Genomic DNA, 53,262 nt, shown 5'->3' with positions numbered 1-53,262 from the left:
TGATAGCTTCTAACGCTTCACGATCTGCCGCTTTCGGCTTGCCGCATTTGGGTGATGAAGCAAAGCAATTCGCCGCTTTAGGCTTGAACCATAAATGATTGTTTTCAAGCTGGTTGAAGTTGTGAAAGTTAATGCCAGCACACGAAATACTTTCAACGCGATTGCTAAAAATAGGTTTGCCACCAAAGTGGTCGGCTAATTTAGTCGCTTGCTCAATCAAGTTTGCTTTAGCTGCATCAAAGGCTTTGAATGCTTGCACTGCTGTTTCATTGGTAATTTTGTAGTAACTCATATCGATTCTCTCTGCTCTGTTTTTACTGCACTTAGGGTTGCGTTACGCGGCGATTTCGCCGTTGTAGACTTGCCAAGAGATAATTTCTTTCTTGGTCTTGGGGTTAACCTTGCCCGTGGGTTTGCGGTAACGAACGTGCAGGTCGCGGCATTGGTCCTGTTTTTTGCTAGCTCAATGTATTGCGCGCAGAGCGCTGGAGTTGATAGCGAGTGAGATAGCTTTTGTGGCTTCATTTTTTCAAACTTGGCCAAAGCCATTTCATTCAGCTTGGCTTGGTATTCCGTTGGGCTGAGTTCGCGGCGGTTTGGGTGTGCGCCTTCGTATAGGCTGCACTTTTTAGCCGCTTCTTTTTTAGCTATGGTCATGGACACGCCGTATACAAAGAACATGGTTAACTCCAAACTGGTGATTGCTCACTAGGCTGATAGATGGAATAGGGTTGGTTTGCGTTGAACTTGTAAGGATTACTTACACGTTCACATTGGGGCTTAACTTGGTGTGCTGGCGAGCCGTGCATATTCAGCGTTGAGCAGGTCTTGCGCGCTGCGCTGGCCGTGTTTTTGCTTTATCTCTTGCCAGCGTTCAATCAGTCGAACCCAAGTGTGTTTAGATTCGGGATAGTCGATGATCAGCTGGTTTAACTCGGCTATCGAGCGGTCGCAGTAAAATACCATGGCGTTGCCTTTGGCTTGGCGTTCTTGGTCAAGCTCGCTTGATAGCATGGCGACTAGGGCGTCGCTGGTGGCATGGGCTTGTGCATCAAACATGGCGATATCTCTTAAAATCGGCTGTCTTAATCATTGGCTGCTTTGCGTGGTTAAAACTGCGGTTGAGCCAACTGATAGTTCTATCGCTTACCGTGATATTGATTGCTGGTGGCTCGGCGATGCGGGTGAGTTTTACGCGTCCGCTGCGGCTGACTTGGATATTGGCCACTTCGTTTAATGCGGTGGTTTTTAACGGACCTTCATCCAACTTGGTGACGTGGAAGCGCTCGCGGAAGGCATAGCTGCAAACATGGCTTTGCAAATAAGCCTCAAGGTCGTTTTTACGCTGGATAACCGTTGGGCAATGCATTAGGTCTGGCAATTGGGCGAGGCGACAAGCAATGCTGAGGTGTAACAGAAGTTGCGATTCTACGGGTAGCAGTGGGGCGCAGTGATGCGCTGCGATTGGGTGGGGCATAGGTCACCTCGCATAGGTTGTATTAGGTTAAGGGTTGTTTGGTTGGTTAAAGCGGGTTGGTTAGAACAAGTCGAAGGGGATTAGCTTGGCTAATAGCATTAGCACTAGGTCGATAAAATCAGGTTGTTGAGCTTTCATGGCTAGGCATTCCCTTTTTTTACTTCATTAGCAAAAAGCGTTAGTTCTTGACTTAAACCTTCAAGAATTTCTACAGCAGCCACTTCGCTAATAGATGGATCTGTAATAGCAAACTGAATTCTCAGCATTGCTTCAGCTCCAGCGTAAAATGATCTGCGCATTTCCTGTTTTTGATATGGCGAAGCATCTTTAGGGACAACCAATTTAGAAAAGGAATTCCATTGTTCTTGCACCGTGTTCATGCAAATTTACTCCAGCAGCATTTTTTAAATTTCTTGCCGCTTCCGCATACACATTCGCGGTTGCGCATACTGTTTTTTCGTTGACTTTTAGTCATCGGTTGCAGTTCATTGAACTGTTGTTCACTTAGCGGGATAAGAGGCGCTCCTTGTCGCTCCTCCATTGCTAACAATTCAGCTTGCTTAAGCCTGTAAAGTTCTCCTCTTGTGTCCATATTTCCTCACTATTAAATTGTTGCGTATTGCTTATTTGAACTATCCGGTTATTCCGGATAGTTGGGTTTAAACGGTGCCGGTTACGTCATCCGGCGGCCTGAACCCGTCCTGTGCCGCAATCTTGCCGCTAATAACTGGTGCTCGACTTTCAGGCGTTCGTGCTGCTTTACCAGTGGGCCCTTGCTTATTAACCCTAACCAGATCCAAAGCTGGCTCGAGAACTACGCTCGACTCGGGGCGCAGTCATAACCTGCGCTTGTAAGTGGCCGCTTCTAACGGCTGGTTAGTCACATTAGCTTATCCTCTGTTTGAGCCCCTGCGGATAACGCAGCAGACTTGCTAGGTAGTCGAATGTCTTTTAATGATAAAAACCACTATCAAAATCAAAAAACAGATATAAAAAACCATTGCAATGCTGTTCATCACTTCTGAAAGTGTGAGTCCAAATACCACAACAGCATTAAAATCCTCTGCAACCGTAGTGGCGATAAGCAGCATGATATGCACTAAGTAATATCTGAATCCTGTAACCCAAGGCTCAATGAATTTCATGGTTTACTCTTTATTGATTTCAAGATTGGCTTTATCGTTGGCTCTCGCAAGAACCAACTGTAAAACCTTGTTCTTACCTAACCGCCAGAACGGGGCGGGGCTATACACATATTTGGGTCATGCGCGCAGTAAAACCATTCAGTACCTGTTCTTATGGGCTCTTCCCACTCAAACAGTCCGGTCGCCAATAGCGGTGTATAGGTCTGTTTACGCGGATTACTATCCTCCGCCGCGTGTTCCTCGGAGTAACCTAGCTTGGTTCCCTCATAAATGAGGGTGCCAAGGTTAGTTGTTCATGGGCCTGTCTGTTAAAGAGCGTGATTAGAATCTTTTCATTTCCGTTCTAATCGATGCGTTAAATGTACATAATGTATATTTTGGCGTCAATACAAAATGTACATTTATTTTTTTGTTTAGTGTATTATTGGTATACCAGCAAGGTGGAACTGATGTAGATGTACAAAGTGTTATGTCTAAAAACACCATTTCTTGATTGGTTTAAGAAGATATTTGGTTGGATTCTGGAGGGGGTAATCATGGATAATAATCAATGCACCATTATTAAGTTGTCGGGTTCGCTAGCTAAAAAATTCGGGCGTGAGCACAAGCGCTACTTAGATACTGGTACGACGACAGAGGCATTTAGCGCGATTAAAAACACTCTGCAAGGTTTTGAACAATTCATTAAAGAACAAGCAAAGCTTGGCCTGCGTTATGCGATTTTTCGTAATGGAAAAAACACAGGCGAAGATGAATTTGGTTTGGCTGGGTCGCGGGAAATCCGGATTGTGCCTGTAATTGGTGGCAGTAAACGCGGTGGAGTACTTCAAACGATAATTGGGGCTGTGTTAATAGTCGCATCGTTTATACCAGGCTTACAGATGTTAATGGCACCTGGTATTGCGCTGGTAGCTGGCGGTGTGGTGCAAATGCTTTCACCTCAAGCCAAAGGGCTAAAGGGTCGGGAGGCATCGGAGAACGCGCCTAGCTATGCTTTTGGTGGCGCTGTAAACACGACGGCTGCGGGGAATATTGTTGGTATTGGTTACGGTAAGCGCCGCATTGGTGGCGCAATTATTAGTGCTGGTATTTATGCTGAAGATATAGCAACCACTAAGCGCCCGATACAATCAGGCGGTGGCAATGGAGGCAATGGTACACAAGAGCCATAACATTATCTTTTTTTGATAAACCCGCTTAGGCGGGTTTAAAAATAAATTTTATTTAGGTTTTATCCTTCAATTAGCTCCATAAATTCATCTTCATCTAAAATTTGAATATCAAAGCCTTCATCAATCAGATCTTGTGCTTTTAGTTGCTTACTAGATATGCCGCTTGGGCCAACTAGACTTTCATCCTGTTCACCAACGACAAGATAATCAGTCTTTTTAGATACGCCTGATTTAATTTCAAGCCCGAGTTCTGCGGCGGCTTCAAAGGCTTCGGCTCTGGTCATTGATAGTTCGCCCGTAAAGACGATGGTTTGGCCGTATAGTTCACCATATTCATTGGGTGGGTAAGCTTTATGATCAGCGCCTTTGGTTTTACCAAATGCTGATTTAGGTTTGATTTCGTTAATATGCCCAAGGGTGACTGCGGCACACATAAACACTCGGCCAGCGGCAATGGCATCAGCTTTAGCGCGATGTGCTTCATCAAGCGGAATATTACAGTGCTTGGCTACCGTAGCTAATTTGTAGTTAGGTAAACTAAATGCTGCCTTTGCCAGATTTAATGCACAGTGATACTGGTTATTGAGCACGATGCCAACATTAGCGAACTCAGCATCTAAAAAGCCTTTATCAAACTTGGCATTGTAGGCCACGATAGGTAGATCACCGATAAATGCTTTTAAGTCTTGCGCGAGCTCTGCAAAGGGCGGCTGGTCTACCAGCATCTTGTTGGTGATGCCTGTGATATTGGTTATTTTGCGCGGTACTTTTACCGCAGGATTGATCAATGACTCAAATACAGGGTGATCGTTAGATAGGAGATCAAATTTGATTGCGGCAATCTCTATTATCTTGTCCGTTTCAGCCTCAAGCCCCGTGGTCTCGGCATCTAATGCGATAAATTTGGTAGGGATGTAGGGGTGTTTTGCTAAAAACTCTGCGGTTTCTTTATCCATTTTACTATTCCTTTAGTCTTTATAAGTACCGCCAGCTAATATTTGCAGACCTGCACCATCATAGTTAACATGAATTCTGTATATTTTATGCTTATCTAATTCAAGAAAGGCTTCATAGTGATTTGTGCCACCATCAAAAGAGCACAGTGCCGCACCTGAGTTAGTCACTTTAAGCATGACTCTATTATCATCTGTTCTAAAAGTTGACTTTTCACCTGACTCGAATTTGGCAGCAAGTTGTTCATCAATATAAAGGTCTGCATAGCAGCCGCTACCAGTCCATCCACTATCTCTGATAACGGTAAATGAGTATTTCCCTTGCGTTTTTAGCGCCACTCTATCTTCAGGAACATTTTTGGCTTTATCGTAGCTAACTGATGAAGTGGCGCAGCCGCCGAGCATAAACAGTACTAGTGAAATAGTGATCATTCTCATGGTAATAATCCATTATCATTAAAATTATAACTAGCTAGAAAATCTTAATTTTAGCATCCACAACAACACCAATAATTTTACAATTCCCATTTATTGGTAGCGTAGGGTATGCGTTGTTTAGTGGCTTAAGGAACTTTTGCCCAGCATCCACTACCAACTTTTTAAATGTGGCCTCATTAACATCAGTTAGCTTTGCGACCACAAATGACCCATTCAGCCTATCTCGATCTGGATCAACAAGTATCAATGTCCCTTCAGGAAAGCTAACGCCAGATGGAGATGTCATTGAGTCACCAATCACCCGCAGCCAAAAACAATGTTCACTTGTTCTTTCGGTTGTTTCATACCATTCGTCTGAAGCTGATGCTGGTGATTCCTCAACGGCCTCTGACCAAACCCCCGCTTTTACATAGCTAATAACAGGGAATTTTTTTAGGTATTTGGTAGATAAATTAGCATTGCTAACATTAACTAGCGCTTCGTCTGGATATTCAAGCATTCCATCTGAATGCAATACCAGTGAGTCTAAATTAAGACGCTTTAATATTGATGCGATCTTACTTAACGAAGGTTCTCTTCTTCCATTAAGCCAATGCCCCATTCCGCCAGGAGTTACTTCTTCTAACTCAGCAAGCCTTTCTTGGGTAATCCCAAGCTCTTTCATTCTGGATTTAACCAGCTCATTCCACTTCATTTTCATCCTTAAAATGTACGATATGTACAAAAACAATCAATAAACATAATGTACATTTATGTTGATAACGAAATATACATAATGTACATTATGGAAAATTCCATTATTGAGGTAGCTATGCAGCATATCCGTCAAGTTCGAGTAAAAGCAGGTATCTCGGTAAAAGATATTGCGAAGTTAATTGAGACTGATGTTTCAAGCTTTTATCACTATGAAAAAGGGAGGAGAACACCCGATTTCACTCAGTGCTGGAAGATTGTAAACGCTCTAAATCAACTCGGAGCCAAATGCACCTTCTCTGATGTATTCCCTAACCCTATTGAGAATAGTGACGGAAAGGTTGCTTAACTGCTCTTGTTAATAGCAAGGATATCTAACTGTATGACTAAAAACACATTAAAGCGCGAAGCTCTTTCATGCTCCGATCCACTCTATGCCGCCCATGCGCTGGGGCACGATTACGGTGTAGATAAGCTAGCGAAGGATTTATTCCAACAGCCCGGGGTGATGTACAACAAATTAAACCCTGAGAACGACAGCAATCACTTGTATTTGCGCGATGCGATTCATCTGACTGAGCTAGCTGATGATGACCGCATTTTATCGGCATGGTGCCATAGCCGTGGTGGGGTGTTTGTAAAGCTGCCAGAGTCGGTTAACTGCGATGAAGAGTTAAGCGATCAGTTACTGCTGATTAGTGAGCAAATGGGCATTGCACTCGCTGAAATACGCGACTCCCGATCTGATGGGGTGATTACACCAGAAGAGTTTGAGTGCATTAGCCGAGAGCTTAACAAAACAGTACGCGAAGTTATTTCGCTTAAAGCGGTAGTGAGTAGCCAAGTGCGGGAACTGCCTTGTCCTTGTCTTCAAGAAAGCCATCGTGATGGTGTAATTCACAAAACAAAGCTTAGCGATCCATTTCCATTAAATGAATTTATAAAGAGCGCACAGCATGAGTGATGTTATTGATGATGCCGCAATCGAGCATGAAGCGCATATCAAAGCTGCTTTATCTGTTCGCCAACCTACGCTGCCTTTTACTGGCCTGTGCCATTACTGCAAGGCAACTGTTTCAAATAATCAACATTTTTGTGATGCCGACTGCCGCCACGATTACGAGCGGTTAAAGGCTAATGGGAGAGTGTGATGGCAGGTAGAAATATAGTCTTTACTCCACGGTTTAACGCAAATCACTTAACTGATAAGTCCTGCGAAAAATATTGCACCGACATACCTTACACGCCTGAAGAAGATGAAGCGTTTGCGCGGATTCAGCGCAATCAAGATATTGCTTTGCTGGCGAATGTGATCAGGCAGTCACCGACGACTAGTGCTGAGGGTATTGCGGCGCGGGTGTTGGATGCTGGGTATCAGTTTTCAGGTAGTGCGGTGCGTTTTAAATAAGAAAGCCCACTAGAGCTGTGGAGGCCGTGGGCTTAATACCAAGTGAGGCAATAACAATGGTACTGGAATCAATTGATAGCGTCAATCATGGCGCTGGTGGCAGTAATGTGGTGCCGTTACGGCCCGTTGCTGACAATAAACAGCATGCGCGGGGTGGGGTGGTGAAAGCAGATTTGGAAGATGGTTATTTAAGACTCTCCAATACGCTGGTGGACGCCCTGTGCCGCACTAAATTAAGCGATCGTGAGAGTCGGGTGGTATTTGCTGTGATCCGTAGAACCTATGGTTATGGCAAGGCCACTGATTGGGTTTGCTTAGAGCAATTAGCCGACATGACGGGGATTACAACGAGCAATATTTGTCATGCAATTAAGTCGCTTACTGCGCGCGATATCATCATAAAAGACGGTCGTAAAGTTGGCGTTAACCCGATTGTTTCAGCGTGGCAAGACAAGAAATCCCATTCAATTAACGGTAAAAAATCCACTGTTAAAACTGACAATATTATTGTCGATTCTGACAATGCCATTGTCGAAACCGACAGCGTAGATTGTCAGAACCGAGAGATACAAAAGAAAGACATTAATACAAAAGAAATACAAAAGATCTCTTCGTCGCACATTGCTGACGCAATGGCCGACATGCAGGTTAAGCCCGATGCTGCGATTCAAACTCCTAACGGCAAGCTTTGGGGCACTCAAGACGATTTAACCTGTGCTGAGTACATCTTCAACAAAGTGCTGATTGTTAACCCCACTGCTAAAAAACCTAACTGGCCTGATTGGGCAAACCAAGTGCGCTTGATGCGTGTGCAAGACAACCGCACTCACCACGAAATCTGCAAGCTGTTTAAGTTTGCCAATACCGACTCGTTTTGGGCGAGCAATGTGTTATGCCCAAAAACCCTGCGTAAACAATGGGACAAACTAAACGCCAAACTGCTAGCGAGATCATCAAATGAAACCACTGCAAACGATTCTGCCGCAAACAATCAACGCTATGAGAACCCAACAGCACGAGTCTTCCGCGAACTACGGGAAATGGCAGAGCAACTCGAGCAGTCAACAGATCACCACCGTGGTGGCCACACAATTGATGCCGACTATGAACATGTACAGCCGTGATTTTAGCAATCGGTTTGGTGCTGAGCTTGGCAGTGTAGTGGCGGAGTTTGTTAGCAAAATTGGCGAGGCAGGTTTGAGTGTTAGTGAGGTGATGATCGGTATTGAGGCATTTAAACAACGCGCAGCGACCGCGCCTTGGAGCGTTAACCCCGCTGAGTTTGTAGCGATGTGTACGCCTACACCTGAACAACTTGGTTTACCTAACGCTGAACAGGCTTACCGCGAGTGTTGCGCCCATGGTCGCTGGCCGAGTGAGCACAAGTGGAGCCATGGCGCTGTGTTTGCCGCAGGCCGTGAAACAGGTTGGTATGAGCTGCAAAACCGTACTGAGCAGCAAACATGGCCCTTGTTTAAACGTAATTACGAGGTGATGTGCCGCCGTGCAGTGAAGGGCGAAAGTTTTGATGCCTGTATCCCTAAGGCGCTTGCCGCCCCAGTAAACAAACCTGTTGAAAGCCAAAAGGCTTGCTCGATTATCGCTGATTTGCGCCAAAAGTTTGGGCTAAGGACTGCCAATGGCTCTGGCAATTAAACACTTACCAGATGATGCACCGGATTTTTATAGCGCGATTGTGGCGCCTACGTCTGTTGATACTGCTGCTAGTCAAGTCGTGCAAGAGGCGGTTAACGATGCGGAGTTATTTGTACCAAAAGCGGTGACTGCCGCTGAGTTACGCGCTCAAGGTTTTTTGCGTGAACGCGAACAGCCGCAAATGTGGCATTGCCGCGGTGGAGAGTCGGACATTGAGAAGATTGAAAAGCATATGTCGGTTATCCCCGCGGAGTTTAAACATTCCGTATCAATCGAGTATGAGCGCTTATTTGCCATTGGTGGGCGCCTTGGACGTAAACAAGCCAATCAGTTTTTAGTAAGGCAGTCAAAGCGGTTTAGAGGGGTAGCGGTGTGATTCGTATTGGTATTGATCCTGATCTCACTAAAAGCGGCGTAGCCACTGTGGTGGACGGCAAGATCCAGCTGCTTAAAAGCATGAGTTTTAGTGAATTGATTGAGTTTGTGGTTTGCAGTGCTGCGAGTTCGCCTTGCACTGTGTTGCTCGAAGATGTGGATAACAAAAAGCCAGTATTTGCCAGCAAGTTAAAGCGGACCGCCAAAGGCCAAAACCCATTGCTTGCCTACGTTGGTCATGCCCCAAGCCAAGGCGGTAGTGAATTTAAGATCAATATGAGCAAGGCCGAGGACTTGGGCAAAGTTAAAGCCACAGCCAGATTGATTAAAGAAGTACTCGAGGACAAAGGGATTACCGTGACCTTAGTTAAACCGCTGCGTGGCCCTGTTAAACAGGCTAAGGATAGCAGTGTGTATTTTAACAAGATCACTGGCTGGACTGGCCGAAGCAATGCGGATACTCGTGATGCCGCACTGATTGCCTTGTTTGGTAAGGGGGAATGATGACAACTCAAAAATTATCGTTTGATGAGCGCATTGAGAAAGCGGTCGCATTTTACGTTACTCAAAAGTTATCAATTATTGATTCTGCCACCCGTGCTGACGTTAGTCATGGCGCGCTTAACCGCGCACTTAAAAAGCGTGGAGTATTCCGTGATAGAGCAGTTTTGGGTGCTCAAAATCTTGAAAAAGCCATTGCGTTATACACCAGCGGTTATTCCATTGTAAAAGCAAGCAAAGAGGCTGGTGTAAGTAACTCGACGCTCAGTAATGCGTTATATGTGAGAAAGCTGTTTAGGGAAGATGTAGTGCGTAAGCCAGACAGTACTGTGTCGCGCATTGATCCGCTGGAATCTGCTGAAAGCAGAGTATCGAGTATGACGCTGAGCATTATTCACAAAAGAGCGGCACAACATCAAAGGGCTGGCAGATGATATCGATAGAACGCTTATTTGAGTTGTTGTCACCACGCGGTGTTGCCATTGGCGCAGCAGTCGGTGGCAAAGGGGTTTTTAGTAAGGAGGATGCCATGGGTGTTGTTGCGCAGGTACAGGGTAAGTACCCCGTTGGGGTGAAGGTGCTAGAGGCAAGCATTTGCGGCGATGTGGATGCCGAGGATGTGCTCGTTAAGGCGCTATGTAAGCAATATGAAGTGGATTTTAGACCCGTTGCGGCCTCGGCACTGGCAAAGCTAGCAGTGAATGAAGTGTGCGGTACCCGCACTTGCCCTAAGTGCAAAGGAACAAAACTTAACTATCACCGCAATGATGATTGTAAGCACTGCGGCGGTACAGGAAAGATGTTGAATACGGTTGAACAGTTGACTAAATCGTTTTGTGATTTGAGTGGCGCCAAGATCACACCAGAGCAATTTAGCCAGCATTTTTACGACAAGTATATGAGTGGTGTAGATGCTCTGCATCAGCACGAACATGATGCCGCTCGCTTTGCTAAAAAAGTACTGCGCCTCGTTGGCGAAGAAATGGGGCTGGCAGGTTGATGATTGAAACTGTAAGCGATTTAGTTAAACGGCTTAAAACTGAGGCAGAACAACTCGAGTCTATCGGCTCGGTTGATCTGGCCTGCGGTGTTGAGGCGGCGGTGAGGGTCATCTGCAATGAACTCGATGGACACCTGCCCATTGGCAATGCTGATTTACAGCGGATTGAGCCGTTAGAGCGGATAAATAAACGCTTAATGGCAGTGCTGGCAAAGCAGTCATCGATTAATGAGCGGTTTGATTTGCACTGTAAACAGCAGGTGTTATCAACGCCTGAGTATCAAGCGCTGGTGAGTGCTAAAAACAGGATCCATCAGCAAATTAACGCATTGCCTAAGTGTGATGAATGCAATGGCAAAGGCAAGGTCAAGCCGATGTATGTGTTTTATCAGTGCCATCAATGTGGTGGAACTGGCGTTGATTTAGCCGCGAATAGCGAGATGATTAAGCTGCAGCAAGCATTGATATTGGCTGAGTTTGAGTTGATTGAAAAACTGATTGCTGCGCTTTTTAATGTTGGGTTATCAGCTGCTGATAAAGAGGCTATATCGGTTGAGTATTTTTACGCGGATTGCCGCACTAACCTGAGGTGCGACTGATGGCTATTGCCTGTATTGCCTTAAGTGATGCCGCCATTAAACGGGCTGTTGCCGATCACTCGATTACCGAAATTAGGGACCCACGTTATCCGCTACGGTTGCGCCTGGGGAGTTCGCGCAGTCGTGGCAGTTGGTATTTAGTCACCAATAAAGAGGGTAAGGCAAATTGGTCAAAGGTGGCGAACTGGCCGTTGGTGAGTGCTAAGGCCATGCTGGATGATTTACCGTCGCTCAGCATGCAGCATAGGCAAGATCAGAGTGTGAAGGTGAATACCTGGCTAAGTTGCGGTGGCTTATTGAATTGGTATTTAAGCCGGTCACAAACAGATACCAGTTTATCGTTGAAGCGCAAACGCAACATCAAGTGCGCCATCGCTAAGCACTTATTGCCGGTGCTTGGTGAGGTGATGCTGAGCGAGCTCAATCATCATAAAGTCGATGAACTATTAATTTGGCCACTGCAAGCGCGTTATTCTATTGGCAGTGTTCGCCAGTATTACGCCGTGCTGCGCAAGGCATTTAAGCAAGCGACGGTGCTAAAGCTGATTAGTGATGATCCGTTGGCATCGTTAAGCTTTACGGATTTTATCGCTACACCCATTGCGACCAAACCACCGCAATTACAAGCAACTGATTTACCTAAACTACTGAGTGACCTTGATACTGCCAGTGATAGCGCGGCGTTGCTGGTATTTATTATGTTGGCCTACGGTACCCGCATTGGCGAAACCCGCTTGCTTAGGTGGAGCTATTACGATGAACCCAATGCCAAGTTGGTGATCCCCGCCAATATCACCAAAACCCACGCTCAACTGACTATCCCAATCTCTGGCCTGATGGCCGATGTATTGCGCTGGCATAAGTCAATGCAAGCTGCTGCAGGTTATCGAGGTGGGTACCTATTTCCGCACCCATGCCGTAACACTGGGTTAGATGAACGTGGCGCTAATAGTTTGGTTAAACAAGTGAGTAGTGGTGAATGGACCGCCCACGATTTACGCAAGTTGGCTCGCTCATGTTGGGCTGATTTGGGTATCGATTACATGGTGGCCGAGCAGATGTTAAACCACTCCATGACCAAGCTAGACCAAGCCTATATTCACACCTATTTAGCTGACCAAAAGCGTGAGGCTATCGAGCTTTGGCATAAGCATTTGCTATCGATACATCACCTATTTGCAGAGCGCATTTATTCATGAATAGTCAAGACAGTTTCAAGATAGAAAATAATAGTAAAACAGCTTAAAGCCTTGTGGGATATGGCTTGCAGGGCAATTTATGCATCTTCAAAAGAGGAAGATATTTAATGAGTAAAGCGAAGGTTTTAACGAATAATAAATCAACAAGAACTGAGTTAGCAAAGCAGTTTTTGCAGCGAGTTGAGGCGCTAGGTATTAAGGCCTCAATCAAAGGTCACTTTATAGTTTTTCAACCAGTATTACCCGTTGAAATGCTGTTTGAAGTACCACTAATATCGAATGAGATTTTTAAGCTGGTATCAACTTCGGAGATTAGTACTAATGGCTAAAGTCGCATCTTTTAAACCTTTCTATCACGGTGAAAACCACTTTGTTGTTCTGGATAGAATCAAGCATTTTAGTATGCATAGCAGTAATGGCTTTAATGGTACCAAGATTCACTTTGATGACGGTACCGAGCTGTTAGTTGGCGAATGGCCTAAGGCAGTGCGCGATGCAATCGAGCAGGCGGGGAAAGAGTAATGGCCTGCTCAATAATAAGAAGTAATGGTAAAACAGTAGGGTTTATCTGTGGAGACTTTTCAGAAGATGAAGTCAACATGGACGACTGCAGCGAATGTGGAGATAACTTCCCTGCAGCAGAATTTCTATGTGATTACCCAGTAGGAAACGATAAAACTTGTGATCGCAAACTCTGCCGAAAATGCGCGAAAACCGTTGGCAAAGATATGCACTATTGCCCACAGCATCATAGTGAATGGAACGAGTATCAAAATAGTGGGCTTGGGCGAATTGAAGTGCTTAAAGCAATCGAGTCAGGCAAAAAGTTAACCGTGATCAAGTGAGGTATCTATGCAATGGCTAGGTGCAGACATTATAAAAAAAGCAGTCAGTCAATACCCTTCTAATTTTATCCCTGCTGCGGCAAAGGAGTTTGTTTACGATGAGTGCGAAGGTAATGATGTCACAGGTACAGTAAAGGGGTTTTATCTTGACGGTGTTTTCCACATTCAAGAGGTAGTGACACATGTGTAAATGCGTGAAGTGCGGATCCAGTTCGATAGAATTTCAGTTTGTAGAAGATGGCACCAATTTAGGTACATGCAAAGAACAAGGAAAGATGAGTGAGTTTATTCGCTATGTATCAAGGGCATTTGACTACCAAATCGTTTGTAAAAAAGAGCATCTATTAAAAACATGCCGGTGCTGTAAATATGCTTGGCGTGAACATACGTTAGATAACGCCACTGCTAATCAATCCCAGCCTGGTGATGATTGATGATAACCACCTACATCGCTGGTCCAATAAGCGGCAATGTCGAAGCCAATAAGCAGGCGTTCTTTAAAGCGGCCGAGCAGCTAGCGGAAACTGGCAGAGTAGTGCTTCACTCTGCTGGCCTGCCGTTCGGCCTAACCGAACCGCAGTATATGGATATCTGTTACGCCATGATCCGTGCTTGCAATGAGATTGTGATGTTGCCCGGTTGGCGCAGGTCTGCAGGCGCCACCGCCGAGTATTACTACGCCAAGAAGATAGGGATTAAGATCGTGTTTGTTCCAACGGGAATAGACATTGAACGCGGTATGAGTTTAGTATCGTGAGCAATTAAATCAGTTAAGTGATAAGTAATAAAGTTATTTAATTTTTATGGAGATAATAATGGACTCATTTGGAATGGATGATAATGTTAGATTGATAAAGAAGAATGGCGCAGTCATTGAAAATATTAAAGCGTCAGTGCAAGAAGATATCATATATATTGATAACCCAAATTTTGCTATTGAGGTTAATGATATTATTGAAAGAGTGTTACCTATTGGTGCCACTGAACAATACAAAGTAGTAAATCCTATTTATCATGCAAAAAGCGGCAGTTTTAATGCATCATACGAAGTAAAATGTCAAAAGCTCGGTATTCAAAATGATAAATTAGATATTTCGAATATAACATACAATTTCCATGGACATAACTCTAGAGTAAATAACAACTCTTTAGACTTATCAACTAACATGGTTTCAATTAATGACGAGATAGCAAAACAGATAGAAATACTAAGGGATGAAATTAAAAAAAATATAATTGACATCAATGAAAAATCTGATGCTTTAGAAATTGTAACCGCTTTAGAAAATCATTTTAAACAAGAAAAGCCAAGCAGAGCAGTAGTAAACTCATTAGTGAGATCTTTGCCTACCCTCGCAAGCATTTCATCTATAGGTTCATTTTTGATTTCATGTATCCCACAATAAAGCTGAGAATTATCTATTGACCCAGCCTTATAGATTTAATATCCTGCTATAACAATGCGGGTTATAGCATCTAAAGCCACCAGATAGGTGGCTTTTTGCTATCTAGACCTTTCAGTTTATTCAAGCCTCGGCCATCGCCGGGGTTTTTTGTTTTGGGGTTTATCATGACTAAACATATTCGAGTTGAAAATGCAGATACCAGTGACCACAAGGTTATGGTTCAGCTTTGGGATAAGGGAACTGACTCTGTGCCAGATAAGTTAGTTGATGAGTTTGAGCTACATAATGTTCAACTGCGAGAGCTAACAATTTGGGATACGCGTTATATCGTAATTAAAGAGGTTAGTCGGGGTTAATCATGCGCAATAAGGTATTAGTCACAGGACTGAGCTTATCAGCTGCTGCACTGATCACCTTGGTTTCATCTGAGGGATTCTCGCCAGTTTCCGAGATTCCGGTTAAAGGTGATCGCCCTACATTGGGGTTTGGGTCCACTTATCACGCAGATGGACGGCCAGTAAAGCTAGGCGAAACAACTACCCCGATTAACGCACTTAAAACCGCTAAAGCTCATATCGATAAGGATGAGCAACGCTTTCGAGCAAGCCTGCCGAACGTTGAGCTTAACCAAGCATCTTACGATTTGTACATCGATTGGACGTACCAATACGGCATTGGCCGTTGGTTAGCCTCTCCGATGCGTGGTCATCTTATCCAAGGTGAATACCAACAATCATGTGATGCATTGCTGCTGCCGCAGTATCGCACTGTCGCTGGCTATGACTGTTCAACGCCTGGCAACAAGCGTTGCTATGGCGTATGGGTTCGAGTGCAAGAGCGGCATAAACGCTGCCTCGATGCACTGCAGTAGATTGACTCTAAATAATATCCAACACAAAGCGATTAGAAGCGATTACAGAAGGGCTTAAATTCATTATGCCAGCGGTCAAATAATTCGGTAAAAGCGCTGAAATCAACGCCTACGAATCGGTTGAGGCGTTGTCAGCGGGGGTGGGGCGGGTCGAAACCTTGGGGCTTTTGCCTAACTGACCGTTCGCTGCCATCTTTATGCAAAACCGCGAAATGAAACCTTTTTTTCTGGCGCAGGAAGGTCTTGAAAATGTTCAGTACATTAAATAATAAAATCATTGCGTTAGTTTTCGGTTTGCTGGTTGTTTCTGTTTTGGCTTTTGGTGTGTTTTTTAAGATAAATCAGGGGCAAATAGCACTGCTAAAGAGTGATTTAGCTAGATCTGAACAGTCAAAGAAAATCTTGCAAAATGATTTAACCTCTGTTTCAAATTCGCTAGAAGTTGCTGAAAAAGATAAAGAAAATTTATTAAATAGCCTTAGCCTTTTAGCAAAAGCATTAAGTGATCGAGAGCGTGATCGAAATGCAATTAAACAAGGATTTGCAGCAAGTAATAAAGAATTGAAGCAGATTTTTAACGGGGCCAGTGATGAAAAAACGAAGTCTTGGGGCGCTGCTGATATCCCTGCAGATCTTAATAGGGTGCTCGAGCGTTCAGCCAGATGTGCGAACAGTTACCGTCACCAAGATTCATTATGTTTTCCCGCCAAAGGAACTGATCAGCAAGTGCCTAGTGCCGCCATATTTCAGCAAGAAAAACCAAGAGCTTTCTGAATACACCAATTCGTTAATCGAAGTAATTTCATTGTGTGACCGAGATTTTCTAGCACTAGAAAACTGGATTAACGAGCAAAAATCGAAACTGTCTACCGAGTGATCGGAGGCTAACAATGAATATCAAACCATTGGCGCCAATTATGGATAAAGCTACGACAACCGGAAGCTATATTGCTTCGATCTCAACAGCAATAGGCGGCTTTTTGTCACTCAACAATATTGCGTTATTGCTTGGTATTGCATCAACAATCGCTTTATTCGTAGTTCAGTTTCGCCTCTCGCGAGAAAAGAAAAAGCAAAACAGAGAATTTCACGAAGCGAGAATGGCCGCGATTAAACAAGGCAAATTAAACGTAATCAATATGGACGACCTCCATGAATAAAGTCGTGGTTATCTTCAATGGCGCCATCGTTTCCGTGCCCGCTGTCGAATCTGATATTGGTAATGGCGGCAATGGTGCAAAAGCATTAGTGCCACTGGTCCCTGCTGATTGGGTTGATGTATCCACCTTAAATGCCGCATACCCAACATTTCAAGGTAAAACCAAGCCGCCAGTTATTAAGCAAAGCAAGCAAGATGATTTAATTGAGCATCTTCAGGCGCTAACCTTAGCTATGACAGCCCAAACCGCAGCCATTACAGCGCAAACAACGGCGATAAGCCATCTGGTAAACAGTAATCTGGAAATCGTTGATCAGATGATGGCTGTAGATGACGAAGAACAAAAAACATCAGCCTATTTAGATGGCTCAGATGAATTATGAGCCAACCCAGCTGGCGCGATGATAAACGCAAAACAGCCGAACGTGGTTACGGTGGACGCTGGCAAAAAGCCCGTGAAACCTTCTTAAAGCGCAATCCGCTCTGCTGCTTCTGCCAGCAAAAAGGCATTATCACCGCCGCAACGGTAGTGGACCACAAGATCCCACACAAAGGCGACACAACCCTATTTTGGGATACCAACAACTGGCAACCGCTGTGCAAGACTTGCCACGATAGCACCAAAAAAATAATGGAGAGCAGAGGGGTAAAGCTTGGCGCAGACGAAAGCGGCAAGCCGACAGACCCAAATCACCATTGGAACAAATAGTGAGGTAAACGTGGCAGTAGGACGAAAAACCACGCCAACCGCGCTCAAGCTCGTTACAGGCAATCCCGGCAAAAGACCGCTCAATAAAAAAGAGCCAAAGCTAGAAGCGGGGATACCGCGAATGCCGGCTTATCTCAGCCCAAGAGCAAAAGCAGCATGGAAAAAGCTAACAAAACTGCTTAAAGACATGGGCGTGCTCACACTTGCCGATGGCATGGCCCTTGAACGGTTATGCGACGTTTACTCAGAAATTCTCGACCTGAGGGACGAAATAAAGCAAAACGGCCGAACTTACCAAAGTATCAAAATCATCGGTGAAAACATCGACGAAGATACCCGAGAAGTCACCCAAGTCGAGCAAATGCTAATGAAAGCCAACCCAGCAGTGCAAATGCTGGCCGATGCCGACAGGCGATTTAAAGCCTATCTCGTAGAATTTGGGCTAACCCCATCAGCCCGTAGCAAAGTACAGGTAACTGATGGCGCCCCGAAAAAAGACGAAGTCGACGAATTCTTCGGATGATATAGAAGATCGCGTCACTCGATGGGCAAAAGAGGTCGTCTCAGGGGATTTCCTTGCTGGTCCAGATATTCGCAACGCCTGTAAGCGGCACTTAAAAGACTTAGAGTCTTGTCACGCAACAGGTCTAATTTGGGATTTAGCCGCCGCCAACCGCGCCATTAGCTTTTTCCCAAAAGTATTGCGTTTAAGTGGTGGTGATTACGAAGGCAAGCCATTTAATCTGCTCGACTGGCAAGCGTTTATCGTCGGCTCGCTGTTTGGCTGGAAGGATGCCGACGGTACCCGCCGTTTTCGCATGTGCTATGTAGAAAGTGGCAAAGGCTCTGGTAAATCCCCGTTAGCTGCAGGTATCGGGCTTTACGGTTTAGTCGCCGATGGTGAGGCCAGCGCCGAAATTTATGCTGCGGCCACCAAAAAAGATCAGGCGATGATCTTATTCCGCGATGCGGTTTCCATGGTAAACCAGTCGCCGCAGCTAAGTTCAAGATTAAAAAAATCGGGTACCGGGCAAAGTGTTTGGAACCTTGCCTATCTGGCTAAAAACTCATTTTTTAGACCCATCAGCTCCGACAACGGTCAGTCAGGCCCACGTCCCCACATGGCGCTGATTGACGAAGTACACGAACACAAAAACAACAACGTCGTTGAGATGATGCGTGCGGGTACCAAAGGCCGCAAGCAAGCGCTGATCTTCATGATCACCAACTCAGGCCACGACCGCACTAGCGTTTGTTACTCATACCACGAATACGGCAAGGCCATTTGTGCGGGTACCAAAGAAGATGACTCCTTCTTCGCCTTTATCTGTTCTCTCGATGAAGGTGACGACCCAATTAATGACGAAAGTTGCTGGCAAAAAGCTAACCCTTCACTCGGGCACACCTTCACGCATAAATACCTGCGTGAGCAAGTCACTCAAGCCAAGGGCATGCCAGCCAAAGAGAGCATTGTCAGGCGCTTAAACTTCTGCCAGTGGGTTGATTCTGCCTCGCCTTGGTTATCTGCCGACACATGGATGGATTGCGAAGATGATTTTGATATCAGCGAGCTCTACGGCGAAGAATGTTACGGCGGGCTCGACTTATCCGGTACCCGCGACTTAACTTCCTTAGCGCTGTACTTCCCGCGAGTCAAAACGCTGTTAGTCGAGTTTTGGACACCAAAAGACACGCTACTGGATCGCGAGCGCACCGATAACGTGCCGTACTCGGCATGGCTCAGGCAAGGTTTTATTCACGCGCCATCAGGTCACGCAGTTGACTACAGCTTTGTGGCTGAGCGAATCGCCGAGCTATCCGCGCTGTTTGAGATAAAAAGCATCGGCTTCGACCAATACCGGATCCACTATCTCGAGCCAGAACTCGCCGAGGCAAACGTATTTATCCCGCTGGTTAAACACGGGCAAGGTTACTACAAAGCATCAGAGTCAAACCTCTGGATGCCGCGCTCAATTGAGCTGTTTGAAAAGTTGATCACAAGCAATCAGATCAGAATCAAAACCAACCCATGCCTAAGGTGGAACGCCGCAAGCGCAGTGCTTGAGGCCGACGCCAAAGACAACCGTATTTTTACCAAGAAAAAATCCACAGGCCGCATCGATGGCGTAGTCGCCGCCGCTATGGCCGTGGGAACGGCTTTAGAGTCTGATGGCGTCGATGATACCGAAGATTGGCTAGCAGCAATTAAGGACCCAATTTACTAATGAATACACCACTGGCTCTATTCATCTTCCTTGCACTAACAGGTTCGTTAATGGCTGTAGCTGGCGTTTATATCCTATTTGGACTCGGTTGGGCGCTGCTATCTGGTTCGATCTTGTCGTTTGCAGGCGCTTCATTTTTACGTAAAGGAATGACAGCGTGAAACAATCAAATTCACTTGCTTTGGTTATTGCTAAAGCAGCAAGTCAGCCATTCGCGTCACTCGACAGCTTTATGGGGAAAACCTTAAGGCTAACAGACGGTGATTTTTGGTCGCAACTAATGGCAACCTCAAAAAGTGGCAAAACGGTTAATGTGAATACCGCTATGCAGCTTGCAGCAGTATGGGCTTGTGTACGTCGTATTTCAGAAACTGTTGCCATGCTGCCGCTTGGTTTGTACGAGCGCCAAAGTGATGGTGGACGCATCCAAGTTCAAAACAGCCTTTCTACTGTATTGAGCATTAAGCCCAATGCAGATATGACTGCCATGCAGTTTTGGGAAGCAGTGCTCGCATCATTGCTACTTAAGGGCAATGCGTTTATTGAGATCCACCGCTCTGGCGGTGAGATTATCGCGCTCGATTTTCTTATGCCGCATCGCATGGATATCGACTTGGATGATAGCGGTAGCTTGATCTACTGGTACAAGCCAAGAAACGGATCCCGCCGTCAAATCAAAAAGCAAAACATGATGCACATTCCGGCATTCTCGCTGGATGGCTTAATCGGTTTATCAACAATCTCTTATGGTGCCAATGTGTTTGGTGGTGCCATGTCAGCCGAGGATGTTAGCGCAAGTACCTTTAAAAACGGTATGACAAAAACAGTCGCTTTTAAAGTAGATCGCGTAATGACTAAACCTCAGCGTGAAGAGTTTCGCGAATATGTAAAAACGATTACAGGCGCAATGAACGCAGGTAAATCACCTGTGCTTGAGCAAGGCATTACCCCTGAGTTAATCGGCATTAACCCAATTGATGCGCAGTTACTCGAGTCACGAAACTACAGCGTAGAAGAGATTTGCCGCTGGTTTTTAGTGGACCCGTCACTCATCGGCTTTGGCGGTAAAGACAGCAATTGGGGCACAGGGCTAGAGCAAAAGATGATTGGCTTTGTCACCTTAACTTTATCGTCTTGGATCCGTCGAATTGAGCAATCAATCAGCATTAATTTGCTCACACCTGCCCAGCGCCAAACTCAGTATGCACAATACAATCTTGAGGCGTTGTTGCGAGGTGATAGCGCATCACGCGCCGAGTTCTACAGCAAAATGACTCAAAACGGCATTTACACCCGTGATGATTGCCGGGTTAAAGAAAATTTACCGCGCCGTGGTGGTAATGCCGATGTGTTAACCGTTCAAACTAACCTTGCACCAATCGATCAACTCGGTACGCAATCAGAATCTGCAAAAGTTCAAGCCGTATTAACAAACTGGCTCAATCAAGATAACTAGGGGTAAACCATGCCATTTCCAAAAAGCTTCTCGCAGAGCGGAGTGCGCTGCGATATTTCTCCGCGCGCGCAAGAGCTGTGGAACCCAGCGATTAAAGCCGCGGTAGAAAACACCGAATCAACCATTACTGTTTACGGCATCATTGGCGAAGATTGGTACGGCGAAGGCGTTACGCTAAAGCGTATCGATGCAGCTTTACGCAGTATCGGTAATGAAAAAGACGTCACTGTTTATATCAATTCACCAGGCGGCGATATGTTCGAAGGTATAGCGATCTATAACCGTCTGCGCGAACACAAAGGAAAAGTCACTACTAAAGTACTTGGCCTTGCAGCCTCTGCGGCCTCAGTTATTTATATGGCAGGCGAGGATGATGCGCGATTTGTTGCTAGCTCTGCCTTTCTGATGATCCACAACTGCTGGGTATTTGCCATCGGTAACCGCCATGCCCTACGTAACATCGCCGACGACATGGAAGAGTTTGATGCGGCCATGGTGGACCTATACGTAGAAGGTTGCGGCCAAAGTGAAAAAGTCATTGCCACCATGATGGATGAAGAAACCTTTATCCGTGGAAAAAAAGCCGTAGAGCTTGGCTTTGCTGCAGACACACTCTCAGCCGATGAAATTGGTGAAGCCACTGAAAATACCAACGCTAACTCACTGCGTAAAGTGGATGCCGCCATGGCAAAAGCAGGTGTGCCACGCAGCGAACGCCGTCAATTACTTCAAGATTTAAAGTCCAGCACGTCGAGCGCTGCTGGCGGCATCACGCTAAATGCTGATGTGTCCGATACGCAAAACGCTGTCGCCCCCGATCTAACTGCGTTAATCAACGCATCAAACACCATTTTATCTAAATAACTGGAGGCGATTATGCCAAACCCAAATTTTGAAAAACAAGTAGAAGAATTAGGTGCCAATCTAACCAAGATTGGTGATCAAATTAAATCGGCGGCAGAAGAAACTAATAAGCAGATCAAGGCTTCTGGTGAAATGCATGCCGAAACCCGCGATAAGGTCGATAAGCTGCTGTTAGAACAGGGTGCCTTGCAAGCTCGCTTGCAAGAAGCTGAGCAAAAGCTGCTTAAGGGACCGCAAAGTCAGCAAGAAGAACGTGAACTGTCGATCGGTGAGCGTGTTGCGACCGATAAAGAAATGGAAGGGGTAAACAGCTCATTTCGTGGCACCCGTCGTGTACAAATGCCACGTTCAGCGATTACTTCCGCCACAGGTTCAGGCGGTGCATTAGTTCGCCCTGATCGCATGGCGGGAATTATTGGTGGTCCAGAGCGCCGATTAACTATTCGTGATTTGATTGCCCCAGGTGAAACTGAAAGCAACAGCGTTGAATATGTAAAGGAAACTGGCTTTACTAATAACGCTGCACCAGTTGCGGAAAACACTGGTAAACCCTATTCAGAGATTACCTTTGGACTAGTGCAAGCAGGCGTGCGTACCATTGCCCATCTGTTTAAAGCTAGTCGCCAGATTTTAGATGACGCAAAACAATTGCAAAGCTTCATCAATGCACGCGCTGAATATGGATTAATGATTAAAGAAGAATTACAGCTTCTTTATGGCAATAATACTGGCGCTAACCTGCACGGTATTATCCCGCAAGCTAGTGCTTACGTTAAGCCAACAGGTGCCGCTGTTGTTGATGAGCAGCATATTGATCGTATTCGATTAGCTTTACTGCAAGCAGCTTTAGCTGAATACGCTGCCGACGGTATCGTACTTAACCCAATCGATTGGGCTGTGATCGAGATGCTTAAAGACAGCAACAAAAATTACTTAATCGGTAAACCACAAGGCCAAACTGCCCCAACATTGTGGAATCGTCCTGTAGTTGAAACCCAATCAATTGTGCAAAACGAGTTCTTAGTCGGTGCATTCAAAATGGGTGCACAGATTTATGACCGTATGGATATTGAAGTCCTAATCTCTACCGAGAACGACAAAGACTTTGAAAACAACATGGTGACTATCCGTGCTGAAGAACGTTTAGCATTAGCAGTTTATCGCCCTGAAGCATTTGTGACTGGCGATTTCACCTTCGCCTAACAGCGCAAAATCACTTAACTGATAACTAAAAGCACAAAGGCCGAATATCTTCGGCCTTTGTCGTTTTTATCAAGACCAATTTATAGGAGCAATACCATGGCTAAAATTCTCGCCATTGCACTTAAATCCTTTTATTTAGGAAATGAAGTAAAAACGCGCGCATCAGAACCATTTAAAGTGGATGAACATCATTTTAATGAGCTAAAGCACAACAAATTAGTTGAGCGCGCACCGGAAGAAAAAACAGAAGAAGTAGATGCTAAGGCCGTTGCAGAAGCTGAAGCCAAGGCAAAAGAAGAAGCAGATGCTAAGGCCGCTGCAGAAGCTGAAGCCAAGGCAAAAGAAGAAGCAGATGCTAAGGCCGCTGCCGCTGCTGCAAAAAAAGCTAAAGCTTAATCAGTTATTCAGGAGTCCTCAGTGAGCACCATTTCCCTAGAGCAAGCCAAGCAATTTCTTGACATTATCCACGATGAGGATGATGCCAAACTGCAATTATTGCTCAATGCCGCCGAGGATGAAGCCTGTCAATTTATGGGAAGGGAATCCCTTACTATTCTGCTTGATGAAACGACTGCAGAGCTGCCAGCAAGTATCACTATGGGCGTAATGATTTTACTGCAAGCAAACTATCAAGCAACACCAGAAGATGCGGCAAAACTGCGCAAAGCAGCAGAAATAAAATTAACGCCATATCGAATAGGTTGGGGCATCTAATGCTAGCTCATCGTTTACGTCATCGGGTGCATATTCAACAACCGATAATAACTCAGGATCCCCAATCAGGTGGTGATCTCATCGAATGGCAAACCCTCATGTTAGGGGTAAAACCTCTCGATAAGCTCGCTGCAGAAGTATTAACAGGGGCTGGTCGCGAGTTTTATGCCGCAGATGCCAAGCAAGCTGAAACCAGCGCAAGAATTAATTTTCGTTGGTTCCCCATTGATTTAAGCCTGTTATACCAATGCCGCATTTTATGGGATGGAAGAACTTACGATATCCAATCGGCAGAAACCGATCTAACAGGGCGTCAAGAGTGGCGATTACGCTGCAAAGATGGCGTTAATCAGGGGCTTTAAGATGGCCGCAAAATTCGATTTCAGTCTCATTGGCTTAAAAGAAGTTAAAGCCAAAATGAACAGGGTTAGCCAAACCGTGCTTGATACGGGGACACGTACCGCGCTGCGTAAAGCCGCTGGCATAGTAAAAAAAGCGGCTCAAGAAAATTCGCTCAATGTGGACGACCCCAAAACAGGTAGGCGCATTCGCGACAACGTCACACTGCAGTTTGCTAGCCGGCTATTTCAAAACGAAGGTGTGATCATGTATCGAGTGGGCATCGCCACCAATCGTGGCCGTATTCCTACACCTAACGCCGACGAAGGTGCGCGCGGCAATACCCCACACTGGCATTTAGTCGAGTTCGGTACCGAACACGCCCAAGCACAGCCATTTATGCGTCCGGCACTGGCCAATAACATCAATCAAGTGATCGGCCGTTTTACAGTTGAATTTGATAAAGAACTCGATAAGGCACTTTCATGAGTATGGCGCCCATTTTTGTCGTGTGCCAAGCAAGCACGGCAGTGACTGATTTACTTGGTACCAATCCCACAAGGCTTTATCCATTTGGCCAAGCACCGCAAAACGTAGCCAAGCCCTATGCGGTTTGGCAGGTGATCGGCGGTAGCCCTGAAAACTATATCTCAGGCCGACCCGATACCGACACCTTTGCGCTGCAAGTTGATGTATATGCCGACTCTGGCAATTCGGCTAATGCTGTGGGTGATGCAATTCGCTTCGCCACTGAATTAGAGGCGCATACCACCAATTACAACGGTGATAGTCGCGACAAAGAAACAGGCAATTATCGTCACAGCTTTGACATCGATTGGATAGTCACACGCTAGCCCACTAAAACCATTTCATAAAACCAAAAGCCTCTGCACCTGCAGGGGCTTTTTTGTATCTGCCGCAAGGCTATTGTTAGGAGCAACAACATGAGTATGAAAACGCAGGGCACCCAGCTCTATGCAATCGATCCGGCAGATGATTCCATTTTAGGTGTCATCGCTGTGACCTCCATTGATGGTATCGACAGCCCAGTCGATCCCATCGAAACCACCCCATTAGAAGCCATGGCCCGTGAGTTTGTAGCAGGCTTAAAATCGCCTGGTGCGGCAACGTTTGGTATCAACATCGACCCACGAATTCCAAGCCACCTGCGCCTGCACCAAATCAAAACCGCTGGCACCACCATTAAATGGGCTATTGGTTTTAGTGATGCAGTGGGCACTGCGCCAACCGTCACAACTAAAGACTTCACCTTACCCACAACCCGTACTTGGATCACCTTCGAAGGTTTCATGACGGCCTATCCATTTACGTTTGCACAAAACGATGTGGTTAAGTCCACTATCGGAATTCAGGTATCAGGCGATCCGATTCTAGTGCCTGCCGCCGTAACGCCTTAATCATAGGCACGCCTGATTAACCTAAATGAAGCCCACTTAATTAGTGGGCTTTTGCTTAACCGTCTTAACTTAATCCTCAAGGAACAATCATGGAATTAAGTGTTGCTAGCCTTATTCAGTCGGGTTCCTATTCTCCCGCAAAGCCTGAACTCCACGAAATTTCGTGGATCAACCTAAATGGTGAAACCTGCAAAGCATCGGTATTCATCCGTAAAAAGTCATTTGCCACTGCAAATATTGAAGCAAACAATTACCACAACGGAATTGATTCGCTTACGTCTCGCATTGTTTCAAGTATCGTCGATGAACACGGTAAGCCCTTATTTGAGATTGACGACATTCTAGGCAATGACGCCCATGGTCCAATCTGCGACTCACTCGGTATGGCGTTAATCGGCGCTATTAACGAAGTCAATGGCATCGGACTAAAACCTGACCCAAAAGCCTTACCGCCGACGACGAATTCTGGCACGAACTCGTCCTCGCAGGCGTTGGCGGACGAACCATTGAAGAAGCCCAGCAAAACCTCACGCACCGAGAAGTCATCAACTGGATCGCCTACCGAGCAAAGTTCGGCCCTTTAAGCCTTCAAGCACGGCAAGAACGCATTGCCGCAGCGCAAATGCACCACCTCAATATCATTCACGGCGGCAAAGCCGATCTTGAATACTTCATGTTGTTCAGCCAGTTGGATGAAGCGCCGCAGCAAGAAGCCACCGTTGATGACGTGCTTATGATGCTAAAAGCCAGTGCCATCAAAAAGTAATTCAAATTAGTAGCAATAAGGCCAAGGACGGCCAGCCTAATGCAGTAAAACCAAAGTCCTTAAACCAAGCAGGAATCCCCATGGCAAATAAGTCACTCGGCACACTAACGCTAAACATGTTTGCCGAAACGGGCAGCTTTGTTGAAGGCATGAGTAAAGCTGAGCGTGCATCATTAAAGGCTGAAAATGCGACAGCCAGAATGGTGAAACAGATTGATCCGCTGATATCACAGCTATCTAGCCTAGAAGTTCAGCAGCGCCGTCTTGCAGAGTTAAATGACAAGGGAATATTTAATGGTCGTGAGTTCGAAATCTTATCGGAACGCTTAGAACAAACTAAAAATGCCACGTATGAAGCAAACTCGGCTTTCGCTGACCAATACAAGCAAATCAACCGAGTCGTAAGCCAGCTAGACCCTGCAATCGCTAAATATGCCGAATTAGACAACATGCAAGCGCGGTTATCTGAAGGCGTAAAAGTGGGTGTTATCAGTGGCGAAGATTTCACAAAATATAATTCTCAGCTAGCGACAATGCGTGAAGAGTATGACCGAGTTTATACCGCCTCTGGTCGGCTGCAATCTGCTCAGCAAAAAGAACAAGTTGAACTGCAAGGACTGTTACGTCAGCTAGACCCAGTAACAGCAAAACTGGCAGAGTTAGAATCGCAAAATACTAAACTATCAGCGGCCTTCGCTGCAGGTCATATAGATAAGGGACAATACGATAGCGCAATAGTAAAGCTTAACCAAATGCGCTCGGCCATTGATGGCACAACAGAAGCGCAAATGAAGGCTGAGGCGGCAACCAAGCAACAGCAGTCCGAACTGCAACGGCTGCAGCAAAGACTTGATCCTGTCATCTTTGAAATTCGCGAGCTTGATAAAGCGCAAGAGTTATTAAGGTCGAGCTCAGCCAAAGGCTTAATAAATTCATCTGAATATGGTCTTTACTCTAAACGTTTAGCACAAATGCGCAGTGAAGTTGGCAAGACCAGCGTTGAGTTTGATAAAAATGGTTTATCAGCCAAGCAATTGGCTTTTGCATTGCGTGGTGTGCCAGCCCAGTTCACCGATATCGCCGTATCGCTCCAAGGTGGTCAAAACCCATTAACTGTTTTATTGCAACAAGGCGGACAGTTAAAGGATATGTTTGGCGGTGTTGGCCCAGCGGCTAAAGCCATGGGCGGCTACATACTGGGATTAATTAACCCGTTCACCATTGCAGCCTCTGCGGCTGGCGTAATGTCGCTGGCGTATTACCAAGGCAGTGTTGAGGCAGATAGGCTGCGTAATGCATTAATACTGACGGGCAATTCTGCAGGCACTACTTCAGATGAATTAATGGATGCCGCCAAGCGCATCGATGCCATTAGCGGCACTCAGCGCCAAGCCGCTGCTGCATTAGCTGAGGTTGCGAATACAGGCAAATTCTTTGGCGACCAAATCGAGCTCGTTGGCCTTGCGGCCATAAAAATGGAAAAAGTCACTGGCAAAGCAATGAGTGAAACCATTGCGGAATTTGTCAAACTCGCCGATGACCCGGTTAAAGCCGCCGAAGAACTCAACAAAAAATATAACTTCCTCACTGCATCTGTTTATGAGCAAGCCGCCGCACTTAAAGAGGCTGGCAAATCAAACGAAGCAGCAGATTTAGTATTCAAAGCATATAGCGATGCTATTGATGACCGCACAAGCGATATCACTGAAAATCTTGGTTATATTGAGCAAGCATGGAAGGCGGTAAAAGATATATCCGCAGAAGCATGGGACGCCACTGTCGGCATTGGTCGTCCTGACACACTGAATGATAAGTTGGCTGAAAATGCCAAAAAAATATTTGAGCTTGCAGCTCAAGGAAAAGGGAGTAATGGTGTTGCTGTTTATCGCGAAAGAGCGATGAAAGCTTTGATGGAAGAAAATAAACAAATCCGAGATCAAATTGATCTTGAATCTAAAAGAGCAAAGCAAGAGGCTGAACGCGCCAAGATAAGTAAAGACTCAATTGCCGCCCAGCGAGAAAACGCCAAATTAACGGAAGAAACCCTTACCAATGAGCAAAAGCGCACCAAGGCGATAAAGGAATACAAAGACAATATTGAAAAAATACGCAAGGACAATCCCAATAGCGCCTTGCTGGATCCAGATACTATTAAACGTGATCTGGCATCGATAGAGAAAAAGTTCAAAGACACTGCTAAAAAGACCAAAGCCTTTGCTGACGATGCCGCCACTACGTATCTCATGCGTTTGCGCGAAACCCAAGCAGGCTTGCAAGGTCAGCTAGAGTCAAATATCAAGCTTACTCAGTCGCAAAAAGAGTTAATCCAGTTTGAGCAGCAAATCGCTGACATCAAAAATAAAGATGTACTCACGGCCCAACAAAAAAGCCTGTTAGCTGAGCAATCTGTTATCCGTGCCCAGCTTGAAAAAAACGTCGCTCTCGATGAAGAACTTAAAAAGCGCAATGAATCTTTGCGGCTGCAAAGCTACAGTGCCAACCTTGCCGCCAACTTGGCCGCAGAACAACAACGCAATGCCGACAAACTCGCCAGCTTTGGCTTAGGCGATAAAGCACAACAACGCCTAGGTGATCGCCAAAGCATTGAGCGCGAAATAGAAAGCGCCAAGGGAAAAGCATTATCCGATAACCTAGCTGGCAGAACGACTGACGAAGAATATCAACAGCAGTTGTTGATGCTAAAAGATCATCAAGCAAAACTGCTTGATGAAAAAAATGCGTATTACATCGCCCTCGACGCCAAACAAGCCGATTGGACAAATGGTGCCCGTTCATCAATGGAGAATTACATTGATGCTGCCGCCGATATGGCAGGGCAGACAGAGCGGTTAATGGATAACGCTTTTGGTGGTATGACCGACGCGCTTACCGACTTTGTCACCTCAGGTAAGGCCGACTTTGCGGAGCTAACCAAGTCTATCTTGGCTGATCTTGCCAAAATCGCCATGCAAAAAGCCATTGCTGGATTTATTGGCAGCATGTTTGGGTTTGCAGATGGTGGGGTTGTTGGAGGTAGTAGTGCATCCGATTACACCGGAGACGCTTATCAAAAATGGATTAAAAACGGCAAATCATCAGGCGGATACACTGGCGCGGGTGGCAAGTATGAGCCTGCTGGCATCGTGCATAAAGGTGAGGTGGTTTGGTCACAACAAGATATCGCCCGTGCGGGTGGTGTGGCCACGGTTGAAGCCATGCGTAAAGGCCACAAAGGCTATGCGGACGGTGGTGTAGTTGGCGGCGCAGCCTATAACGGCGTTCCTGCTGCCGCAATGGCTGGAACAAGTCCTAACGTCATCATCAATCAGCAAATTATTGTGCCAGAAAGTAATAACAATAACGGGGCTAACAATACAAATATGAACGAGGTTATTAAGGCTTACGCGGAGTCATCTAAGCAAGGTACTAAAACACAAATCGCGCTAGAACTTAGACCGGGTGGAATGATTTGGCGAGCAATGAAGGGAGGGTATTAAGGTGTATCAATATAACAAAGAGGTATTAATTACCTTGCTAAGTGATTCCGCTATTCAGTTTTTCTTTAATGATGTCACCCATAATACAACTGCAATAGAAATTCGGGAGAGAGTGAGAGCGTTTTCTGAGGTTTTAGCGGGAATTTTAGTCACTGTTTCTGCCGATGGTGATTACCGCATGGATATTGCCAAGCAGCTAAACGCCAAAACGCAGCAAGTGACCGCTGATATGGAAGCCATGATGATTGAATCTTTGCAGCCAAATGGGTTTATTTGGCAGAAAATTCAAAAAATGAAAGGCTTATAAATAATGCCTCAAACATTCACATGGGCACCAGATAATGGCGCCACAGGCGACACCCAATATCGCACTCGCTCTGCCCAGTTTGGTGATGGCTACAGCCAATCAGTAGGCGATGGCATTAACAGCAAGGTGCAAAGCTGGCCGCTAACGTTCACCAAAAACAAAGCCACGGCGGAGGCGATAGTCGCCTTTCTTGATGAACACCAAGGCGCTAAGTCATTTATCTGGACGCCACCCCTTGGTAGTCAATCGCTATGGCAAGTTAAACAGGTCACCAACACCCCATTAGGCGGCGGCATGTATCGCATCGCCGCCACTTTCGAACAAGCATTTCATCCTTGATGCGCCCTGGCGCTGAACCAATCTATTTATGGAGTTAATATGGCTATAGCAACAGTCAATCTAGGCACATCTCCGTCGGGAGCTGGCGGCGATACAGCGCGTAACTTAGCCGAAAAATTTAATGCTAATTTCAGCGCGCCGACTCATTCCGCTTCCCGCGAAGTCGGCACGTCAAATGATAATCATGTCATTGACAAAGCAGGACTGCAGATTCTGATTAAAGATCCACGTCGACAGGAGGTTGAGGCGTTAAGCGGCGGACGAAACACTGTCATTTATGATTCCCAAGGCAATCCAAATGTGATGGTTGTGGTGCCGAGATTCACCTACGAATCGCTTGGCCTAACTGACCTACAACTTGGAACGGGAACCCCAACCGCCTTTTTGACAAACGGAGCCCCACGCGGAGAAATATTGATCGCAAAATATCTCGCCAGCGCCGGCGGTACAACGTGCTCAGTTGTTGGTGGTGTTCAGCCATTAACATCGGTTACTTATGATCAGGCAAAATCACGGTGCACTGGTAAGGGCGCAAATTGGCATTTAATGTCAATGCATGAGTGGGCGGCAATTGCGCTATGGTCTCTTGCTAACGGTACTGTGCCCCGCGGCAATACAAACTTTGGTCGCGCTCACGATAAATTATTTGAAACGGCCCGTCGTGCAGATAATGGTGTGCCAGGTGACGCCAGTGGCACAGGAAGAACTGATACAGGGAAAGGGCCTGCAACTTGGTCGCACGATCATACTGTGCACGGGATAATGGATTTAGTTGGAAATGTTTGGGAATGGCAAGATCAAACGATGCTGTCAGAAGGACAGATAAAAACAACGATCGACAATAACCCATCTGTTGCCGAGGTTGACTGGGTTTCACATCCAGCATTTTACGATTCAACATCAGCCGCAGGTGGAGCCCCGCGACTAAATAGCCAAGTGATCAACCGCCTTGGGGCAATAGGAGACAGTGCTAACGCTGGCAATTCGGCTAGCGTGGAATTTAAATTGCTAACAAAGGAGGCGGCCTACACACCAAGCGAGCTAATGCGGCGGCTGCTTATTGAAACAGCTACTGCAAATAATTTGCAGGGCCGAGTGTACGTGCGCAACTTCGGCCAGCGATTACCGATCCGTGGCGGCGACTGGAGCAGCGGCGTCAGCGCCGGCCTTGGCGCGCTCAACCTCAATTACTCGCGTTCGAGCTCGAGCATCTACGTCGGTTTCCGTCCAGCTTATTTTGCGTAAAGTAGACTGTGTTTTGTTAGCTGCGCGATAGCGCAGCGGTTAATTAAAGAGTAGCGCACATGCCAGCATTGATAATCGAAGAAAAATGCAGAGAGATGATAGTGTTTGGCTATCAAGCCATTAAACAGTTCCCAAAACATGAAACACATGTTCTTGGCGCTGAAATTCGGCTGTCAATGCTGAATATGCAGCGCCTAATCATCACTGCAATGAAGCGCTACCACAAAAAGACCACCTTAACCGACTTGGACGTAGAACTAGCGGTGCTAAAGCGGATGATAAGGCTGGCCAAGGATCTGCGTTATATCGACATCAGCCGGTATCAGCGATGGATAGTGCAGATTGTTGAAATTGGCAAAATGACGGGAGGATGGATTAAATCAATTAACAATAAACAGGCTAATGCATTATGAATACACTGGAACCGATCCGTGGCGGCAACTGGAACAACGGCGTCAACGCCGGCCTTGGCGCGCTCAACCTCAATAACTCGCGTTCGAACTCGAACAACAACATCGGTTTCCGTCCAGCTCTTGATTACGCCAGAAGCAAGCATCTTACTGGGTGCTGCCAGCGCAAAAATGAAAAGGATGCACTAGCCCCGGCCATTGCCGAAATAGATTTAGCCACGCCCGCCGGTGCGCCAGCGGGCTGTTTATTTGAGCAAATATATCAGTTTGAAAATTTACTAAATGCGGCTTATCAGTGTCGCAAAGGGAAAACGAAATCCAACAGCACATTAGTCTTTTTTAACAATCTAGAAGAAAACATCATCCAGATCCAAAACGAGTTGATATGGGGTATGTATCTATCATCTCCATACCACCATTTTTATGTCTTCGAGCCAAAGCGAAGGTTGATATCCGCACCAAGCTTTCGAGACAGGGTGGTGCACCGCGCAATTTATAATGTCATCGAGCCGATTCTTGACCGGCAATATATATACGACTCTTACGCTTGCCGTCGAGGCAAAGGAACACACCGTGGCGCTGATAGAGCTCAGCTATTTATTAGGCGCGTAGAGAAAACGCACAGCAAGGCTTACGCGCTAAAAGCTGACATTAGCCGCTATTTCTCTAGCATAGATCACCACATACTTAAGTCGCTTGTCAGCGCTAAAATACAGTGCGAGCGAACCAAGTGCCTACTGTTTTACATCATAGACAGCAGCCCTTCTGACGCGCATGGCGTTGGGATCCCTCTTGGCAATCTCACCAGCCAAGTTTTTGCAAACCTGTATCTAAACGAGCTGGACAGATTTGCTAAGCATACGCTAAAAGCCAAAAATTACGTCAGATACATGGATGATTTTGTGATCATTCATCACGACAAGCAGCAGCTGCATCAGTGGAGGGTGATGATAGAGCGATTCATTAATTGTCAGCTAAGGCTGAAAACAAACAGCAAAACACAAGTATTCCCCGTTGCAGCATCTGCCGGAAGAAGCCTTGATTTTCTTGGCTATCGCATATATGCAAATAAAAAGTTACTGCGTAAAAGCAGCGTGAAGCGCATTAAAGCAAAGTTAAAAATATTTCGCAAAAAATACAGTGCTGGAGAGATTGATATTAAAGACATAAACCAAACGATACAGTCATGGATCGGCCACGCCAGCCACGCTGATACATTCTCGCTGAGAGTCTCGCTATTAAGCCAACCATTCAAAAGAGGTGAACATGTTTAATTATATTTTTGAGGGCAAAACTTACACTGACACATCAAATGAATACATGTTGGCAATCGGCATGAGTGCTGAACAGATCGAGTCAGTAATGAGTCAAAAGGCATACGAAGAAGGAGAAGGTGCCATCGCAAAAAGAAAGGCTGCATACACAAAAGAGTCAGACCCGTTATTTTTAGAGTGGCAATACGATAAGACGCCCGCTACAGAAGCAAAATGGCGAGCCAAAGTGCTAGAAATAAAAGCAAGATTCCCTATGGTATCAGCCGATGCTTAGTGCTGATATTCAAACCATCGAACCGGGCAATGAAATTATTCTTTATGAAATCGACGGTACCGCCTTTGGCGCCGATATACTGCGCTTTCATGCACACAATATTCCGTACTCAGATGCGGACCTTAATCAATCAGAGTTACCAGCGCGCATCATCCATTGGCAGGGTGAGCAATACAGCCCATGGCCAGCACAGCTAGAAGGGGTTGAGGTTAACTCAGATGGCTCACCCAGCACACCAACGCTAACTGTGGCTAATCTCGATGGCAGTATTAGCGCCCTGTGTTTGTACTTTCAGAACATGGAACAAGCCAAGGTCACTATTCGCCGCACGCTGGCAAAATACCTTGATGCTGCCAACTTCCCCAGTGGCAATAGCGAAGCGGATCCAACCCAAGAAGCGGTAGAGATTTGGTATGTCGATAAAAAAGTCAACGAGGATAATGTTGCCGTTACCTTTGAACTATCCAATCCAGCAGATTTGTCAGGCTATAAAATCGGCCGACAAATGACCGCCTATTGTCACTGGTGCCAGCGTGGCGAATATCGCGGCGCAGATTGCGGCTACACTGGTGAGGCCATGTTTACCGATGAAGATCAACCAACCGATAACCCCGCACTCGACCAGTGCTCAGGTACCATCAAAGGCTGTACCTTGCGCTTTGGCGAAAATGCCGAATTACCCCATGGCGGCTTCCCAAGCGTGCGGCTAATACGTTAAAAGCATTTTCCCGCCGTCAGCAAAATGGTCTAACACAAAAAGCAGGTCCCTATGCACCCAACCATTTTACATGCCTTTAGTCAGCATGCGGCCAGCTGCTACCCTAATGAATGTTGCGGATTGCTGATCAAGCAAGGCGACAAAGCGCAATATGTGCCATGTGAAAACAAGGCAACTAACAAAGCAGATGAATTTGTGATTGATCCACTACAATATGCTGCCATTGAAGAACAAGGGCAGATCATAGGCATCTGCCACAGCCACCCAGATGCGAGCAGCAAGCCTAGCCAACGTGATATTGCCATGTGTGAGGCGAGCGGATTGCCTTGGCATATCCTTAGCTGGCCTGATGGCGACTTACGCACCATTGCGCCAACGGGTGAGCGCAAACCGCTACTTGAGCGTCCGTTTGTGCATGGCGTATGGGATTGCTATAGCTGCGTGCGCGACTGGTACAGTGAGGTGCAACAAATTCTGTTGCCAGACTTTGAGCGCCAAGATGGCTGGTGGGAAGGCGAACAAGAGCTATATCTCGATAACTTTGCCAAAGCGGGATTTGTGGCGCTGCCAAATATCAATCTAGCCGATCTACAAATTGGCGATGTTTTCTTAATGCAAATCCAAAGCCAGCGAGTCAATCATGCCGCTGTTTATGTCGGCGAGGGTAAAATCCTGCATCACCTCTATGGCCGTCTAAGTCGCTATGATATCTATGGCGGTTACTGGCAACGCAACACCAGATTAATTGTGCGTTACACAGGATAAAGCGGCTAAAAACTTTACAGTCTGTTAGGTCGTTGGCATAGTGTTTAAGCTATAACATTTTACTAATTGAATTAATGGATTAAACAATGAAAAAACTTAAATTAGGTTTAGCTGCTATTGTGCTTATTTCATTAGCTGGCTGTGCATCACAGACAGTAAAGTTAAACGCTCAATTTGATGCCGTGGAAGCGAAAAAATTAATGGAAAAAGGTAACAACTCCATTGAAGGTAATGCTTTTCTACGCCAGCGTGGCGGCGGCATAGTTACCTGCTCTGGCATGACTGTTCAGCTAGTCCCAGCAACTGCATACGCCACAGAACGCGCTTTAGCATACTTTGGTACTACAGAGCGCGGCTTCGCGGCAGATGAAGGGATATTTAATAAGAAAATGCCACCACGCCCAGCAGATTATGATAAATATTCAAAAACAACAGTTTGTGATTCAGAAGGTAGGTTTAAGTTTAAAGATCTTGCCGATGGTACTTATTACGTGACAACCTCAATTACTTGGATGACTGGCGACTACAGTCGGCAAGGTGGGTTATTGCTGAAAAGGGTTTACCTTCAAGATGGTGAGACTGCCGAAGTAATCATGTCTCAATAGTTGCTAAATAGGCCACCAAAAAGTGGCCTATCTTAAAACTAAAATGAAATTATAATGTTGCCATCGTTAATTTTTACAAGATAACCCGCATCATCAAAAGTCTTTTCAACCAATTTTAAAGCGCTAAATATCTCAGCATCCGTCACTGGCATTGAGCAGGTTAACTTTTTTGTATCAAGTTCAATTTTTCGCTTACCAACTACTACTGCGCCATTGATAAGTTCGTTAATTTCATCAACAAATAATGATGCCAATGCAATACCTGAGTCTGCATTGTTTTTGGCTATTTTCCCTGCTATTGATGCTGGCAATGTTGGTGTTAAAAGGTTTTCAATTCCATCTCCGTGCAGCATGTTTGCTGCCGATGAATTTTGGTCAGCAATAAAGCTCACCTCTAATCGATGCACGATTTCAGCGTTCATTGAACGACCGTTTTTGTTGGATTCCTCTTTAATTTGCTCACGCATACCACTAGGGAAGCGCAACATAAACTTATCTAAGGTATCACTAGGGAAATTTTTTTTCGTCATGATTCTAATAGCATAGCGTCAACTCGACACAAAAAGAATAGTGTCGAGTTGACATACTTGGTGCTAGCAGTTAAATTTATAGTGTCGAGTCGACACTATAAGGGATTAAAATGAAAAAAAATACAGTGACACCACTTAGGCTAATGTTGCGTTTACCACCAGAGGTACACCAGATTGCTAAAGAGATGTCTGAACAGCAGTTGCGATCGCTAAACTCAGAGATTGTCTATCAATTAAAGCGCTCTTATGGATTGATAGGAAAGGAAGAGGAGGCGGCATGAAATTAATCACCGGTAACCAATTGACCATGACCAGTGGAGAGATATCCGACCTAGTTGGATCTCGTCATGACAAAGTAAAGCAATCTATCGAACGCTTGGCAAAAAATGGGGTAATTCAACTTCCCCCAATGGGGGTTTTCGAGAATATCAATAGCTTAAGCAAAAATTCAAAATCAAAACACTATGTATTCTCTGGCGAGCAAGGCAAGCGTGATAGTATCATCGTTGTTGCCCAGCTTTCACCTGAGTTTACCGCAAGGCTGGTCGATCGCTGGCAAGAGTTGGAAGCAAAGCAGTCTAAGCCTTACCCGCAGATCCCGCATTCATTTGCAGAAGCACTGCAACTCGCCGCTAACCAAGCCAAGCTACTCGAGCAACAAGCGCCTAAAGTGGAGTTTTTCGATCGGCTGGTGGTACGTGACACATTAATGAATGCAAGCCAAGTGGCGCAAAAGCATAACTTGTCCGCTGTTCGCCTAAATAAATTTTTGGATGAACATGACGTTTATAGCCACGCCATTAAACGCGGCAGAGTGTTTCAGCAGTGGTTTATTGATAAAGGCTTTGGAAAGCTACGCCAAACAGACCAAGGTTTTTCGCAGGCCATGTTTACCCCAGCGGGTGAGGCGTGGATTTGTGAGAAGTTAGTGAGTGAAGGGGTGGCCGCATGACCGCCATAAAGAATGAAGCCCCAACTGCACCAACAGTTGAGGCCTCTTTAACAACGTCCGTCCGTAGCAAGGAATCGAACATGAATAATGTTAACACAATTCAATCATTAAATCATCTAGTCACCACCCAAGATGGCGCATTAATTACTACGTCAATTAATGTTGCAGAAGCTTTTGGAAAGTTGCACAAGGATATACTGCGCAAGCTTGAATGTATTGATTGTTCACAAGAATTCACTGAGCGCAATTTTACGCCCAGTGAATATAAAGATTCAACAGGCCGTAATTTACCTATGTATAAAATGACCAAAGATGGCTTTATGTTTTTGGTGATGGGCTTTACGGGCAAGAAGGCTGCGATGATCAAAGAAGCCTATATCAACGCCTTTAACTGGATGGCAAAGCAACTGAGTGGCGCCGCACCAAAAAAGACGACGACTGATGATCGTACAAGTTTACGCAATGCGGTTAATCTACTGATGGCAAAGAAAGGCCTGATATATCCAGATGCTTACAAAATAATTCATCAGCGCTTTAATGTTGAGCACATAGATCAGCTCGAAAAAGGCCAGTTAACAGAAGCGATTGAGTATGCGCATAAGTTAGCATTAGACGGCGAGTTTATCCCCGCCGCCCCTGCAATCGCGCCACAACCTTTGCTAAATGAGTACGATATTCACAATATCAAAGGGCTTTGCACTCATATGGATTATTTGAAAAAGTACTTTGACGAATACAAGCTGTATGAGGTGTTTACTATGCTTGGCTCTCGCGCTGGCACCCAGATGATTGATCATATGCGTGATGGTGTGTGTTTTGCCGCAACGGTTAGACGTAGCATAAACGAACTTGAGGCAAGGGGCTTAAAAGCGATCTTGCCTAGTTAGCCTAAAGGACTTATCCTGCTATAACAATCCGAAAAACCCTCTTTCGAGAAAGATTATCTAAAGCCGCCTAATCAGGCGGCTTTTTTATTGCCAAAAAATGCTGATGACAGCAGGTCTAATATGAACTCACAACAACTCACCACGATAAAACTATCAGGATCGCTTGCTAAAAAGTTTGGCCGTGAGCATAAGCGATTTTTAGATACAGGCACCACAACTGAAGCGTTTAGCGCCCTTAAAAATACCCTGCAAGGTTTTGAAGGGTTTATTAAGGAGCAAGCAAAACTTGGGTTGCGTTACGCTATTTTTCGTAATGGTAAAAACACAGGCGAAGATGAATTTGATTTAGCCGGCACTCGCGAGATCAGGATTGTGCCTGTTATTGGTGGCAGTAAGCGAGCAGGAGTAATGCAAACTATTATTGGCGCTGTTCTTATTGTCGTTGGCGTTTTTACAACAATATTCGGCGACTATAGCGGTTCTGTAATTCAGGTTGGTGTGGCAATGGTCGCCGGCGGCGTGGTGCAAATGCTGTCACCGCAAGCTAAGGGGTTAAAGGGCAGTGAGGCGGCGGAGAACGCGCCAAGCTATGCCTTTGGTGGCGCGGTCAACACCACGGCAGCGGGTAATCCTGTTGGCATTGGTTACGGCAAGCGCCGCATCGGTGGTGCAATTATTAGTGCTGGCATTTATGCAGAAGACATTGCAACAAGCCAGCGCCCAATTCAATCCGGTGGCAGTAATGGCGGCGGCAGTCAACAGGAGCAATAATTAGCATGGGCATACCTGCATTAAATCAACCATTACTGATCAGCGGTGAAAAAGCTGGACAAGCAAAACAACGCACACCTGTAGAATCGCCTGATGATCTGCGCTCAATTGCCAAAGCTAAAGTGTTGCTGGCAATTGGCGAAGGGGAGTTTGAGGGCCAATTATCCGGCCAAAATGTGTTTTTAGATGGCACGCCATTACTCGATGCAAATGGTGCTGAAAACTTCCCCGGTGTGATTTGGGATTTTCGTCCGGGTTCTGTGTATCAAACGTATATTCCTGGCTTGCCCTCTGTTGAAAACGAGGTGGCATTAGGTATTGAGTTAAAGTCTGATCAGCCTTACACGCGCGCCATTACAAACTCACTGCTCTCTGCGGTTCGTGTGCGATTTCGCTGGCCAGCGCTACAACAACAGCTTGATAACGGTGATGTAAATGGCTATCGCATTGAATACGCCATTGATCTCTCTACTGACGGCGGTAGCTATCAGACTGTGTTAAGCACTGCAGTTGACGGCAAAACCACCCAGCCCTATGAGCGCAGCCACCGCATTGATTTACCTGAGGGTAACAGCTGGCAAATCCGTATTCGCCGACTCACGCCAAACCAAAACAACAACCGTGTGGCCGACTTAATGCAAATTGCAGCGATCACCGATGTGATTGACCGCAAGCTAACGTACCCCAATACCGCATTGCTTTATGTCGAGTTTGACGCCAGCCAATTTCAAAATATCCCCGTGGTTTCGTGCGAACCCTTTATGCGCAAAGTGCGGGTGCCGACAAGCTATAATCCGCTTACCCGCGAATATACGGGCGTTTGGGATGGCAGCTTTAAAATCGCATGGACCGATAACCCAGCATGGGTGAGTTACGACATTATCCTCGACGATCGCTTTGGCACTGGACGCAGGATCAATGCGTCGCTGGTGGATAAATGGGAGCTTTACCAAATTGCGCAATATTGCGATCAACTGGTGCCAAACGGTAAGGGAGGCATGGAGCCTCGCTATATCTGCAATATTTATATTCAGCAAGCAGCTGAAGCATGGCAAGTACTGCGGGATTTGGCGTCTATCTATCGTGGCATGACCTATTGGTCAAACGGCCAAATGTACTCAGTTGCAGATATGCCGCGCGATGTCGATTTTATCTACAACAACAGCAATGTGATCGACGGCAAGTTTAGCTATTCATCCAGCAGCGAAAAAGTTAAATACACTCGAGCATTAATCAGCTGGGATAACCCTGATAATGCTTATGAATCCGATGTTACCTCTGTATCAGATCAACCATTACAGCGCCGCTATGGTGACAATGTAGTCGAATTATCCGCCTTAGGTTGCACCCGCGAATCAGAAGCGCAGCGCCGCGGGAAGTGGGCAATCTATACCAATAACAATGACCGCGCGGTTAATTTTAGCGTGGGGATGGATGGCAGCATCCCATTACCTGGTTATGTGATTGGCGTAGCCGATCAACTGATTGCAGGTAGCCGCATTGGAGGGCGGATCTCAGCGGTTAATGGCAAGCAGATCACCTTGGACCGTGCGGGCACCATCGCGGTTAATGATCGCCTCATCATCAACTTGCCCAGCGGCAAAGCGCAGGCTCGCACCATTGAGGCCGTTAATGGCCGAGTGGTAACGGTAACCACAGAATACAGCGAAACGCCATTGCCACAGCTTTTATGGTCGGTTGAATCAGACGAGCTAAAGCTGCAGCAATTTAGAGTGCTGCGTGTCGCCAAAGCCAACAGCGACAGCATTGAGTACGAGATCACAGCGGTTGAACATAACCCCAGCAAATACACATACATTGATACAGGCGCACGGTTAGAAGATCGGCCAATTAGTAAATTGCCAGTGGGGGCGCAAGAAGCACCTGCTAGCGTGACCATCAGCCAGTCAACATTCACTGAGCAAACCCTGTCAGTCACAACGATGACGATTCAGTGGGCCACGGCTAAAAATGCAGTCGCTTACGAAGTGGAATGGCGCAAAGACTCTGGCGAGTGGATAAAACTGCCAAAAACCAGCAGTACATCAGTCGATATCCGTGGCGTTTACACCGGGCAATATATTGCTAGAGTTCGTGCAATTAACTCAGTTGATGTTTCGTCGGTACCAAAGTCATCAGCGCTGACCAATATCACAGGTAAAACTGGCTTGCCTCCTGCAGTAGCATCTTTTTCCACCACGCCGTTAGTGTTTGGCATTGCGTTAAATTGGTTATTCCCTGTTGGTGCAGAGGACACGCTCCGTACAGAGATTGAATACGGGCCCAAAAATAACGACAGTGGCATGATCAAGTTAGGAGATTTTGCCTACCCAATTGCCACTCACACCATGACAGGATTAAGTGCCGGCGCTAGCTTTTGGTTTAGAGCTCGATTGGTTGATCGCACTGGCAACGTGGGGCCATGGTCAGGATTTGTTAGCGGACAGTCATCGACAGATCAAACTGAATATGATGAGTATTTCAGCGAGCGCATTACATCATCCGCACTCGGGCAAGAGTTGCTCAGTGAAATAGAGTTGATCCCGACGCTTAAAACTGAAACCGATAAAATCCCGAGCATTGATAGTCGGCTTAATGAGGTTGTAATCCCTCAGATTGAGCTGATCAATGTCGAAGTTAATAAAATCCCTGATATTGAGATCAGCATTGCTGCCGCCGAAAACAAAATTCAGCAAATGCAGTCCGAGATCGCCGATATTGCAGGCGCACCAGATTGGGATAACACCGCCAGCTATCTCACTGGGCAGTTGGTTAAATATCAAGGCAAGCTTTACTCAGCTAAACAAACCGTACCCGCAGGAACACTGCCAACCAACGCCACCTATTGGACAAAAATTGGTGAATATTCCTCTTTGGGTGAAGCTGTTTCAGCACTTACTTTGCGTGTAGATAATGTTGAGACCTCGATTGACACTATCGATGGAAAGCTAACAGCAGAATCATCTCGTATTGATGGTATTTTTGCTCAGGTTAATCCGCCATTAGCTGGCGATACTGGCTGGAATGCCGGATCAACCGTGGTTTTTGCTGGCGTGTGGTCTGAGCAATATGCAAGAGCCGCTGCCGATGAGGCCTTATCAAAAAGCATTGAAACGGTTGCCGCGACCATTGATAAAAATACTGCTGCGATCATCACAGAGCAAATGGCGAGAGCCACTGCAGATGAATCGCTATCAAACCAAATCATCAGTATTTCAGCAACGGTCAATGGCAATGCGGCATTAATTAAACAAGAGCAAACCGCACGCGCTGATGCCGATAGCGCTTTAGCATCGCAAATCACCACTGTGCAGGCCTCAGCCACCGCGGCAAACTCTGCCGCCTCAACGGCGCAAACTGCAGCAGACCAAGCCAAAGCCGATGCTGCCACCGCGGCTGGTATCGCCAATGGTAAGGGTAAAGTGATTATTCAATCTTCCGCGCCTGCAGCTGCTGATCGCTTAGCGCAAAACTTGTGGATTGATACGACTGGCAATGCCAACACGCCTAAGCGTTGGAACGGTTCAACTTGGGTAGCTGTGACTGACAAAGCTGCGACCGATGCCGCGAGTGCAGCAGCTGCTGCCCAAGCCGCGGCGGACGCCGCCCAGCAAGGGGTGATTCAAAACGCTGCAGCAATTCAGACTGAACAGACCGCACGCGCTGATGCCGATAGTGCTTTAGCATCGCAAATCACCACTGTGCAGGCCTCAGCCACCGCGGCAAACTCTGCCGCCTCAACGGCGCAAACTGCAGCAGACCAAGCCAAAGCCGATGCTGCCACCGCGGCTGGTATCGCCAATGGTAAGGGTAAAGTGATTATTCAATCTTCCGCGCCTGCCACTGCAGATCGTTTAGCGCAAAACCTATGGATTGATACGACTGGCAATGCCAACACACCTAAACGTTGGAGTGGCTCAGCATGGGTAGCTGTGACTGACAAGGCTGCGACCGATGCCGCGAGTGCAGCAGCTGCTGCCCAAGCCGCGGCGGACGCCGCCCAGCAAGGGGTGATTCAAAACGCTGCAGCAATTCAGACTGAACAAACCGCCCGTGCGGATGCCGACAGCGCCTTAGCAACACAAATCACCACGGTGCAGGCCTCTGCTACAGCGGCCAACTCTGCGGCCTCAACGGCGCAAACTGCCGCAGATCAAGCTAAAGCTGATGCGGCCGCTGCCGCTGGGATCGCCAATGGCAAAGGCAAAGTGATCATTCAATCGTCAGCACCAGCGACAGCAGACCGTTTAGCGCAAAACCTATGGATTGATACCACTGGCAATGCCAATACACCAAAACGTTGGAACGGCTCAGCATGGGTAGCAGTGACTGATAAAGCGGCCACGGATGCCGCCAGCGCCGCAGCAGCCGCACAAGCCGCCGCCGATGCGGCCAACACCAAGGCCACGCAAAACGCCGCAGCCATCCAGCAAGAACAAACCGCCCGTGCAGATGCCGACAGCGCCTTAGCAACACAAATCACCACGGTGCAGGCCTCTGCTACAGCGGCCAACTCTGCGGCCTCAACGGCGCAAACTGCCGCAGATCAAGCTAAAGCTGATGCGGCCGCTGCCGCTGGGATCGCCAATGGCAAAGGCAAAGTGATCATTCAATCGTCAGCACCAGCGACAGCAGACCGTTTAGCGCAAAACCTATGGATTGATACCACTGGCAATGCCAATACACCAAAACGTTGGAACGGCTCAGCATGGGTAGCAGTGACTGATAAAGCGGCCACGGATGCCGCCAGCGCCGCAGCAGCCGCACAAGCCGCCGCCGATGCGGCCAACACCAAGGCCACGCAAAACGCCGCAGCCATCCAGCAAGAACAAACCGCCCGTGCGGATGCCGACAGCGCCTTAGCAACACAAATCACCACGGTGCAGGCCTCTGCGGCATTTAATGCTGCCGCAATACAGAACGAAGCAACAGCAAGAGCTGATGCTGACAGCACCCAAGCATCACGCATAGACGGTATATTTGCGCAAGTAAACCCGCCTCTTGCTGGTGATATTAGCTGGAATGCCGGTTCTGCTGTGGTGTTTGCTGGCGTTTGGTCTGAGCAATATGCAAGAGCTGCAGCAGATGAGGCATTGGCAAAAAACATTGAAACTGTGGCCGCTAGCATTAATCAAAACACTGCTGCAATCATCACTGAACAAATGGCGAGATCCACTGCAGATGAATCGCTCGCAAACCAAATCATCAGTATTTCTGCCACGGTAAACAGCAATGCGGCGTTAATTAAGCAAGAGCAAACCGCCCGTGCGGATGCTGATAGTGCGTTAGCTCAAAATATTAGTACGGTGCAGGCCTCGGCAACATCGGCGAACACTGCGGCCTCAACTGCACAAACTGCCGCAGATCAAGCTAAAGCTGATGCGGCCGCTGCCGCTGGGATCGCCAATGGCAAAGGCAAAGTGATCATTCAATCGTCAGCACCAGCGACAGCAGACCGTTTAGCGCAAAACCTATGGATTGATACCACTGGCAATGCCAATACACCAAAACGTTGGAACGGCTCAGCATGGGTTGCAGTAACCGATAAAGCGGCCACGGATGCTGCCAGCGCTGCAGCAGCGGCACAAGCTGCCGCCGATGCTGCCAATACCAAGGCCACACAAAACGCTGCGGCAATTCAGACTGAGCAAACAGCTCGAGCTAATGCAGATAGTGCCTTAGCAACACAAATCACGACGGTGCAGGCTACAGCTAACAATGCATCAGCCGCAGTGCAGCAAACATCAACCGCGTTAGCTGATTTAGATGGCAAGCTGCAAGCAATGTACTCGATTAAAGTGGGGGTGACTGCTGACGGTAAATACTATGGCGCAGGTATGGCAATCGGTGTGGAGAACACACCATCTGGCATGCAATCGCAAGTGCTATTTACTGCCGATAGATTTGCCATTGTTAATCAAATCACTGGCGCATCTACCATCACAACCCCTTTTGCGGTACAGGGCGGTCAGGTATTTATTAATAGCGCTGTAATTGGGGATGGTACAATTACCAATGCCAAGATCGGCAGTTTTATCCAGTCAACAAACTATGTTGCACAAACAACAGGCTGGAAACTGGATAAAGCGGGTGTATTTGAGATCAATGGCTCTACTGCTGGCCAAGGGCGGATGCAAATATCAAATAATCGAATCGATGTTTATGACAACAGCGGCAATTTAGTTTGCAGGATGGGTAAATTAACATGAGTTATGCTCTTGCTGTTTATAACGCTGGCAAAGAGGTTCTTTACAATGCGACACCATACAATTTGTTTTGGTGTTTGCGTGTAAAAGACCTTTATCCAGGCGTTCATTCTGTCACGCTGCCGTCAAATGGCGTTGGCGGTAAGCTCTCATTCGTTTGGGGATTAGAGCGCAGTACGCCGGATCAAGAAGTGTCTTTAGGCAGCACTTTTAGAGTCAAAATAAACAGCCTAACCATCACAGGCAACACCGTAACATTTACATTAGAGCAAGATGCGTTTGGTGTTTCATCGATATTGCTTTCATTTTTTTATTCACGGTGATCTATGTACGGCGTTGAAATTCGCAACAAAGACCTTTCGTTATTTTTAGGTACCTATGAAACTACCTTTATGTATTGGGGATACAAGGACGTAACCCACACCAATGGGACTGATACCTATATCGATCTATTTGGTATTCCAGTTGGTTACGATATTCAAATTTATACCTACTGCAATACACAAGGCGAGCAATACCCATACCTTAGAGCGCTGCATGTTACTTTAGATGGAACCGCTAGTACATGGAGAGGATTAGTTAATTTTTGGATGTATTCCGGTACCGCTAGGGTGTATGTCTTTGCGTCGGCAAAAGCAATTAATTTGCCTAAATATGGGTTAGCAATTTATGACACGGCTGAAAATGTGCGCTTTCACAGTGCCAGACCTCCGGTATCAATAAAACTGCTTGGCGAAGTGATTTATTCGCAAGGCAAGCACAGAACCAACTGCAGCTTTAAGCCAGCATGCAAGCCAACCATTGCCAGAGTCGATTCTGAATACGCAGGAACTCCAGGGCAATACTACGTTGAGTACTCTCGCTTTAATGGGTTTTACAACAGTAGTGAAGGAGGCTATCAGCACGGATGGACACTGCAAACGCAAGGACCACGCGGTGGTCCTTCTCGTTATCAACCTGCAGATGTAATGAATTACGCTGTTATCGATGGATCGTACTATGAGCAGTTCCCAAACTTGGGTAACTTCCCACAGTAATTATTTTCTGATTACACTCAATTCAGAAATAGGTGTGTTTGGGGGATTATTATAAATCGTAGCCAGAGCACTATCAGCCAATGTGCTCTGAGCCTTTAGCACTCGGTAAGAGTCTTTATTCGTTCTATTCAAGCCAAAAATCTTATATGCAACCAAATCAAAAGTAACATTAGGGCAGTAAGTCATGTCACCAACTTTAATAGTGTATTGCCAATTACCTAACGGAATAGAAGTTAGGCAACCAACATTTGACGATTTAATGGTGATGTCTGCTTGCTCAGTGCCATTCGAATATCGAATGATCTGATAGCCGGCTACTTGCTCGATACGCTCTAATGACAACAAGATTTTGTCGATATCTTCAGAGCGAGACTCAACAGCGATCACCAGAGGCAAATCTGCATCACTTGGCCTAACCGTTTTCCAGTCAACCGCATTTGTGCTAGATATCAAATTTTTGATATCTGCATCCACGTCATCACCACCACCACCGCCACATCCTGCGAGTGAAACCACTAAAGCCATTAGCGCTAAACGTTTCATAAAATCCTCTCGAAAAAATTTCTAATCATTAATTAGGCAATTATCGATTAATTGCAGACTAATCAAACATTAAATTACCACTGTTTTTAATGTTAGTTTGTGTCAATTTTAGGGTAACTTTAGATGGTATATGTACACAGTTAGAATAATAACAGCTCCTAAATGTGTGTACATATGCGTGTACATCATTAATTAACTGTGAGTAATAATTCTTTTTAAAACAGAATGATTAAGGTCATGGTCACATAGTCGTGCCAGAATATGCTTGGCTGGAATGGTATAGACATAAATTAAAATCGAATGACATTTTATCGAATAATAGCATCTTAACACTGAAACTCCTCGGAAGAACATTGACGATATAATTGAAGTTGAGGAATTATCTTGAAAAGATAAGCACCTAATAGATGTTTTTTCCTGCTTTTGGGCGTTACAATTCGCCCTGAAAAGGGGAGTTAATGTCTTATGTTTCTGCAATATCTCAATGAGCCTATGGTGCTTGATGCCGAGCAAGCATCTGTTTTAACGTTAACATTGCCCTCAGATATCAGTGACTTTATCGTGCTCCAAGCGATGAGTGCGCCGTTACTGGAGCTTATTGTCTTAGATAGTAGACCAAAAATTGCAATCCGTTTTCAGCCATTATTGGAACTGACGGTAAATCCGGCATTATCCCCAAATAGTCAATTTGGCAAGACAATTCCCCGAACGGTAGGACAAGGGATACGTATGTATAGCCGCATAGGGATCGCACCTAAGTGTTGTACTGATGAATTAAGGTCTGGAGTCTCATTCAAATTAGATTCAAGTCATGGTTTGAATTTTGCGTTACAAACAGTCTCCAAATTTGAACTCATCCCACTCGAAACTGACTTAAGAGCATTATACGAACCTCAAGTGCTACAGATGGCCAAAGCCTTATTGGCACGGCAGTATGACTACACTATATCTTCTGAAGCACTTGCTGTGCATATGGCTGAAATAGAACAAGTGAGGGCTGAGTTACACGCGTTTTTACGTGGAGATTTTGGAATTTGTCATCCAAGTTTGGCGCAAGAAGCCGCAAAATTGGAACCCTTGTTGCTGAAAAAATGTCAATGGATGTTCCGAATTTATACGCATATGTTTGAACGGCCTAACTATGGTCGTGCATCAAATGATGTAGAAAATATTGACAAATCACTAAGAAAACTAGAGTGCTATGAGTTGCTCGCATCTCCTGAACTCGTAGAAATGGTTAAACGATTAACGGAAGACGAGATGTAAGCTCGTTTTCCATTTTAGCGACACGAAATAGGGTTTATCTATGCGTTATTTATGTCCACTTTGTTCCGGATTACTTGCCCGTGCCGGAGCTAGTTGGGTGTGCCCACAGCAACATAAGTTCGATATAGCCAAAGAAGGCTATGTTAACTTGCTGCCTGTACAAAAGAAAAACTCAAAAGATCCTGGCGATAACAAACAGATGATGTTTGCTAGGCGGGAGTTTTTAAACGCAGGATACTACCAAATGTTGAGCGATAGAGTGAATGCATTGGCATTGGAATATGCTGCAGGAGCAAAACATATTTTGGATATAGGCTGTGGAGAAGGTTATTACAGTCATAGATTATTTCACGTATTTGAGCAGGACCACCCGTGTGTTTTACAGGGATTGGATATTTCTAAATCGGCAATCAAATATGCTGCAAAACGGTATCCTAACTTACAATTTTGTGTGGCAAGTGCTTATGAGATGCCGATTGCTTCACAAACGGTGGATTTAGCCATACGTATTTATGCGCCTTCTAAAGTAGAAGAACTTCAGCGGATCATGGCTAAAAATGGTGTATTAATCACTGTTTCACCGGGGCCAATGCACCATTTTGCCCTTAAACAGCAAATTTACGCTGAACCAAGGTTACATCCAGAGTCTAATGCGAGTCTTGAAGGATTTGAATGTATTCATCAGCAACGACTGATGTCACAACTGGGATTAAAAAATGCCGAGCATATTTCACATTTTCTAGAGATGACGCCCTATGCATGGAAGTTTACTACAGAGCAGAAGCAATCTTTGGTAACACAAGGGCTAAGTTGTGAGTTAGATTTTCAAATTGAGGTTTATCGTATTGCAAGATAGTCAATTTAAGCTATTGAAATAAGTTATTTAAAGTGCTTAACTGTAACAGCTAGACCGCATGAACATTACGTTCTGCAAGCCGGTTGCAAAACCTAAGTTGATTTAAGCAAAATAAATATTTCAAAGTGTCGCAGTATGTTGACTTATCTTTAGAATGGTTTATAGTCTTACTAGCTTGAAGGTTGGGCTTATATTTATGTGTTCAATACGACCAGTTCGTCCTGTAAACATAAGTAATACCGGCATTTTCCAGCTCCACCGCCGTTAAGGCTTTAATTTTTATTTACAGGATTTATATTATGTCTCAAGTTACTGGTGTTGTTAAGTGGTTCAATTCTGACAAAGGTTTCGGATTCATTGAACAAGAATCAGGTCCAGATGTATTCGTACACTTCCGTGCGATTAACTCTGACGGTTTCAAAACTCTTGACGAAGGTCAAAAAGTGTCTTTCACTGTGACTCAAGGTCAAAAAGGTCCACAAGCTGAAAACGTAACCATCATTGGTTAATTTTCAGTGCAATTAGCCAAGAGCTAATCGCAATGGATTTAAAGAGCTGTGGTTTTCCATAGCTCTTTTTGTTTGTGTTATTTACCTGAATGTTAATCAATCCTGTCCTGTTTATCTGTTTATCTGTTTATCTGTTTATCTGTTTATCTGTTTATCTGTTTATCTGTTTATCTGATTCTCTGATTCTCTAATTTCCAATGCCCCAGTTTTAATCTTCACTACTCTCCCCCCTAAAAAGCGTTAGTCGATATCTCATAGTGTCTGGATATTCATTCAACCAGCGAACGCTCCGGTGAGGTATGTTTAAACCTCGTACCGCAATAAGACACAGCTAGAAGTAAAATAATCATACGTTCTATTCAGGAAATAATGTTAGCTTATATACAGGGCAAAACTCATACAGGTATTCGATATAACTATCTGATAAAGATAAATAACTAGTCAAAGGCTTCTTAGGGAATTTGATAGTCGTGGATGTTTATCGATAGTGTGACTGTGTGGATTGGACCGTACACTGCTAGTGCTTTGATATCAGGTTTTGAGTACATAGGTGAGAGGACGTCTGTCATTCTTCTCGTTGATCAGTGCTTATCTATTTATTGGTCGTCTGGGCGGCCATAAAACATTCTAGCTTGTGTTCCTTTGCTCTGAGTAATAAAAAAGCCACTCACAGCTTGTGAGTGGCTTTTAAATGCTCGCTTATTAAGATTATGGGCGAGCCATATCCGATTCCGCGCTGTTCGCTAGTTTTACCTTAGGTGCAGAGGTATCCTCGCTCGGAGTATTGTCATACTCGCGTCCTTTTGGCACTTCAACTTGCGTTCTCACCTCAACGACAGGTTTAGTCATATCCGACGATACCATAGCCCCAAAACGACTTGTTGTTTTAGGTTTGCTTACAACTGCATCAGTAACATCAGCCGCTTGTGAATTGACATTGGTGGCCTCTGTTTGAACCTTGGGTTGTGGTTTAACAATGGCTGCTGGTTTTGTCATTGGTGCAGATGCAACTGCTTTAGTTGGTACTTTAGTGATATCTTGTACAACGGTTGCTTTAACCACTGAGGCGGGTTGTAAAACGACTTGTGGTTCTGTTTTGGCCTCAGCAATATCTTCAACTGTCTCTGCTTTGGTTTCTTCGATTTTTGGCTCTAGCACTTGAGTTTCAGTGGTTTCAGGCACAACAGGAGTGATTGTTGCTTCGGCAGCCACTTTTTGAATGACAGGTGTTTCTGCCACAGGAGCGTCTGCAATAGCAATCTTTTCTATTTCTGTAGTAGATACTGGTGCTGTAACTGGAGCGACGTATTCCACTACAGCGACAACTTCTGTCACTGCTTGCTCAACTGTTTCTGCTTTTACGGCTTCAACAGTTGGGGCTGAACTTGGACCCGTAATGTGTGCGCTGTGAGTGACTTCAGTTGGGTACTCTTGATCTGCGCCTAATTCGTCGTTAGGAACGAACTGGGCTGGTGCTGAGACGCCTTGATCATCTTCATCACGACGACGACGTTGGCCAGCAGCGCGAAGATGACGTGGACTACGGCGGCTACGACGTTGACCATCTCTTTGTTCGCGTTTTGATTGCTCATCTGCACTAGTGTTCTCATCTTCAGCACTTTCAGCTTCGTTATGTTGAGATACGACAAGAGGTTCAGCCATTTCTGAAGTGTCTGCAGTGACAGTTACAGGTATTTCCACAACATCAACGGAAGCGGTCTCTATTGGTGCTGTTTCAACAGGAGTACCTTCTTCGGCTACCGCTTCTAGCGTAGCTTGAGCGGGGATAGCTTCTTTACGCGGTTGGCGACGAGCTCTTGGTGCTTTGGGTTCAATAGTCGGCGCTTCGGCAGCTACCTCGGCTTTAGCATCAATACTTGCCGCGGCGTTAATGGCTGCAATTTCCGCGAGTACTTCTGCGGCTTCCTCTGGTGCAATTGGGATCGCGTTATCTGGCGTGTTATTGCCATTATCGATACGGACTTTGCGACGCATATTTCTACGTTGACGGCGTTCGCGGGCAACTTCTTGCTTCGGTGCATCGGCCTCTAGATCTGCAATGACTTCTTTTGGAGCTTGAACACGAGGTTTAGTTTCCACTTTCGCAGGACGTTTTGCCGAGTCTTCTTTCTCGCGAACTGCACGTTCTTGAGTTGCTACCGCTACTGGTTCGGCAGTTTTCTTCGCATTGCGATTACGTGGCTCACGGTTGCCTTCTTTCGCTTTATCAGCGTCTTGACTATTTCGAGGGCGACGGGTGTCTGTACGGCGGTTACGGCGATTTGCATTAGCCGCATTAGTATCAGTATTTTTGGTTTCCGTTGTTTTTGCGGGTTCAGCTTTATCACTTGATGCAAATAATGCTGTGATGGTGCCTATCAGCTTGCTAAAGAAACTTGGTTGTGGCGCTTCTATTTTCACCGTTGGTGATGGTGCTTGTTCCACTTTTTGTGGCGCAGCGAAACCTTTTAAAGCAGGCGTTGGCGCAGCAGTACGTTCCAGTTTACGTGGCTCATACAATTTAGCTTCTGGATGTTCGATACGTTTATAGCTAGATTCGCTAATTTCGTCGTCACTACGGTGACGGATCACACGATAATCTGGCGTCATCATGTGCGCATCAGGAATTACATATACTTCGACATCGTGACGTTGTTCTGTGATGCGAATAGCTTTGCGTTTCTCGTTTAACAAGAAAGCTGCAACATCCACAGGCACAATCGCTTCGATTTGTGAGGTGTTTTCTTTGATGGCTTCTTCTTCCATCAAACGTAAAATTGACAGTGCTAAAGACTCAGTACTGCGAATCGTGCCTTGGCCATGACAGCGAGGGCAGATATGCGCCGCCGATTCTTCTAAAGAGGGACGCAGGCGCTGACGCGACATTTCCATTAAACCGAAACGAGAAATACGGCCTAACTGCACTCGGGCGCGGTCGTGGTGAACGGCGTCACGTAAGCGGTTTTCAACTTCACGCTGATGGCGCACAGGCGTCATATCGATAAAGTCGATAACCACTAAGCCACCTAAATCGCGTAGACGTAATTGGCGAGCAATTTCATCGGCAGCCTCGAGGTTGGTGTTAAGCGCAGTCTCTTCAATATCGCCGCCTTTAGTTGCGCGGGCAGAGTTAATATCGATAGATGTCAAGGCTTCAGTTGGGTCGATAACTATCGAACCACCAGAAGGTAAACGGACTTCTCGCTGGAAGGCAGATTCGATTTGAGACTCAATTTGGAAGTGAGTGAATAACGGTACTTCAGCTTCGTAAAGTTTTACTCGCTCAACAAAATCAGGACGAACTAAGGAAATATGTTGCTTAGCTTCCTCATAAATACGGGGATGATCGATGAGAATTTCGCCTACATCACGACGCAAATAGTCACGGATCGCACGTACAATCACATTGCTTTCTTGATGAATTAAGAAAGGTGCGCCTTTGGTTTGGGCCGCTTCAGTGATGGCAGCCCAGTGATGTTGGAGTACTTTTAAGTCCCACTTTAACTCGGCAGATTCTTTGCCTACACCCGCAGTACGTACAATCAGCCCCATACCAGCAGGCACTTCCAAATCAGCCATCGCTTCTTTTAACTCAGTGCGCTCATCACCTTCAATGCGACGAGAAATTCCGCCTGCACGAGGGTTGTTTGGCATTAATACTAAGTAAGAGCCCGCTAAGC

General features: G+C 45.9%; 72 protein-coding genes (2 of these 72 only partly in view). 59 read left to right on the top strand and 13 right to left on the bottom strand.

What is annotated here, in order from left to right; genetic code table 11:
- The 7 genes from SPUTW3181_RS13165 to SPUTW3181_RS13130 form a co-directional block, all read right to left on the bottom strand.
- A protein-coding gene (locus tag SPUTW3181_RS13165) for a hypothetical protein (RefSeq protein ID WP_011789799.1) crosses the window boundary here: on the bottom strand, positions 1-292 show its 5' portion. The gene continues 233 nt to the left of window position 1, outside the view; only the first 292 of its 525 coding nucleotides appear in the window; it begins with the start codon at positions 290-292; its stop codon lies beyond the left edge, outside the window.
- Positions 289-681: a hypothetical protein gene (locus SPUTW3181_RS13160; protein WP_227498118.1), complete on the bottom strand. Its 393-nt coding sequence runs from the start codon at positions 679-681 to the stop codon at positions 289-291. Before SPUTW3181_RS13160 ends, SPUTW3181_RS13165 begins: the two co-directional genes overlap by 4 nt.
- Positions 682-780: 99 nt before the next feature.
- On the bottom strand, positions 781-1,059 hold the full coding sequence (locus SPUTW3181_RS13155) for a hypothetical protein (protein WP_011789797.1): 279 nt from the start codon (positions 1,057-1,059) through the stop codon (positions 781-783).
- Positions 1,052-1,477: a hypothetical protein gene (locus SPUTW3181_RS13150; protein ID WP_011789796.1), complete on the bottom strand. Its 426-nt coding sequence runs from the start codon at positions 1,475-1,477 to the stop codon at positions 1,052-1,054. Before SPUTW3181_RS13150 ends, SPUTW3181_RS13155 begins: the two co-directional genes overlap by 8 nt.
- A gap of 140 nt (positions 1,478-1,617) precedes the next feature.
- The gene (locus SPUTW3181_RS13140) at positions 1,618-1,857 is read right to left on the bottom strand and encodes a hypothetical protein (protein WP_011789795.1); all 240 of its coding nucleotides are present in this window, start codon (positions 1,855-1,857) and stop codon (positions 1,618-1,620) included.
- Positions 1,854-1,925, bottom strand: coding sequence for an SEC-C metal-binding domain-containing protein (locus tag SPUTW3181_RS22345; protein WP_227498161.1), 72 nt, complete (start codon positions 1,923-1,925; stop codon positions 1,854-1,856). Before SPUTW3181_RS22345 ends, SPUTW3181_RS13140 begins: the two co-directional genes overlap by 4 nt.
- A 484-nt stretch (positions 1,926-2,409) precedes the next feature.
- The gene (locus tag SPUTW3181_RS13130) at positions 2,410-2,622 is read right to left on the bottom strand and encodes a hypothetical protein (protein WP_041408212.1); all 213 of its coding nucleotides are present in this window, start codon (positions 2,620-2,622) and stop codon (positions 2,410-2,412) included.
- A gap of 536 nt (positions 2,623-3,158) precedes the next feature.
- Here SPUTW3181_RS13130 and SPUTW3181_RS13125 point away from each other — a divergent pair.
- On the top strand, positions 3,159-3,794 hold the full coding sequence (locus SPUTW3181_RS13125; protein ID WP_041408211.1) for a tail assembly protein: 636 nt from the start codon (positions 3,159-3,161) through the stop codon (positions 3,792-3,794).
- Positions 3,795-3,853: 59 nt separating this feature from the next.
- Here SPUTW3181_RS13125 and SPUTW3181_RS13120 read toward each other — a convergent pair whose 3' ends face one another.
- Genes SPUTW3181_RS13120 through SPUTW3181_RS13110 form a run of 3 tightly spaced genes read right to left on the bottom strand, consistent with a single transcriptional unit; the run spans position 3,854 to position 5,879 of the window.
- Positions 3,854-4,750: an exonuclease domain-containing protein gene (locus tag SPUTW3181_RS13120; protein ID WP_011789793.1), complete on the bottom strand. Its 897-nt coding sequence runs from the start codon at positions 4,748-4,750 to the stop codon at positions 3,854-3,856.
- Between the two features lie 12 nt (positions 4,751-4,762).
- On the bottom strand, positions 4,763-5,185 hold the full coding sequence (locus SPUTW3181_RS13115) for a hypothetical protein (RefSeq protein ID WP_011789792.1): 423 nt from the start codon (positions 5,183-5,185) through the stop codon (positions 4,763-4,765).
- A gap of 34 nt (positions 5,186-5,219) precedes the next feature.
- A complete protein-coding gene (locus tag SPUTW3181_RS13110) occupies positions 5,220-5,879 on the bottom strand; it encodes a LexA family transcriptional regulator (RefSeq protein ID WP_011789791.1) in 660 nt (219 codons plus the stop codon).
- Between the two features lie 90 nt (positions 5,880-5,969).
- On the opposite strand from SPUTW3181_RS13110, the gene SPUTW3181_RS13105 reads away from it, so the two are divergent.
- From SPUTW3181_RS13105 to SPUTW3181_RS12865, 48 genes are all read left to right on the top strand, one after another.
- Entirely contained in the window at positions 5,970-6,227 is a 258-nt protein-coding gene (locus SPUTW3181_RS13105; RefSeq protein WP_198133639.1) for a helix-turn-helix transcriptional regulator, read from the top strand.
- Between the two features lie 33 nt (positions 6,228-6,260).
- Entirely contained in the window at positions 6,261-6,842 is a 582-nt protein-coding gene (locus SPUTW3181_RS13100; protein ID WP_011789789.1) for a phage regulatory CII family protein, read from the top strand.
- Positions 6,835-7,029, top strand: coding sequence for a hypothetical protein (locus tag SPUTW3181_RS13095; RefSeq protein WP_011789788.1), 195 nt, complete (start codon positions 6,835-6,837; stop codon positions 7,027-7,029). The genes SPUTW3181_RS13100 and SPUTW3181_RS13095 overlap by 8 nt, the downstream gene beginning before the upstream one ends.
- Positions 7,029-7,286 carry a hypothetical protein gene (locus SPUTW3181_RS13090; RefSeq protein ID WP_011789787.1) on the top strand — a complete coding sequence of 86 codons (258 nt, stop codon included), beginning with the start codon at positions 7,029-7,031 and terminating at the stop codon, positions 7,284-7,286. Before SPUTW3181_RS13095 ends, SPUTW3181_RS13090 begins: the two co-directional genes overlap by 1 nt.
- Positions 7,287-7,342: 56 nt before the next feature.
- Positions 7,343-8,410 carry a replication protein gene (locus tag SPUTW3181_RS13085; RefSeq protein ID WP_011789786.1) on the top strand — a complete coding sequence of 356 codons (1,068 nt, stop codon included), beginning with the start codon at positions 7,343-7,345 and terminating at the stop codon, positions 8,408-8,410.
- Positions 8,391-8,942, top strand: coding sequence for a replication protein P (locus tag SPUTW3181_RS13080; RefSeq protein ID WP_227498117.1), 552 nt, complete (start codon positions 8,391-8,393; stop codon positions 8,940-8,942). Before SPUTW3181_RS13085 ends, SPUTW3181_RS13080 begins: the two co-directional genes overlap by 20 nt.
- Entirely contained in the window at positions 8,926-9,318 is a 393-nt protein-coding gene (locus SPUTW3181_RS13075) for a hypothetical protein (protein WP_011789784.1), read from the top strand. The genes SPUTW3181_RS13080 and SPUTW3181_RS13075 overlap by 17 nt, the downstream gene beginning before the upstream one ends.
- Entirely contained in the window at positions 9,315-9,821 is a 507-nt protein-coding gene (locus SPUTW3181_RS13070) for a hypothetical protein (RefSeq protein ID WP_011789783.1), read from the top strand. Before SPUTW3181_RS13075 ends, SPUTW3181_RS13070 begins: the two co-directional genes overlap by 4 nt.
- Positions 9,818-10,252 (top strand): hypothetical protein, encoded by a 435-nt coding sequence (locus SPUTW3181_RS13065; protein ID WP_227498116.1) that lies wholly within the window; start codon positions 9,818-9,820, stop codon positions 10,250-10,252. The genes SPUTW3181_RS13070 and SPUTW3181_RS13065 overlap by 4 nt, the downstream gene beginning before the upstream one ends.
- Positions 10,249-10,818, top strand: a complete 570-nt coding sequence (locus SPUTW3181_RS13060) for a TIGR02642 family protein (RefSeq protein ID WP_011789781.1) — start codon at positions 10,249-10,251, stop codon at positions 10,816-10,818. The genes SPUTW3181_RS13065 and SPUTW3181_RS13060 overlap by 4 nt, the downstream gene beginning before the upstream one ends.
- Positions 10,818-11,417: a zinc finger-like domain-containing protein gene (locus SPUTW3181_RS13055; protein WP_011789780.1), complete on the top strand. Its 600-nt coding sequence runs from the start codon at positions 10,818-10,820 to the stop codon at positions 11,415-11,417. Before SPUTW3181_RS13060 ends, SPUTW3181_RS13055 begins: the two co-directional genes overlap by 1 nt.
- On the top strand, positions 11,417-12,616 hold the full coding sequence (locus SPUTW3181_RS13050) for a tyrosine-type recombinase/integrase (RefSeq protein ID WP_011789779.1): 1,200 nt from the start codon (positions 11,417-11,419) through the stop codon (positions 12,614-12,616). The genes SPUTW3181_RS13055 and SPUTW3181_RS13050 overlap by 1 nt, the downstream gene beginning before the upstream one ends.
- 107 nt (positions 12,617-12,723) lie before the next feature.
- A complete protein-coding gene (locus tag SPUTW3181_RS13045) occupies positions 12,724-12,945 on the top strand; it encodes a hypothetical protein (protein WP_041408209.1) in 222 nt (73 codons plus the stop codon).
- Positions 12,938-13,138, top strand: a complete 201-nt coding sequence (locus SPUTW3181_RS13040) for a hypothetical protein (protein ID WP_041408208.1) — start codon at positions 12,938-12,940, stop codon at positions 13,136-13,138. The genes SPUTW3181_RS13045 and SPUTW3181_RS13040 overlap by 8 nt, the downstream gene beginning before the upstream one ends.
- Positions 13,138-13,461 (top strand): hypothetical protein, encoded by a 324-nt coding sequence (locus tag SPUTW3181_RS21345; protein WP_011789777.1) that lies wholly within the window; start codon positions 13,138-13,140, stop codon positions 13,459-13,461. The genes SPUTW3181_RS13040 and SPUTW3181_RS21345 overlap by 1 nt, the downstream gene beginning before the upstream one ends.
- 7 nt (positions 13,462-13,468) lie before the next feature.
- A complete protein-coding gene (locus SPUTW3181_RS13030; protein WP_041408207.1) occupies positions 13,469-13,651 on the top strand; it encodes a hypothetical protein in 183 nt (60 codons plus the stop codon).
- 243 nt (positions 13,652-13,894) lie between these two features.
- Complete coding sequence (locus tag SPUTW3181_RS13020; RefSeq protein WP_011789776.1) at positions 13,895-14,218, top strand: DUF4406 domain-containing protein; 324 nt, start codon at positions 13,895-13,897, stop codon at positions 14,216-14,218.
- 58 nt (positions 14,219-14,276) lie between these two features.
- Positions 14,277-14,867: a hypothetical protein gene (locus SPUTW3181_RS13015; RefSeq protein WP_011789775.1), complete on the top strand. Its 591-nt coding sequence runs from the start codon at positions 14,277-14,279 to the stop codon at positions 14,865-14,867.
- A 164-nt stretch (positions 14,868-15,031) separates the two neighbouring features.
- Positions 15,032-15,223, top strand: a complete 192-nt coding sequence (locus SPUTW3181_RS13010) for a hypothetical protein (RefSeq protein WP_041408205.1) — start codon at positions 15,032-15,034, stop codon at positions 15,221-15,223.
- Between the two features lie 2 nt (positions 15,224-15,225).
- The gene (locus tag SPUTW3181_RS13005; RefSeq protein ID WP_011789773.1) at positions 15,226-15,738 is read left to right on the top strand and encodes a glycoside hydrolase family protein; all 513 of its coding nucleotides are present in this window, start codon (positions 15,226-15,228) and stop codon (positions 15,736-15,738) included.
- Positions 15,739-15,987: 249 nt separating this feature from the next.
- Complete coding sequence (locus SPUTW3181_RS13000; protein WP_011789772.1) at positions 15,988-16,512, top strand: hypothetical protein; 525 nt, start codon at positions 15,988-15,990, stop codon at positions 16,510-16,512.
- A gap of 116 nt (positions 16,513-16,628) precedes the next feature.
- The gene (locus SPUTW3181_RS12995; RefSeq protein ID WP_011789771.1) at positions 16,629-16,898 is read left to right on the top strand and encodes an HP1 family phage holin; all 270 of its coding nucleotides are present in this window, start codon (positions 16,629-16,631) and stop codon (positions 16,896-16,898) included.
- Complete coding sequence (locus tag SPUTW3181_RS12990; protein WP_011789770.1) at positions 16,891-17,280, top strand: hypothetical protein; 390 nt, start codon at positions 16,891-16,893, stop codon at positions 17,278-17,280. The genes SPUTW3181_RS12995 and SPUTW3181_RS12990 overlap by 8 nt, the downstream gene beginning before the upstream one ends.
- On the top strand, positions 17,277-17,606 hold the full coding sequence (locus SPUTW3181_RS12985) for an HNH endonuclease (protein ID WP_011789769.1): 330 nt from the start codon (positions 17,277-17,279) through the stop codon (positions 17,604-17,606). Before SPUTW3181_RS12990 ends, SPUTW3181_RS12985 begins: the two co-directional genes overlap by 4 nt.
- Positions 17,607-17,616: 10 nt before the next feature.
- Positions 17,617-18,129: a phage terminase small subunit P27 family gene (locus tag SPUTW3181_RS22155; RefSeq protein ID WP_011789768.1), complete on the top strand. Its 513-nt coding sequence runs from the start codon at positions 17,617-17,619 to the stop codon at positions 18,127-18,129.
- Positions 18,086-19,831, top strand: coding sequence for a terminase large subunit (locus tag SPUTW3181_RS12975; RefSeq protein ID WP_011789767.1), 1,746 nt, complete (start codon positions 18,086-18,088; stop codon positions 19,829-19,831). The genes SPUTW3181_RS22155 and SPUTW3181_RS12975 overlap by 44 nt, the downstream gene beginning before the upstream one ends.
- A complete protein-coding gene (locus SPUTW3181_RS12970; protein WP_011789766.1) occupies positions 19,831-19,992 on the top strand; it encodes a hypothetical protein in 162 nt (53 codons plus the stop codon). Before SPUTW3181_RS12975 ends, SPUTW3181_RS12970 begins: the two co-directional genes overlap by 1 nt.
- Positions 19,989-21,287 carry a phage portal protein gene (locus SPUTW3181_RS12965; RefSeq protein ID WP_011789765.1) on the top strand — a complete coding sequence of 433 codons (1,299 nt, stop codon included), beginning with the start codon at positions 19,989-19,991 and terminating at the stop codon, positions 21,285-21,287. Before SPUTW3181_RS12970 ends, SPUTW3181_RS12965 begins: the two co-directional genes overlap by 4 nt.
- A gap of 9 nt (positions 21,288-21,296) precedes the next feature.
- Complete coding sequence (locus SPUTW3181_RS12960) at positions 21,297-22,151, top strand: head maturation protease, ClpP-related (protein ID WP_011789764.1); 855 nt, start codon at positions 21,297-21,299, stop codon at positions 22,149-22,151.
- 12 nt (positions 22,152-22,163) lie between these two features.
- Complete coding sequence (locus tag SPUTW3181_RS12955; protein ID WP_011789763.1) at positions 22,164-23,354, top strand: phage major capsid protein; 1,191 nt, start codon at positions 22,164-22,166, stop codon at positions 23,352-23,354.
- Positions 23,355-23,450: 96 nt separating this feature from the next.
- The gene (locus SPUTW3181_RS12950; protein ID WP_011789762.1) at positions 23,451-23,750 is read left to right on the top strand and encodes a hypothetical protein; all 300 of its coding nucleotides are present in this window, start codon (positions 23,451-23,453) and stop codon (positions 23,748-23,750) included.
- A 21-nt stretch (positions 23,751-23,771) separates the two neighbouring features.
- Positions 23,772-24,068, top strand: coding sequence for a head-tail connector protein (locus SPUTW3181_RS12945; RefSeq protein ID WP_011789761.1), 297 nt, complete (start codon positions 23,772-23,774; stop codon positions 24,066-24,068).
- Positions 24,068-24,430: a head-tail adaptor protein gene (locus tag SPUTW3181_RS12940; RefSeq protein WP_011789760.1), complete on the top strand. Its 363-nt coding sequence runs from the start codon at positions 24,068-24,070 to the stop codon at positions 24,428-24,430. The genes SPUTW3181_RS12945 and SPUTW3181_RS12940 overlap by 1 nt, the downstream gene beginning before the upstream one ends.
- A 1-nt stretch (position 24,431) precedes the next feature.
- Entirely contained in the window at positions 24,432-24,896 is a 465-nt protein-coding gene (locus tag SPUTW3181_RS12935; RefSeq protein WP_011789759.1) for an HK97-gp10 family putative phage morphogenesis protein, read from the top strand.
- Positions 24,893-25,261, top strand: coding sequence for a DUF3168 domain-containing protein (locus SPUTW3181_RS12930; protein ID WP_011789758.1), 369 nt, complete (start codon positions 24,893-24,895; stop codon positions 25,259-25,261). Before SPUTW3181_RS12935 ends, SPUTW3181_RS12930 begins: the two co-directional genes overlap by 4 nt.
- 90 nt (positions 25,262-25,351) lie before the next feature.
- Positions 25,352-25,825: a phage tail tube protein gene (locus SPUTW3181_RS12925; protein ID WP_011789757.1), complete on the top strand. Its 474-nt coding sequence runs from the start codon at positions 25,352-25,354 to the stop codon at positions 25,823-25,825.
- Between the two features lie 89 nt (positions 25,826-25,914).
- The gene (locus SPUTW3181_RS12920; RefSeq protein WP_011789756.1) at positions 25,915-26,409 is read left to right on the top strand and encodes a phage tail assembly chaperone family protein, TAC; all 495 of its coding nucleotides are present in this window, start codon (positions 25,915-25,917) and stop codon (positions 26,407-26,409) included.
- Positions 26,410-26,447: 38 nt separating this feature from the next.
- Complete coding sequence (locus tag SPUTW3181_RS12915) at positions 26,448-26,591, top strand: hypothetical protein (RefSeq protein WP_011789755.1); 144 nt, start codon at positions 26,448-26,450, stop codon at positions 26,589-26,591.
- An 80-nt stretch (positions 26,592-26,671) separates the two neighbouring features.
- Positions 26,672-30,088: a phage tail tape measure protein gene (locus SPUTW3181_RS12910; RefSeq protein ID WP_011789754.1), complete on the top strand. Its 3,417-nt coding sequence runs from the start codon at positions 26,672-26,674 to the stop codon at positions 30,086-30,088.
- A 1-nt stretch (position 30,089) separates the two neighbouring features.
- Positions 30,090-30,395 carry a hypothetical protein gene (locus SPUTW3181_RS12905; protein ID WP_011789753.1) on the top strand — a complete coding sequence of 102 codons (306 nt, stop codon included), beginning with the start codon at positions 30,090-30,092 and terminating at the stop codon, positions 30,393-30,395.
- Between the two features lie 3 nt (positions 30,396-30,398).
- Positions 30,399-30,734 carry a phage tail protein gene (locus SPUTW3181_RS12900; protein ID WP_011789752.1) on the top strand — a complete coding sequence of 112 codons (336 nt, stop codon included), beginning with the start codon at positions 30,399-30,401 and terminating at the stop codon, positions 30,732-30,734.
- A 39-nt stretch (positions 30,735-30,773) separates the two neighbouring features.
- Positions 30,774-31,979: an SUMF1/EgtB/PvdO family nonheme iron enzyme gene (locus tag SPUTW3181_RS12895; protein WP_011789751.1), complete on the top strand. Its 1,206-nt coding sequence runs from the start codon at positions 30,774-30,776 to the stop codon at positions 31,977-31,979.
- Positions 31,980-32,038: 59 nt separating this feature from the next.
- Positions 32,039-32,392: a diversity-generating retroelement protein Avd gene (gene avd / locus SPUTW3181_RS12890; protein WP_011789750.1), complete on the top strand. Its 354-nt coding sequence runs from the start codon at positions 32,039-32,041 to the stop codon at positions 32,390-32,392.
- A complete protein-coding gene (locus SPUTW3181_RS12885) occupies positions 32,389-33,663 on the top strand; it encodes an RNA-directed DNA polymerase (RefSeq protein WP_011789749.1) in 1,275 nt (424 codons plus the stop codon). The genes avd and SPUTW3181_RS12885 overlap by 4 nt, the downstream gene beginning before the upstream one ends.
- Positions 33,656-33,937, top strand: a complete 282-nt coding sequence (locus SPUTW3181_RS12880) for a hypothetical protein (protein WP_041408202.1) — start codon at positions 33,656-33,658, stop codon at positions 33,935-33,937. Before SPUTW3181_RS12885 ends, SPUTW3181_RS12880 begins: the two co-directional genes overlap by 8 nt.
- A complete protein-coding gene (locus SPUTW3181_RS12875; RefSeq protein ID WP_011789747.1) occupies positions 33,930-34,655 on the top strand; it encodes a phage minor tail protein L in 726 nt (241 codons plus the stop codon). The genes SPUTW3181_RS12880 and SPUTW3181_RS12875 overlap by 8 nt, the downstream gene beginning before the upstream one ends.
- Positions 34,656-34,706: 51 nt before the next feature.
- The gene (locus SPUTW3181_RS12870) at positions 34,707-35,420 is read left to right on the top strand and encodes a C40 family peptidase (RefSeq protein ID WP_011789746.1); all 714 of its coding nucleotides are present in this window, start codon (positions 34,707-34,709) and stop codon (positions 35,418-35,420) included.
- Positions 35,421-35,506: 86 nt separating this feature from the next.
- Entirely contained in the window at positions 35,507-36,025 is a 519-nt protein-coding gene (locus tag SPUTW3181_RS12865) for a hypothetical protein (protein WP_011789745.1), read from the top strand.
- A 38-nt stretch (positions 36,026-36,063) separates the two neighbouring features.
- On the opposite strand, the gene SPUTW3181_RS21340 is transcribed toward SPUTW3181_RS12865, so the two are convergent.
- Positions 36,064-36,555 (bottom strand): Arc family DNA-binding protein, encoded by a 492-nt coding sequence (locus tag SPUTW3181_RS21340; RefSeq protein ID WP_011789744.1) that lies wholly within the window; start codon positions 36,553-36,555, stop codon positions 36,064-36,066.
- Between the two features lie 110 nt (positions 36,556-36,665).
- Between SPUTW3181_RS21340 and SPUTW3181_RS21605 the strand changes: the two genes are divergently transcribed.
- The 7 genes from SPUTW3181_RS21605 to SPUTW3181_RS12830 all read left to right on the top strand — a co-directional run bounded on the left by SPUTW3181_RS21605 (position 36,666) and on the right by SPUTW3181_RS12830 (position 46,408).
- The gene (locus SPUTW3181_RS21605) at positions 36,666-36,836 is read left to right on the top strand and encodes an Arc family DNA-binding protein (protein WP_083758265.1); all 171 of its coding nucleotides are present in this window, start codon (positions 36,666-36,668) and stop codon (positions 36,834-36,836) included.
- The gene (locus SPUTW3181_RS12855; protein ID WP_011789743.1) at positions 36,833-37,507 is read left to right on the top strand and encodes a phage antirepressor KilAC domain-containing protein; all 675 of its coding nucleotides are present in this window, start codon (positions 36,833-36,835) and stop codon (positions 37,505-37,507) included. Before SPUTW3181_RS21605 ends, SPUTW3181_RS12855 begins: the two co-directional genes overlap by 4 nt.
- A gap of 80 nt (positions 37,508-37,587) precedes the next feature.
- A complete protein-coding gene (locus SPUTW3181_RS21335; RefSeq protein WP_083758299.1) occupies positions 37,588-38,394 on the top strand; it encodes a Rha family transcriptional regulator in 807 nt (268 codons plus the stop codon).
- 120 nt (positions 38,395-38,514) lie between these two features.
- Positions 38,515-39,165 (top strand): tail assembly protein, encoded by a 651-nt coding sequence (locus SPUTW3181_RS12845; protein WP_011789741.1) that lies wholly within the window; start codon positions 38,515-38,517, stop codon positions 39,163-39,165.
- Between the two features lie 5 nt (positions 39,166-39,170).
- The gene (locus tag SPUTW3181_RS21875) at positions 39,171-45,374 is read left to right on the top strand and encodes a phage tail protein (RefSeq protein ID WP_011789740.1); all 6,204 of its coding nucleotides are present in this window, start codon (positions 39,171-39,173) and stop codon (positions 45,372-45,374) included.
- The gene (locus SPUTW3181_RS12835) at positions 45,371-45,694 is read left to right on the top strand and encodes a hypothetical protein (RefSeq protein ID WP_011789739.1); all 324 of its coding nucleotides are present in this window, start codon (positions 45,371-45,373) and stop codon (positions 45,692-45,694) included. The genes SPUTW3181_RS21875 and SPUTW3181_RS12835 overlap by 4 nt, the downstream gene beginning before the upstream one ends.
- Before the next feature lie 3 nt (positions 45,695-45,697).
- The gene (locus tag SPUTW3181_RS12830; RefSeq protein WP_011789738.1) at positions 45,698-46,408 is read left to right on the top strand and encodes a hypothetical protein; all 711 of its coding nucleotides are present in this window, start codon (positions 45,698-45,700) and stop codon (positions 46,406-46,408) included.
- Here SPUTW3181_RS12830 and SPUTW3181_RS12825 read toward each other — a convergent pair whose 3' ends face one another.
- The gene (locus tag SPUTW3181_RS12825; RefSeq protein WP_011789737.1) at positions 46,409-46,951 is read right to left on the bottom strand and encodes a hypothetical protein; all 543 of its coding nucleotides are present in this window, start codon (positions 46,949-46,951) and stop codon (positions 46,409-46,411) included.
- Between the two features lie 465 nt (positions 46,952-47,416).
- On the opposite strand from SPUTW3181_RS12825, the gene SPUTW3181_RS12820 reads away from it, so the two are divergent.
- The 3 genes from SPUTW3181_RS12820 (at position 47,417) to SPUTW3181_RS12810 (ending at position 49,582) form a co-directional block, all read left to right on the top strand.
- Complete coding sequence (locus SPUTW3181_RS12820) at positions 47,417-48,217, top strand: hypothetical protein (RefSeq protein ID WP_011789736.1); 801 nt, start codon at positions 47,417-47,419, stop codon at positions 48,215-48,217.
- 40 nt (positions 48,218-48,257) lie between these two features.
- Entirely contained in the window at positions 48,258-49,073 is an 816-nt protein-coding gene (gene rlmA, locus SPUTW3181_RS12815) for a 23S rRNA (guanine(745)-N(1))-methyltransferase (RefSeq protein WP_011789735.1), read from the top strand.
- Positions 49,074-49,372: 299 nt separating this feature from the next.
- Positions 49,373-49,582 (top strand): cold-shock protein, encoded by a 210-nt coding sequence (locus SPUTW3181_RS12810; RefSeq protein WP_011789734.1) that lies wholly within the window; start codon positions 49,373-49,375, stop codon positions 49,580-49,582.
- A gap of 708 nt (positions 49,583-50,290) precedes the next feature.
- Here SPUTW3181_RS12810 and rne read toward each other — a convergent pair.
- On the bottom strand, positions 50,291-53,262 hold the 3' portion of the coding sequence (gene rne, locus SPUTW3181_RS12805) for a ribonuclease E (RefSeq protein WP_011789733.1). It continues 415 nt past the right edge of the window; the window shows 2,972 of its 3,387 coding nt (coding positions 416-3,387); its start codon lies off the right edge, out of view; its stop codon occupies positions 50,291-50,293.

This window comes from Shewanella sp. W3-18-1, from assembly GCF_000015185.1.
Lineage (GTDB): Bacteria > Pseudomonadota > Gammaproteobacteria > Enterobacterales > Shewanellaceae > Shewanella > Shewanella putrefaciens.
Note: the sequence above shows the minus strand (reverse complement) of the source record. Positions and strands in the feature narration are given on the sequence as shown.

What these genes read in the sequence shown, in the direction of transcription:
- SPUTW3181_RS13160 (WP_227498118.1), bottom strand. Translation starts at nt 681, where the DNA reads ATGTTCTTTGTATACGGCGTGTCCATGACCATAGCTAAAAAAGAAGCG.
- SPUTW3181_RS13155 (WP_011789797.1), bottom strand. Translation starts at nt 1,059, where the DNA reads ATGTTTGATGCACAAGCCCATGCCACCAGCGACGCCCTAGTCGCCATG.
- SPUTW3181_RS13150 (WP_011789796.1), bottom strand. Translation starts at nt 1,477, where the DNA reads ATGCCCCACCCAATCGCAGCGCATCACTGCGCCCCACTGCTACCCGTA.
- SPUTW3181_RS13140 (WP_011789795.1), bottom strand. Translation starts at nt 1,857, where the DNA reads ATGAACACGGTGCAAGAACAATGGAATTCCTTTTCTAAATTGGTTGTC.
- SPUTW3181_RS13130 (WP_041408212.1), bottom strand. Translation starts at nt 2,622, where the DNA reads ATGAAATTCATTGAGCCTTGGGTTACAGGATTCAGATATTACTTAGTG.
- SPUTW3181_RS13125 (WP_041408211.1), top strand. Translation starts at nt 3,159, where the DNA reads ATGGATAATAATCAATGCACCATTATTAAGTTGTCGGGTTCGCTAGCT.
- SPUTW3181_RS13120 (WP_011789793.1), bottom strand. Translation starts at nt 4,750, where the DNA reads ATGGATAAAGAAACCGCAGAGTTTTTAGCAAAACACCCCTACATCCCT.
- SPUTW3181_RS13115 (WP_011789792.1), bottom strand. Translation starts at nt 5,185, where the DNA reads ATGAGAATGATCACTATTTCACTAGTACTGTTTATGCTCGGCGGCTGC.
- SPUTW3181_RS13110 (WP_011789791.1), bottom strand. Translation starts at nt 5,879, where the DNA reads ATGAAGTGGAATGAGCTGGTTAAATCCAGAATGAAAGAGCTTGGGATT.
- SPUTW3181_RS13105 (WP_198133639.1), top strand. Translation starts at nt 5,970, where the DNA reads ATGGAAAATTCCATTATTGAGGTAGCTATGCAGCATATCCGTCAAGTT.
- SPUTW3181_RS13100 (WP_011789789.1), top strand. Translation starts at nt 6,261, where the DNA reads ATGACTAAAAACACATTAAAGCGCGAAGCTCTTTCATGCTCCGATCCA.
- SPUTW3181_RS13095 (WP_011789788.1), top strand. Translation starts at nt 6,835, where the DNA reads ATGAGTGATGTTATTGATGATGCCGCAATCGAGCATGAAGCGCATATC.
- SPUTW3181_RS13090 (WP_011789787.1), top strand. Translation starts at nt 7,029, where the DNA reads ATGGCAGGTAGAAATATAGTCTTTACTCCACGGTTTAACGCAAATCAC.
- SPUTW3181_RS13085 (WP_011789786.1), top strand. Translation starts at nt 7,343, where the DNA reads ATGGTACTGGAATCAATTGATAGCGTCAATCATGGCGCTGGTGGCAGT.
- SPUTW3181_RS13080 (WP_227498117.1), top strand. Translation starts at nt 8,391, where the DNA reads ATGAACATGTACAGCCGTGATTTTAGCAATCGGTTTGGTGCTGAGCTT.
- SPUTW3181_RS13075 (WP_011789784.1), top strand. Translation starts at nt 8,926, where the DNA reads ATGGCTCTGGCAATTAAACACTTACCAGATGATGCACCGGATTTTTAT.
- SPUTW3181_RS13065 (WP_227498116.1), top strand. Translation starts at nt 9,818, where the DNA reads ATGATGACAACTCAAAAATTATCGTTTGATGAGCGCATTGAGAAAGCG.
- SPUTW3181_RS13060 (WP_011789781.1), top strand. Translation starts at nt 10,249, where the DNA reads ATGATATCGATAGAACGCTTATTTGAGTTGTTGTCACCACGCGGTGTT.
- SPUTW3181_RS13055 (WP_011789780.1), top strand. Translation starts at nt 10,818, where the DNA reads ATGATTGAAACTGTAAGCGATTTAGTTAAACGGCTTAAAACTGAGGCA.
- SPUTW3181_RS13050 (WP_011789779.1), top strand. Translation starts at nt 11,417, where the DNA reads ATGGCTATTGCCTGTATTGCCTTAAGTGATGCCGCCATTAAACGGGCT.
- SPUTW3181_RS13045 (WP_041408209.1), top strand. Translation starts at nt 12,724, where the DNA reads ATGAGTAAAGCGAAGGTTTTAACGAATAATAAATCAACAAGAACTGAG.
- SPUTW3181_RS13040 (WP_041408208.1), top strand. Translation starts at nt 12,938, where the DNA reads ATGGCTAAAGTCGCATCTTTTAAACCTTTCTATCACGGTGAAAACCAC.
- SPUTW3181_RS21345 (WP_011789777.1), top strand. Translation starts at nt 13,138, where the DNA reads ATGGCCTGCTCAATAATAAGAAGTAATGGTAAAACAGTAGGGTTTATC.
- SPUTW3181_RS13030 (WP_041408207.1), top strand. Translation starts at nt 13,469, where the DNA reads ATGCAATGGCTAGGTGCAGACATTATAAAAAAAGCAGTCAGTCAATAC.
- SPUTW3181_RS13020 (WP_011789776.1), top strand. Translation starts at nt 13,895, where the DNA reads ATGATAACCACCTACATCGCTGGTCCAATAAGCGGCAATGTCGAAGCC.
- SPUTW3181_RS13015 (WP_011789775.1), top strand. Translation starts at nt 14,277, where the DNA reads ATGGACTCATTTGGAATGGATGATAATGTTAGATTGATAAAGAAGAAT.
- SPUTW3181_RS13010 (WP_041408205.1), top strand. Translation starts at nt 15,032, where the DNA reads ATGACTAAACATATTCGAGTTGAAAATGCAGATACCAGTGACCACAAG.
- SPUTW3181_RS13005 (WP_011789773.1), top strand. Translation starts at nt 15,226, where the DNA reads ATGCGCAATAAGGTATTAGTCACAGGACTGAGCTTATCAGCTGCTGCA.
- SPUTW3181_RS13000 (WP_011789772.1), top strand. Translation starts at nt 15,988, where the DNA reads ATGTTCAGTACATTAAATAATAAAATCATTGCGTTAGTTTTCGGTTTG.
- SPUTW3181_RS12995 (WP_011789771.1), top strand. Translation starts at nt 16,629, where the DNA reads ATGAATATCAAACCATTGGCGCCAATTATGGATAAAGCTACGACAACC.
- SPUTW3181_RS12990 (WP_011789770.1), top strand. Translation starts at nt 16,891, where the DNA reads ATGAATAAAGTCGTGGTTATCTTCAATGGCGCCATCGTTTCCGTGCCC.
- SPUTW3181_RS12985 (WP_011789769.1), top strand. Translation starts at nt 17,277, where the DNA reads ATGAGCCAACCCAGCTGGCGCGATGATAAACGCAAAACAGCCGAACGT.
- SPUTW3181_RS12975 (WP_011789767.1), top strand. Translation starts at nt 18,086, where the DNA reads ATGGCGCCCCGAAAAAAGACGAAGTCGACGAATTCTTCGGATGATATA.
- SPUTW3181_RS12970 (WP_011789766.1), top strand. Translation starts at nt 19,831, where the DNA reads ATGAATACACCACTGGCTCTATTCATCTTCCTTGCACTAACAGGTTCG.
- SPUTW3181_RS12960 (WP_011789764.1), top strand. Translation starts at nt 21,297, where the DNA reads ATGCCATTTCCAAAAAGCTTCTCGCAGAGCGGAGTGCGCTGCGATATT.
- SPUTW3181_RS12955 (WP_011789763.1), top strand. Translation starts at nt 22,164, where the DNA reads ATGCCAAACCCAAATTTTGAAAAACAAGTAGAAGAATTAGGTGCCAAT.
- SPUTW3181_RS12950 (WP_011789762.1), top strand. Translation starts at nt 23,451, where the DNA reads ATGGCTAAAATTCTCGCCATTGCACTTAAATCCTTTTATTTAGGAAAT.
- SPUTW3181_RS12940 (WP_011789760.1), top strand. Translation starts at nt 24,068, where the DNA reads ATGCTAGCTCATCGTTTACGTCATCGGGTGCATATTCAACAACCGATA.
- SPUTW3181_RS12935 (WP_011789759.1), top strand. Translation starts at nt 24,432, where the DNA reads ATGGCCGCAAAATTCGATTTCAGTCTCATTGGCTTAAAAGAAGTTAAA.
- SPUTW3181_RS12930 (WP_011789758.1), top strand. Translation starts at nt 24,893, where the DNA reads ATGAGTATGGCGCCCATTTTTGTCGTGTGCCAAGCAAGCACGGCAGTG.
- SPUTW3181_RS12925 (WP_011789757.1), top strand. Translation starts at nt 25,352, where the DNA reads ATGAGTATGAAAACGCAGGGCACCCAGCTCTATGCAATCGATCCGGCA.
- SPUTW3181_RS12920 (WP_011789756.1), top strand. Translation starts at nt 25,915, where the DNA reads ATGGAATTAAGTGTTGCTAGCCTTATTCAGTCGGGTTCCTATTCTCCC.
- SPUTW3181_RS12915 (WP_011789755.1), top strand. Translation starts at nt 26,448, where the DNA reads ATGCACCACCTCAATATCATTCACGGCGGCAAAGCCGATCTTGAATAC.
- SPUTW3181_RS12910 (WP_011789754.1), top strand. Translation starts at nt 26,672, where the DNA reads ATGGCAAATAAGTCACTCGGCACACTAACGCTAAACATGTTTGCCGAA.
- SPUTW3181_RS12900 (WP_011789752.1), top strand. Translation starts at nt 30,399, where the DNA reads ATGCCTCAAACATTCACATGGGCACCAGATAATGGCGCCACAGGCGAC.
- SPUTW3181_RS12895 (WP_011789751.1), top strand. Translation starts at nt 30,774, where the DNA reads ATGGCTATAGCAACAGTCAATCTAGGCACATCTCCGTCGGGAGCTGGC.
- avd (WP_011789750.1), top strand. Translation starts at nt 32,039, where the DNA reads ATGCCAGCATTGATAATCGAAGAAAAATGCAGAGAGATGATAGTGTTT.
- SPUTW3181_RS12885 (WP_011789749.1), top strand. Translation starts at nt 32,389, where the DNA reads ATGAATACACTGGAACCGATCCGTGGCGGCAACTGGAACAACGGCGTC.
- SPUTW3181_RS12880 (WP_041408202.1), top strand. Translation starts at nt 33,656, where the DNA reads ATGTTTAATTATATTTTTGAGGGCAAAACTTACACTGACACATCAAAT.
- SPUTW3181_RS12875 (WP_011789747.1), top strand. Translation starts at nt 33,930, where the DNA reads ATGCTTAGTGCTGATATTCAAACCATCGAACCGGGCAATGAAATTATT.
- SPUTW3181_RS12870 (WP_011789746.1), top strand. Translation starts at nt 34,707, where the DNA reads ATGCACCCAACCATTTTACATGCCTTTAGTCAGCATGCGGCCAGCTGC.
- SPUTW3181_RS12865 (WP_011789745.1), top strand. Translation starts at nt 35,507, where the DNA reads ATGAAAAAACTTAAATTAGGTTTAGCTGCTATTGTGCTTATTTCATTA.
- SPUTW3181_RS21340 (WP_011789744.1), bottom strand. Translation starts at nt 36,555, where the DNA reads ATGACGAAAAAAAATTTCCCTAGTGATACCTTAGATAAGTTTATGTTG.
- SPUTW3181_RS21605 (WP_083758265.1), top strand. Translation starts at nt 36,666, where the DNA reads ATGAAAAAAAATACAGTGACACCACTTAGGCTAATGTTGCGTTTACCA.
- SPUTW3181_RS12855 (WP_011789743.1), top strand. Translation starts at nt 36,833, where the DNA reads ATGAAATTAATCACCGGTAACCAATTGACCATGACCAGTGGAGAGATA.
- SPUTW3181_RS21335 (WP_083758299.1), top strand. Translation starts at nt 37,588, where the DNA reads ATGAATAATGTTAACACAATTCAATCATTAAATCATCTAGTCACCACC.
- SPUTW3181_RS12845 (WP_011789741.1), top strand. Translation starts at nt 38,515, where the DNA reads ATGAACTCACAACAACTCACCACGATAAAACTATCAGGATCGCTTGCT.
- SPUTW3181_RS21875 (WP_011789740.1), top strand. Translation starts at nt 39,171, where the DNA reads ATGGGCATACCTGCATTAAATCAACCATTACTGATCAGCGGTGAAAAA.
- SPUTW3181_RS12835 (WP_011789739.1), top strand. Translation starts at nt 45,371, where the DNA reads ATGAGTTATGCTCTTGCTGTTTATAACGCTGGCAAAGAGGTTCTTTAC.
- SPUTW3181_RS12830 (WP_011789738.1), top strand. Translation starts at nt 45,698, where the DNA reads ATGTACGGCGTTGAAATTCGCAACAAAGACCTTTCGTTATTTTTAGGT.
- SPUTW3181_RS12825 (WP_011789737.1), bottom strand. Translation starts at nt 46,951, where the DNA reads ATGAAACGTTTAGCGCTAATGGCTTTAGTGGTTTCACTCGCAGGATGT.
- SPUTW3181_RS12820 (WP_011789736.1), top strand. Translation starts at nt 47,417, where the DNA reads ATGTTTCTGCAATATCTCAATGAGCCTATGGTGCTTGATGCCGAGCAA.
- rlmA (WP_011789735.1), top strand. Translation starts at nt 48,258, where the DNA reads ATGCGTTATTTATGTCCACTTTGTTCCGGATTACTTGCCCGTGCCGGA.
- SPUTW3181_RS12810 (WP_011789734.1), top strand. Translation starts at nt 49,373, where the DNA reads ATGTCTCAAGTTACTGGTGTTGTTAAGTGGTTCAATTCTGACAAAGGT.